Origin of the sequence: Defluviimonas aquaemixtae, assembly GCF_900302475.1 — a bacterium.
Lineage (GTDB): Bacteria > Pseudomonadota > Alphaproteobacteria > Rhodobacterales > Rhodobacteraceae > Albidovulum > Albidovulum aquaemixtae.
This window is the reverse complement of record NZ_OMOQ01000001.1, coordinates 1,277,194-1,333,110: the sequence shown is the minus strand read 5'-3', so window position 1 is coordinate 1,333,110 and position 55,917 is coordinate 1,277,194. Positions and strand designations below refer to the sequence as shown.

At 64.9% G+C, this 55,917-nt stretch carries 52 protein-coding genes (1 of these 52 only partly in view); 21 read left to right on the top strand and 31 right to left on the bottom strand.

The annotated features are described in order from the left end of the window. A protein-coding gene (locus DEA8626_RS06560) for a multidrug effflux MFS transporter (protein ID WP_108852208.1) crosses the window boundary here: on the top strand, positions 1-37 show its 3' portion. It extends 1,193 nt beyond the left edge of the window; the window shows 37 of its 1,230 coding nt (coding positions 1,194-1,230); its start codon lies beyond the left edge, outside the window; the stop codon is at positions 35-37. 277 nt (positions 38-314) lie between these two features. Here DEA8626_RS06560 and mfd read toward each other — a convergent pair whose 3' ends face one another. Both mfd and DEA8626_RS06550 read right to left on the bottom strand, forming a co-directional pair. Continuing rightward, positions 315-3,773 (bottom strand): transcription-repair coupling factor, encoded by a 3,459-nt coding sequence (gene mfd, locus DEA8626_RS06555; protein ID WP_108852207.1) that lies wholly within the window; start codon positions 3,771-3,773, stop codon positions 315-317. A gap of 30 nt (positions 3,774-3,803) precedes the next feature. After that, a complete protein-coding gene (locus DEA8626_RS06550; RefSeq protein WP_108852206.1) occupies positions 3,804-4,331 on the bottom strand; it encodes a component of SufBCD complex in 528 nt (175 codons plus the stop codon). 116 nt (positions 4,332-4,447) lie between these two features. On the opposite strand from DEA8626_RS06550, the gene hemB reads away from it, so the two are divergent. Beyond that, entirely contained in the window at positions 4,448-5,440 is a 993-nt protein-coding gene (gene hemB, locus DEA8626_RS06545) for a porphobilinogen synthase (RefSeq protein ID WP_108853352.1), read from the top strand. 121 nt (positions 5,441-5,561) lie between these two features. Then, positions 5,562-6,119 (top strand): lipid-binding SYLF domain-containing protein, encoded by a 558-nt coding sequence (locus tag DEA8626_RS06540; RefSeq protein WP_108852205.1) that lies wholly within the window; start codon positions 5,562-5,564, stop codon positions 6,117-6,119. A 196-nt stretch (positions 6,120-6,315) separates the two neighbouring features. Here DEA8626_RS06540 and DEA8626_RS06535 read toward each other — a convergent pair whose 3' ends face one another. Then, on the bottom strand, positions 6,316-7,188 hold the full coding sequence (locus tag DEA8626_RS06535; RefSeq protein ID WP_108852204.1) for an NAD(P)-dependent oxidoreductase: 873 nt from the start codon (positions 7,186-7,188) through the stop codon (positions 6,316-6,318). Between the two features lie 135 nt (positions 7,189-7,323). Between DEA8626_RS06535 and DEA8626_RS06530 the strand changes: the two genes are divergently transcribed. The 3 genes from DEA8626_RS06530 to DEA8626_RS06520 all read left to right on the top strand — a co-directional run bounded on the left by DEA8626_RS06530 (position 7,324) and on the right by DEA8626_RS06520 (position 12,144). Beyond that, positions 7,324-9,783, top strand: a complete 2,460-nt coding sequence (locus tag DEA8626_RS06530) for a penicillin acylase family protein (protein ID WP_108852203.1) — start codon at positions 7,324-7,326, stop codon at positions 9,781-9,783. A gap of 160 nt (positions 9,784-9,943) precedes the next feature. Continuing rightward, on the top strand, positions 9,944-11,362 hold the full coding sequence (locus tag DEA8626_RS06525) for an NfeD family protein (RefSeq protein ID WP_245890783.1): 1,419 nt from the start codon (positions 9,944-9,946) through the stop codon (positions 11,360-11,362). Between the two features lie 2 nt (positions 11,363-11,364). Continuing rightward, entirely contained in the window at positions 11,365-12,144 is a 780-nt protein-coding gene (locus tag DEA8626_RS06520) for a slipin family protein (protein WP_108852201.1), read from the top strand. 27 nt (positions 12,145-12,171) lie between these two features. Here the strand turns inward: DEA8626_RS06520 and hflX are convergent, their stop codons facing one another. The 10 genes from hflX to dusB form a co-directional block, all read right to left on the bottom strand. Continuing rightward, positions 12,172-13,464, bottom strand: a complete 1,293-nt coding sequence (gene hflX / locus DEA8626_RS06515) for a GTPase HflX (protein WP_108852200.1) — start codon at positions 13,462-13,464, stop codon at positions 12,172-12,174. Further along, positions 13,461-13,694: an RNA chaperone Hfq gene (hfq, locus tag DEA8626_RS06510; protein ID WP_108852199.1), complete on the bottom strand. Its 234-nt coding sequence runs from the start codon at positions 13,692-13,694 to the stop codon at positions 13,461-13,463. The genes hflX and hfq overlap by 4 nt, the downstream gene beginning before the upstream one ends. A 142-nt stretch (positions 13,695-13,836) precedes the next feature. Next, positions 13,837-15,351, bottom strand: coding sequence for a TrkH family potassium uptake protein (locus DEA8626_RS06505; RefSeq protein WP_108852198.1), 1,515 nt, complete (start codon positions 15,349-15,351; stop codon positions 13,837-13,839). Between the two features lie 3 nt (positions 15,352-15,354). Then, on the bottom strand, positions 15,355-16,731 hold the full coding sequence (gene trkA / locus DEA8626_RS06500; protein WP_108852197.1) for a Trk system potassium transporter TrkA: 1,377 nt from the start codon (positions 16,729-16,731) through the stop codon (positions 15,355-15,357). A gap of 55 nt (positions 16,732-16,786) precedes the next feature. Then, positions 16,787-17,482 (bottom strand): DUF4386 domain-containing protein, encoded by a 696-nt coding sequence (locus DEA8626_RS06495; RefSeq protein WP_245890782.1) that lies wholly within the window; start codon positions 17,480-17,482, stop codon positions 16,787-16,789. Positions 17,483-17,525: 43 nt separating this feature from the next. After that, entirely contained in the window at positions 17,526-18,929 is a 1,404-nt protein-coding gene (ntrX, locus tag DEA8626_RS06490) for a nitrogen assimilation response regulator NtrX (RefSeq protein WP_108852196.1), read from the bottom strand. Next, the gene (locus DEA8626_RS06485; RefSeq protein WP_245890843.1) at positions 18,926-21,199 is read right to left on the bottom strand and encodes a sensor histidine kinase NtrY-like; all 2,274 of its coding nucleotides are present in this window, start codon (positions 21,197-21,199) and stop codon (positions 18,926-18,928) included. The genes ntrX and DEA8626_RS06485 overlap by 4 nt, the downstream gene beginning before the upstream one ends. A 99-nt stretch (positions 21,200-21,298) precedes the next feature. Continuing rightward, on the bottom strand, positions 21,299-22,675 hold the full coding sequence (locus DEA8626_RS06480; protein ID WP_108852194.1) for a response regulator: 1,377 nt from the start codon (positions 22,673-22,675) through the stop codon (positions 21,299-21,301). Then, entirely contained in the window at positions 22,675-23,754 is a 1,080-nt protein-coding gene (locus tag DEA8626_RS06475; protein WP_108852193.1) for a two-component system sensor histidine kinase NtrB, read from the bottom strand. The genes DEA8626_RS06480 and DEA8626_RS06475 overlap by 1 nt, the downstream gene beginning before the upstream one ends. Then, positions 23,751-24,740, bottom strand: coding sequence for a tRNA dihydrouridine synthase DusB (dusB, locus tag DEA8626_RS06470; RefSeq protein WP_108853350.1), 990 nt, complete (start codon positions 24,738-24,740; stop codon positions 23,751-23,753). Before dusB ends, DEA8626_RS06475 begins: the two co-directional genes overlap by 4 nt. Before the next feature lie 186 nt (positions 24,741-24,926). Between dusB and DEA8626_RS06465 the strand changes: the two genes are divergently transcribed. The 4 genes from DEA8626_RS06465 (at position 24,927) to DEA8626_RS06450 (ending at position 28,374) form a co-directional block, all read left to right on the top strand. Next, the gene (locus DEA8626_RS06465) at positions 24,927-26,063 is read left to right on the top strand and encodes a bifunctional 2-C-methyl-D-erythritol 4-phosphate cytidylyltransferase/2-C-methyl-D-erythritol 2,4-cyclodiphosphate synthase (protein WP_108852192.1); all 1,137 of its coding nucleotides are present in this window, start codon (positions 24,927-24,929) and stop codon (positions 26,061-26,063) included. Continuing rightward, entirely contained in the window at positions 26,060-26,557 is a 498-nt protein-coding gene (locus tag DEA8626_RS06460; RefSeq protein WP_108852191.1) for a phosphatidylglycerophosphatase A family protein, read from the top strand. Before DEA8626_RS06465 ends, DEA8626_RS06460 begins: the two co-directional genes overlap by 4 nt. Beyond that, entirely contained in the window at positions 26,554-27,027 is a 474-nt protein-coding gene (locus tag DEA8626_RS06455) for a CinA family protein (protein WP_108852190.1), read from the top strand. Before DEA8626_RS06460 ends, DEA8626_RS06455 begins: the two co-directional genes overlap by 4 nt. Positions 27,028-27,195: 168 nt before the next feature. Continuing rightward, a complete protein-coding gene (locus DEA8626_RS06450; RefSeq protein ID WP_108852189.1) occupies positions 27,196-28,374 on the top strand; it encodes an ammonium transporter in 1,179 nt (392 codons plus the stop codon). A 14-nt stretch (positions 28,375-28,388) separates the two neighbouring features. Here the strand turns inward: DEA8626_RS06450 and DEA8626_RS06445 are convergent, their stop codons facing one another. The 4 genes from DEA8626_RS06445 to DEA8626_RS06430 form a co-directional block, all read right to left on the bottom strand. Next, on the bottom strand, positions 28,389-28,610 hold the full coding sequence (locus DEA8626_RS06445; RefSeq protein WP_108852188.1) for a glutaredoxin family protein: 222 nt from the start codon (positions 28,608-28,610) through the stop codon (positions 28,389-28,391). Between the two features lie 5 nt (positions 28,611-28,615). Then, complete coding sequence (locus tag DEA8626_RS06440) at positions 28,616-29,185, bottom strand: carboxymuconolactone decarboxylase family protein (protein ID WP_108852187.1); 570 nt, start codon at positions 29,183-29,185, stop codon at positions 28,616-28,618. Positions 29,186-29,233: 48 nt separating this feature from the next. Further along, the gene (locus tag DEA8626_RS06435; protein ID WP_181366373.1) at positions 29,234-29,767 is read right to left on the bottom strand and encodes a TetR/AcrR family transcriptional regulator; all 534 of its coding nucleotides are present in this window, start codon (positions 29,765-29,767) and stop codon (positions 29,234-29,236) included. A gap of 97 nt (positions 29,768-29,864) precedes the next feature. Then, positions 29,865-30,320 carry a type II toxin-antitoxin system RatA family toxin gene (locus DEA8626_RS06430; protein ID WP_108852185.1) on the bottom strand — a complete coding sequence of 152 codons (456 nt, stop codon included), beginning with the start codon at positions 30,318-30,320 and terminating at the stop codon, positions 29,865-29,867. A gap of 66 nt (positions 30,321-30,386) precedes the next feature. On the opposite strand from DEA8626_RS06430, the gene hpt reads away from it, so the two are divergent. Together hpt and DEA8626_RS06420 are read left to right on the top strand one after the other, a co-directional pair. Continuing rightward, entirely contained in the window at positions 30,387-30,935 is a 549-nt protein-coding gene (gene hpt / locus DEA8626_RS06425; protein ID WP_108852184.1) for a hypoxanthine phosphoribosyltransferase, read from the top strand. Further along, positions 30,932-31,111 (top strand): hypothetical protein, encoded by a 180-nt coding sequence (locus tag DEA8626_RS06420; protein ID WP_108852183.1) that lies wholly within the window; start codon positions 30,932-30,934, stop codon positions 31,109-31,111. Before hpt ends, DEA8626_RS06420 begins: the two co-directional genes overlap by 4 nt. Positions 31,112-31,130: 19 nt before the next feature. Here the strand turns inward: DEA8626_RS06420 and DEA8626_RS06415 are convergent, their stop codons facing one another. After that, entirely contained in the window at positions 31,131-32,012 is an 882-nt protein-coding gene (locus tag DEA8626_RS06415; protein WP_108852182.1) for a LysR family transcriptional regulator, read from the bottom strand. A gap of 194 nt (positions 32,013-32,206) precedes the next feature. Here DEA8626_RS06415 and DEA8626_RS06410 point away from each other — a divergent pair, with 194 nt between their 5' ends. Further along, a complete protein-coding gene (locus tag DEA8626_RS06410; RefSeq protein ID WP_181366372.1) occupies positions 32,207-32,674 on the top strand; it encodes a c-type cytochrome in 468 nt (155 codons plus the stop codon). A gap of 65 nt (positions 32,675-32,739) precedes the next feature. After that, on the top strand, positions 32,740-33,633 hold the full coding sequence (locus DEA8626_RS06405) for a c-type cytochrome (protein ID WP_108852180.1): 894 nt from the start codon (positions 32,740-32,742) through the stop codon (positions 33,631-33,633). 405 nt (positions 33,634-34,038) lie between these two features. Here DEA8626_RS06405 and lipA read toward each other — a convergent pair whose 3' ends face one another. The 3 genes from lipA to DEA8626_RS06390 form a co-directional block, all read right to left on the bottom strand. Continuing rightward, on the bottom strand, positions 34,039-34,995 hold the full coding sequence (lipA, locus tag DEA8626_RS06400) for a lipoyl synthase (RefSeq protein WP_108852179.1): 957 nt from the start codon (positions 34,993-34,995) through the stop codon (positions 34,039-34,041). A gap of 111 nt (positions 34,996-35,106) precedes the next feature. Beyond that, the gene (locus tag DEA8626_RS06395) at positions 35,107-35,694 is read right to left on the bottom strand and encodes an acyloxyacyl hydrolase (RefSeq protein WP_108852178.1); all 588 of its coding nucleotides are present in this window, start codon (positions 35,692-35,694) and stop codon (positions 35,107-35,109) included. Between the two features lie 116 nt (positions 35,695-35,810). Further along, positions 35,811-36,956, bottom strand: a complete 1,146-nt coding sequence (locus tag DEA8626_RS06390; protein ID WP_108852177.1) for a DUF6456 domain-containing protein — start codon at positions 36,954-36,956, stop codon at positions 35,811-35,813. Between the two features lie 219 nt (positions 36,957-37,175). Here DEA8626_RS06390 and DEA8626_RS06385 point away from each other — a divergent pair, with 219 nt between their 5' ends. Next, on the top strand, positions 37,176-37,466 hold the full coding sequence (locus tag DEA8626_RS06385) for a DUF6477 family protein (RefSeq protein ID WP_108852176.1): 291 nt from the start codon (positions 37,176-37,178) through the stop codon (positions 37,464-37,466). Positions 37,467-37,518: 52 nt separating this feature from the next. Here the strand turns inward: DEA8626_RS06385 and DEA8626_RS06380 are convergent, their stop codons facing one another. Together DEA8626_RS06380 and DEA8626_RS06375 are read right to left on the bottom strand one after the other, a co-directional pair. Then, positions 37,519-39,063 carry a trimethylamine methyltransferase family protein gene (locus tag DEA8626_RS06380; RefSeq protein ID WP_108852175.1) on the bottom strand — a complete coding sequence of 515 codons (1,545 nt, stop codon included), beginning with the start codon at positions 39,061-39,063 and terminating at the stop codon, positions 37,519-37,521. A 212-nt stretch (positions 39,064-39,275) separates the two neighbouring features. After that, entirely contained in the window at positions 39,276-39,482 is a 207-nt protein-coding gene (locus DEA8626_RS06375) for a DUF6356 family protein (RefSeq protein ID WP_108852174.1), read from the bottom strand. 114 nt (positions 39,483-39,596) lie between these two features. Between DEA8626_RS06375 and DEA8626_RS06370 the strand changes: the two genes are divergently transcribed. Then, positions 39,597-40,061, top strand: a complete 465-nt coding sequence (locus tag DEA8626_RS06370; RefSeq protein WP_108852173.1) for an Lrp/AsnC family transcriptional regulator — start codon at positions 39,597-39,599, stop codon at positions 40,059-40,061. On the opposite strand, the gene DEA8626_RS06365 is transcribed toward DEA8626_RS06370, so the two are convergent. From DEA8626_RS06365 to recA, 4 genes are all read right to left on the bottom strand, one after another. Beyond that, on the bottom strand, positions 40,027-40,515 hold the full coding sequence (locus tag DEA8626_RS06365; RefSeq protein WP_108852172.1) for an MOSC domain-containing protein: 489 nt from the start codon (positions 40,513-40,515) through the stop codon (positions 40,027-40,029). The two genes, DEA8626_RS06370 and DEA8626_RS06365, sit on opposite strands and share 35 nt — an antisense overlap. Then, positions 40,515-40,811, bottom strand: a complete 297-nt coding sequence (locus DEA8626_RS06360; protein ID WP_108852171.1) for a DUF1330 domain-containing protein — start codon at positions 40,809-40,811, stop codon at positions 40,515-40,517. The genes DEA8626_RS06365 and DEA8626_RS06360 overlap by 1 nt, the downstream gene beginning before the upstream one ends. Next, on the bottom strand, positions 40,808-43,471 hold the full coding sequence (gene alaS, locus DEA8626_RS06355) for an alanine--tRNA ligase (RefSeq protein ID WP_108852170.1): 2,664 nt from the start codon (positions 43,469-43,471) through the stop codon (positions 40,808-40,810). Before alaS ends, DEA8626_RS06360 begins: the two co-directional genes overlap by 4 nt. A gap of 144 nt (positions 43,472-43,615) precedes the next feature. Then, positions 43,616-44,692: a recombinase RecA gene (gene recA / locus DEA8626_RS06350; protein WP_108852169.1), complete on the bottom strand. Its 1,077-nt coding sequence runs from the start codon at positions 44,690-44,692 to the stop codon at positions 43,616-43,618. Positions 44,693-44,886: 194 nt separating this feature from the next. Between recA and DEA8626_RS06345 the strand changes: the two genes are divergently transcribed. Beyond that, positions 44,887-45,480, top strand: a complete 594-nt coding sequence (locus tag DEA8626_RS06345) for a sulfotransferase family 2 domain-containing protein (protein WP_108853349.1) — start codon at positions 44,887-44,889, stop codon at positions 45,478-45,480. 144 nt (positions 45,481-45,624) lie between these two features. Here the strand turns inward: DEA8626_RS06345 and DEA8626_RS06340 are convergent, their stop codons facing one another. From DEA8626_RS06340 to guaB, 3 genes are all read right to left on the bottom strand, one after another. Then, on the bottom strand, positions 45,625-47,841 hold the full coding sequence (locus tag DEA8626_RS06340) for an ATP-binding protein (protein ID WP_438502431.1): 2,217 nt from the start codon (positions 47,839-47,841) through the stop codon (positions 45,625-45,627). A 199-nt stretch (positions 47,842-48,040) separates the two neighbouring features. Next, positions 48,041-49,222: an RsmB/NOP family class I SAM-dependent RNA methyltransferase gene (locus DEA8626_RS06335; RefSeq protein ID WP_108852167.1), complete on the bottom strand. Its 1,182-nt coding sequence runs from the start codon at positions 49,220-49,222 to the stop codon at positions 48,041-48,043. A 63-nt stretch (positions 49,223-49,285) separates the two neighbouring features. Continuing rightward, positions 49,286-50,734 carry an IMP dehydrogenase gene (gene guaB / locus DEA8626_RS06330; protein ID WP_108852166.1) on the bottom strand — a complete coding sequence of 483 codons (1,449 nt, stop codon included), beginning with the start codon at positions 50,732-50,734 and terminating at the stop codon, positions 49,286-49,288. 142 nt (positions 50,735-50,876) lie between these two features. Here guaB and DEA8626_RS06325 point away from each other — a divergent pair, with 142 nt between their 5' ends. Continuing rightward, positions 50,877-51,575 carry a type 1 glutamine amidotransferase gene (locus tag DEA8626_RS06325; protein ID WP_108852165.1) on the top strand — a complete coding sequence of 233 codons (699 nt, stop codon included), beginning with the start codon at positions 50,877-50,879 and terminating at the stop codon, positions 51,573-51,575. On the opposite strand, the gene DEA8626_RS06320 is transcribed toward DEA8626_RS06325, so the two are convergent. Further along, positions 51,572-52,537, bottom strand: a complete 966-nt coding sequence (locus DEA8626_RS06320) for a TDT family transporter (protein ID WP_108853348.1) — start codon at positions 52,535-52,537, stop codon at positions 51,572-51,574. The genes DEA8626_RS06325 and DEA8626_RS06320 overlap by 4 nt on opposite strands. 167 nt (positions 52,538-52,704) lie before the next feature. On the opposite strand from DEA8626_RS06320, the gene speB reads away from it, so the two are divergent. The 3 genes from speB (at position 52,705) to DEA8626_RS06305 (ending at position 55,805) form a co-directional block, all read left to right on the top strand. After that, positions 52,705-53,694 carry an agmatinase gene (speB, locus tag DEA8626_RS06315; protein ID WP_108852164.1) on the top strand — a complete coding sequence of 330 codons (990 nt, stop codon included), beginning with the start codon at positions 52,705-52,707 and terminating at the stop codon, positions 53,692-53,694. Positions 53,695-53,728: 34 nt separating this feature from the next. Continuing rightward, the gene (locus DEA8626_RS06310) at positions 53,729-54,622 is read left to right on the top strand and encodes a DMT family transporter (RefSeq protein WP_108852163.1); all 894 of its coding nucleotides are present in this window, start codon (positions 53,729-53,731) and stop codon (positions 54,620-54,622) included. A gap of 97 nt (positions 54,623-54,719) precedes the next feature. After that, positions 54,720-55,805, top strand: a complete 1,086-nt coding sequence (locus DEA8626_RS06305) for an outer membrane protein transport protein (RefSeq protein ID WP_108852162.1) — start codon at positions 54,720-54,722, stop codon at positions 55,803-55,805. Positions 55,806-55,917 lie beyond the last annotated feature (112 nt).

Below are 55,917 nucleotides of genomic sequence, written 5' to 3'. Positions count from 1 at the left end.
GATGCGGGCAGTCCCTCCGCCCGATGTTATCAGATAACACAGGACCGATATTGGTTATCGACAGATCTTCTGCGAGCCTTTTTCGTGGTGGGACTTGTTCCTCAAAGCTTCCGCTACCGGACCGGGTGGGTCCGGGTGGGTAACGAGACGAAGTGTAAGGCCAACCGCTTGCGGCGTCTTGCGGAAGGGCGACCGGATCGAAATCAAGTGGCTGTCGCATTGCGCGATCCGGCATCGGCCAATGGGCGCGAAACTACTAAACGAGTGACCCTCGTATTGAAAGGCGGCACCCTGTCCCCGGGTTGCCGTCTTTCTCATGCGGGCCGGGCCGGGGCCGGTTCCTTAGCCTTCTCAGCCAGATCGCGCGCCACCGCGTAGGCACCGCGTATGCGGTCGCTGTCCTTCGTCCAGTCGCGGCGTACGATGATCGTGTTGTCTTTCACCTTGGCGAGCCCGCGCTGATCCTGCAGGAAGTCGACGAGGCCGGCGGGATTGGCGAACTTGTCGTTGTGAAACTGGATCGTCGCGCCCTTCGGACCGGCGTCGAGCCGCCCTATTCCGGCCCGGTGGCACATCGCCTTGATCCGCATGACGAGGAGGAGCGTGTTGACCTCCTTCGGGACGGGGCCGAAACGGTCGATGAGCTCGGCGGCGAAGCCCTCCAGTTCTACCTTGGAGGTCAGGCCGGACAGACGGCGGTAAAGACCGAGGCGCACGTCGAGATCGGGCACGTAGCTCTCGGGAATCATCACCGGTACGCCGAGATTTATCTGGGGCGACCACTGGCCGTTTTCGTCGGTCGGTGTCTCGATGTCGCCCGCCTTGATCCGCGCGATCGTGTCTTCGAGCATAGACTGGTAGAGCTCGTAGCCGACCTCGGTGATGTGGCCTGACTGCTCCTCGCCCAGGATGTTGCCGGCACCCCTCAGGTCGAGATCCTGGGAGGCGAGCGAGAAGCCCGCGCCGAGGCTGTCGAGCGAACCCAGAAGCCGGAGCCGCTTCTGGGCGTTCGGGGTAAGCGGCGCGCGCGGCTTCGTGGTCATGTAGCAATAGGCGCGGACTTTCGACCGCCCCACTCTGCCCCGAATCTGGTAGAGCTGCGCGAGGCCGAACATGTCCGCGCGGTGCACAATCATCGTATTGGCGGTGGGAATATCCAGCCCGCTTTCAACAATGGTCGTCGCGAGCAACACGTCGTACTGCCCGTCATAGAACGCGTTCATGCGCTGGTCGAGCTCGCCCGCCGCCATCTGGCCGTGCGCGACCACGTAGCTGACTTCCGGAACATGGGTCTTCAGGAAGTCCTCGATCTCGGGCAGATCGGCGATGCGCGGGACCACGTAGAACGACTGCCCGCCCCTGTAACGCTCACGCAGAAGCGCCTCGCGGATCGTCACCGTATCGAACTCACTGACATAGGTGCGGATCGCGAGCCGGTCGATGGGCGGCGTGCCGATTATCGAAAGATCCCGGACACCTGTAAGCGACAGTTGAAGTGTTCGCGGAATTGGCGTCGCGGTGAGGGTAAGGACGTGGATCTCCGACCGCATCTCCTTGAGCCGCTCCTTGTGCGATACGCCGAAATGCTGCTCCTCGTCGATAACCAAAAGGCCGAGGTTGCGGAACTTCACCTGCTTCGACAGGACTGCATGCGTGCCGATGACGATATCGACGGTTCCCTCGGCGAGCCCGGCGCGCGTCTCGGCGGCATCACGGGCCGACACAAAGCGAGAGAGAGGCCGGACAGTGATAGCGGTGCCGCGGAAGCGGTCCGCGAAGGTCTTGAAATGCTGGCGGGCGAGCAGCGTTGTCGGCGCGATGACCGCCACCTGAATGCCGGACTGCGCCGAGATGAACGCCGCGCGCATCGCGACCTCGGTCTTGCCGAAACCCACATCCCCGACGATGAGCCGGTCCATTGGCCGGCCTTCAGCCAGATCGTCGACGACCTCGTCGATCGCGGTGAGTTGATCGTCGGTTTCCTGATAGGGAAAGCGCGCCGAGAAGGCGTCCCAGTCATGATGCGCCGCCTCCAGGATCGGCGCCTTCCTGAGCGCGCGTTCGGCCGCGACGCGCATCAGTCGTTCGGCTATTTGGCGGATACGCTCCTTCAGCTTGGCCTTCTTCGCCTGCCATGCGCCGCCGCCGAGCTTGTCGAGTAGCCCCTCCTCGTGGCCGTAGCGGCTGAGAAGCTCGATATTTTCGACCGGAAGGTAGAGCCGGTCGCCGCCGGCATATTCCAGAGCAACACAATCATGTGGCGCGCCGAGTGCCGTGATCGTCTCGAGCCCGGTATAGCGCCCCACTCCGTGATCGACGTGGACCACCAGATCGCCCGGGGAAAGCGACTGAGCTTCGGTGAGGAAGTTCTCGGCTTTCCGGCGCTTTTTCGCCCCGCGTATGAGCCGGTCGCCGAGCACGTCCTGCTCGGATATGACCGTCAGGCCAGCACCCTCGAACCCGTGTTCGAGCGCCCAGACTGTGAGGTACAGCCCGCCCTTGCCTTCCGGCACGTCACGGATGTCGCGGACGGGCTTGGCACCCACGACCTCCTCGTCCTCGAGAAGCCCCTTGAGTCGTTCGCGCGCGCCCTCCGAATAGGAGGCGACAACGACCTGACCTGTTTCGCGCCGAGCATTCACATGATCGGCCAGAACGTTGAAAAGATTGACGTGTTCGAGCTGTCGCTCGGATGAAAAGTTGCGTCCGATCCGCCCCCCGGCATCCAGAACGCCCGGCCCCGTCGCCTGCGGCAATTCGACGAGCTGGAGCGCCCGGTGCCCGGCGAGCGCCTCCGTCCAGCCCGCATCGTCGAGATAGAGCGCCTGCGGTGGCGCGGGCTTGTAGACCGAGTCGAGCCGGTCCTTGCGAGCCATCGCCTCGCGCCGGGCGTCGTACTGGTCCTCGATCCCCTCCCAGCGGGCGAGCCGCGCGGGTGCGGTCTGGTCGTCGAGCATCACCGACGCGCCGGGGAGGTAGTCGAACAAGGTCTCCAGCCTCTCGTGGAAGAATGGCAGCCAGTGCTCCATCCCGGCATGCTTGCGCCCCGCGCTCACCGCCTCGTAGAGCGGGTCGTCGGTGCCGGCGGCGCCGAACTCGATCCGGTAGTTCTGACGGAACCGGGTGATCGCGGCCTCGTCGAGGATGACCTCCGAGGCAGGCGCGAGTTCCACCGCGTCGAGCTTCGCCGTCGTCCGCTGGGTTGCGGGGTCGAAGCGCCGCGCTCCGTCCAAGACGTCGCCGAAGAGGTCAAGCCGCACCGGACCGCCTTCGCCGGGCGGGTAGATGTCGATGATGCCGCCGCGGATCGCGTAGTCGCCGGGCTCGGTCACGGTCGGGCTTTGCGAAAAGCCCATGCGGACGAGGAATTCGCGCAGCCCCGCCTCGTTCACGCGCCCACCGACCTTCGCGGTGAAGGCGGCGGCCTTCAGCACGTCGTGCGCGGGCACTCGCTGGGTCGCGGCATTCAGCGTCGTGAGCAGGATGAACGGCCCAGGCACCCCCTGGGCGAGCGCTGCGAGCGTCGCCATTCGCGTCGCCGAGACATCGGCATTGGGGGAGACGCGGTCATAGGGCAGACAGTCCCAGGCCGGGAAGGTCAGGACCAATGCGTCGGGCGCGAAGAAAGCCAGCGCTGCCCGCATCGCCTCCAGCCGCTTGTCGTCGCGCGCGACATGGACGACGGGCGCGCCTTTCCCCAGCTCGCGGGCGAGGAGGCGGGCGTCATACCCTTCGGGCGCGCCGGAAAGCGTGATGTGAGTGGGCGAGGTCATCGCCCCCACCTAGCCTTCCTCTCGCCGGTGTCAACCGGGCAGGATCGAGACTGAGAAGTTTTGCAGCATGCCCCAGAAGGCGGTGACGAAGATCGAGATCATGCCGATCACCTGCACAGTCAGGCGATGAATGGCGAGCCGCCGGCGCAGAGCCTCGCCTGTGTCGCCTTCGGCCTCGATCCTCGCGGCGGTCGAGAGGCTGAGGAGACCGACGATCGACAAGGGCAGTGCCAAGAGGAACACGGCCTGGCAAAATTCCACATGATACCAGAAGCCCAGAATCGCGAGCGCGGTCAGGAAGAAGGCGCCGATCGTGACGAGGATCATGCCCGCCTCGCGCCCGATATAGAGAATGCGCGAGATGTTGATCCGCGCGATATCCTGCAGATCCGCCTCGGCCTGCCCGCCGAGCCTGCGGGCGCGCATCACCATGTCGTAGGGAATGCCGAGCACCCAGTGCGAAGCCGAAGACCAGGTGACGGCGAGCGCGATCCAGTACCAGAGGTTGGAAAAGGACCTGAGATCGATCAGGTCGAAAATCAGCTTCGTGAAGTCCAAGTCCTGTCCCCGAACGGTGCCCGTGAATGCTAGTCGCGCCCTGCGGCGGATTCCACCCTTGTGATCTCTTGCCAAGCGTGTAACCCGTGGACAAGACGATGAACAGGTCCCCCGACATGACCCCGATCCATGCCCCCTTTCCCGCCACCCGCTTCCGCCGCCTGCGCCGCACGCCCGCGTTGCGCGATCTTGTCGCCGAGGCGCGGCTTTCGGCCAGCGATCTCATCTGGCCGGTCTTCGTCACGGATGTACCGGGCGCCGATGCCGAAGTGCCTTCCATGCCCGGCGTCGTGCGCCGGACGGTGGAAGGCACGGTGCGCGCCGCGGAAGAGGCGATGCGGCTCGGCATTCCGGCGATCTGCCTCTTTCCCTACACCGATCCCGCGCTCAGGACCGAAGCTTGCGAGGAGGCATGGAATCCCGACAACCTGTCGAACCGCGCAGTGCGCGCCATCAAGGCCGCCGTGCCCGAGATCTCAGTGATGACCGATGTCGCGCTCGATCCCTACAACGCCAATGGTCACGACGGCCTCGTGCGCGATGGCGTAATCCTGAACGACGAGACGATCGAGGCGCTGGTCAAGATGGCGCTCGCCCAGGCCGAGGCCGGGGCGGACATACTCGGCCCGTCCGACATGATGGACGGACGGATCGGCGCGATGCGGCGCGCACTTGAGACCGAAGGTCACAAGGATGTCGCGATCCTGTCCTACGCGGCGAAGTACGCGTCGAATTTTTACGGGCCGTTCCGCGACGCGGTTGGGGCGTCTGGCGCACTGAAGGGCGACAAGAAGACCTACCAGATGAATCCGGCGAACCGCGACGAGGCGCTCAGGCTCGTCGCGCGTGACCTTGCCGAGGGCGCCGACATGGTCATGGTCAAGCCCGGCCTCGCCTATCTCGACATCTGCGCGGCGGTGAAGGAGGCGTTCGGCGCGCCGACATTCGCCTACCAGGTCTCAGGCGAATACGCGATGCTGAAAGGCGCGGTGATGCAGGGCTGGCTGAAGGAGGACGCAATCCTCGAAAGTCTTCTCGCCTTCCGGCGCGCGGGCTGCGACGGGATCTTGACTTATTTCGCGCCGGACATCGCCCGAACCTGGCGCTAATCAGCGCAGATGTGAACAGGTTGGGACACAACACCTAATGACAGGGCGCGCGTTCTGCCCTATAGCTAGTAGCGGAACCGGTCGGAACAGGCCGGCAGGCAACATTGAGCGGAGCAGTCAGATGAACGGCATTTCCCGACGGGGACTCTTAGTATCGGGCGGCGCGGTACTGGGCCTTTCGGCCTGTGGCAACGGCGTGGGCGGCGGCGGCGCGGCGCGGCTCGACGCGCGGGTGGACGCGACGCGCGATTTCCTGCACCAGCAGTACCCCGGCACGGTCGACCTGACCAACAAGTCGGCGGGCGTCCTCTACATGCCGCTGATGACCGAAGCGGGCTTCGTCTTTGGTGGCGCCTACGGGCGCGGCGCGCTCAGGATCAACGACGTGACGGTTGACTACTATTCGGCCACTCAGGCGAGTTGGGGCTTGCAGATCGGCGCGCAGCAATACGCGCACGCACTTTTCTTCATGACCCAGCAGGCGCTCGCCAATTTCCGCGCCTCGGACGGCTGGGCGATGGGTGCGGACGCGAAATACGCGACGCCCGATCAGGGCGGCTCGATCGCTGCGGACACGACGACGACACTCGCCCCTGTCATTGCGCTTGTGTTCGGTCAAGCGGGCTTCATCGCGGGCGCGACGCTCGAAGGGACCAAGTACACGCGGATCATTCCTTGATCCGTTTCGCCCCGGCTGGCGCCGGGGCGACCCGCCGGAGGGCTTTCGGCCCCCCGAGAGGATCTCCAGACAGAAAGTCAAGAGTGCGAGCGTTTCACTTACTGTCTGGAAAATACTCCGGGGGAGTTCCCGCGGAAGCGGGAATTGGGGGCAGCGCCCCCTCCTGCCCTGTCCCAATTCACGACCGGCCGGGTTATCAGCCGAGCTTGCGAAGCCGCGCGAAGAGACTCGATGTGTCCCAGCGTCCGCCACCCATCTTCTGGACATCCTTGTAGAACTGGTCGACGAGTGCGGTGACCGGTAGGCTCGCGCCGTTCTCCTCTGCCGTCGACAGGCAGATGCCGAGGTCCTTGCGCATCCAATCGACCGCGAAGCCATAGTCGAACTTGCCCTCGGCCATGGTCTTGTGGCGGTTGGCCATCTGCCACGACCCGGCCGCGCCCTGGCTGATAACCTCGACGAGCTCCTCGATGTCGAGCCCGGCCTTTTCGGCGAAATGCAGGCCCTCTGACAGGCCCTGGACGAGGCCCGCGATGCAGATCTGGTTGACCATCTTGGCAAGCTGCCCCGCGCCGGTGTCGCCCAGCCGACGGCAGATGCGGGAATAGGCGGCGATGACCGGCTCCGCCTGGCTGTAGTCGCCGGCGTCACCGCCACACATGACCGACAGGACTCCGTTCTCGGCGCCGGCCTGACCGCCGGAGACCGGCGCATCGACATAGCCGATGCCGGCCTCGCCGGCAACGGCGGCAAGCTCGCGCGTGACGGCGGCCGAGACGGTGGTGTGATCGACGAAGATCGCACCCTTCTCCATGCCGGCGAAGGCGCCGTCTTTGCCGAGGCACACGGCGCGCAGGTCGTCGTCGTTGCCGACGCAGGCCATGACGAGCTCGGCGCCTTTCGCGGCCGCGGCCGGTGTCGGCGCAGCGCGTCCCTTGTGCTCCTTCGCCCAGGCATCGGATTTGGCGTCCGTCCGGTTGTAAACCGTCACCTCATGCCCTTTCGCGGCGAGGTGACCCGCCATCGGATAGCCCATCACGCCCAGACCAAGAAAAGCGACCTTCGCCATCTGACCCTCCCATTTCGATTGCGGTTGTCTGGTTTCTGTCCTAGTTAACCGCCCTGCCCGCGCCGTCAACCGGTTCCTCGGGCTCGGTGTCCGCGCGGGGCTTGCACCGGGCCACGTGCTGATGCGGGCGATCCGATGCTTACTGCGTTCCGATGGCTCTTGCGCATCGTCTCGGGGCTCCTGTTCCTCACGCTGGGCGTCTGCGCGCTGATCTACTATTTCGCGTCGCGCTCGCTCCCCGACTACGACGAGGATTACGCGATCGCGGGCCTGACCGCGCCGGTCGAGATCGTCCGCGACACCGCCGATGTGCCGCACATATTTGGCGAGGCTGACGCCGACGTCTTCTTCGCGCTCGGCTTCGCGCATGCCCAGGACCGGTTGTGGCAGATGATCGTGCTGCGCCGCACGGTGCAGGGGCGGCTATCGGAAATGTTCGGCACGCGCACGATCAAGACTGACGAGCTGATGCGCCGGCTCGACCTTTACGGGCAGGCGGCGCGGTCAGTCGCGGTGCAGGATGGCGCGACACGCGACGCGCTCGAATCCTATGCGCGCGGGGTCAACGCCTGGATCGGCATCGTGAACGCCGAGGCGCGCGGCCGCGGAGCGCCGGAATTCTTCCTCTTCTCCAAGGAAATCGCCTATTGGCAACCGACCGATTCCGTCGCGATCCTGAAGCTCATGGCGCTGCGCTCGAGCTCGCAGATCGATGCCGAGGTGCTCCGGGCGCGGGTCTCGCTCCTGTCGCCCGACTGGGCCGCCGATCTCATGCCAGACGGTCCGGGCGAAGGGGTCGCGGCACTGCCGCCTTATGCGAACCTTGTTCCCGGCACGCGCCAGACCCGCACGGCCGACGCCGGATCGCCGCCCGCCTTCTGGCCCGTACCACCCCTGTCGCTTGGGGGCGCCTCGAACGCCTGGGCGGCTGCGCCAAGCCGATCGGCGGCGGGCGGATCGCTTCTGGCCAATGACCCGCATGTCGATTTCTCGGCACCGTCCCTTTGGTATCTCGCACGGCTGCAACTCGAGGCCGGCGGCGTGATCGGCGCCACCATTCCCGGCATCCCCGCCGTCCTCGCCGGCCGCAACGCTGCGCTCGGCTGGGGCATCACGGCGGCCTGGCTCGACGATCAGGACATCCGGATGGAAGAGCTGAATCCCGCCGACCCCGAGCGCTATCGGACCCCCGACGGCTGGAAAACCTTTGAGAGCCGCCGCAGCATCATCGATGTCAAGGACGCGCCCCCGATCACGATCACCATGCGCTGGACCGATAACGGACCGGTCCTGCCGGGGTCGCATTTCGACCTCGCCTCGGTCACGCCGCCCGGCCATGTCGCGGCGCTGAGCTGGACGGCGCTCGATCCGGCCGACACCTCGATGAGCGCCGCGATCCGGCTGATGTCGTCCCGGAGCATCGAGGAGGGGATCGCGGCGGGGCAGGATTTCGTGGCGCCAGCACAGAACGTCACCATGGCCGATCAGGACGGCATCGCCATGGTCATGTTCGGCAAGATGCCGGAGCGCGACGCAAAGATGCGCGGCCAGGGTCGCCTGCCCTCACTCGGCTGGATGGCGGAGAACCGGTGGGTGGGCATTCTGCCCTACGCCAACAATCCCCGCTTCGTCGAGCCCGAGGGCGGCATCGTCGGCAACACCAACAACAAGACCGTCAACCGTCCCTTCCCGCGCCACGTGAGTTTCGCCTGGGGCGATACCCAGCGGGTCCAGCGTTGGACCCGGCTGATGCAGGAACGCGAGGTCCACAGCCGTGAAAGCTTCATCGCCGCCCAGCTCGACGCCGTGTCCCCGGCGGCGCGCACCGTCCTGCCGCTCATCGGGGCCGATCTCTGGTTCACCGGCGAAGCGGCGCCCGACGGCACGCCGGAACAGTTGCGCCAGCGCGCGCTTCAGGTCCTCGCAGAATGGGACGGCGACATGAACGAACACTTGCCGGAGCCTCTGATCTATGCCGCCTGGGTGCGGGCACTTCAGAACCGGCTTATTCGGGACGAACTCGGCCCCCTCGCGGATCGCTTCACCACGGTCGAGCCCCTGTTCATCGAGCGGGTCTACCGCGACATCGACGGCGCCGCACGGTGGTGCGATATCATCCAGTCGGCGCCCGTGGAGACCTGCACCGACGTCGCGCGTATGGCCCTCGACGACGCGCTATTGGAACTAGCGGAGCGCTATGGGCGCAATGTCGAAAGTTGGCGCTGGGGTGACGCGCATCAGGCGAAGCAGGACCATGAGGTGCTGGGCGAGATGCCGGTCGTGAAGTGGATCGTGAACATCCGCCAGTCACGGTCCGGCGGCGACCATACACTCGATCGCGGACGGCTCGCCGGAACGGGGCCGGAGCCCTATCTCAACGTCAACGGCGCGGGTTACCGCGGAGTCTACGACTTTGCCGACCCCGACAGTTCGGTTTTCATCATCTCGACCGGCCAGTCGGGTCATCCGCTGTCGCGCCACTACGACGATCTGAGCATTCTGTGGCGGCGCGGTGAATATGTGCCGATGTCGCTTGATCCCGATCTGGCGCGCGCGGCAGCCACGGGGGTAACCGTGCTGACGCCCGACGGATAGGACGCGACCCTCCACGCCCCGCGTGCACCGGCGACCCCGTGGCAGACCGACGACGGTCACGCGCATCTGCATTGTTGTGTGACGACGCGGCGCTTATACTTCCCCCAGGGAGGCGAAAGTGCCGATTGCCCGAGGGTTGCGCCGTCTCTTGGCGGCAGCTGTGGCTTCATTGATAGCTGTTACGCTGACGGCAGCCCAAATTGCCGAGGAAGCCGACACCCGCCCGATTGCGATCCTCGCGGCGATTGAGGGGCCGATTGGTCCCGCGACCGTGCATCACGTTGACAGAGTGCTTGACCGCGCCGCTGAACTGGGCGCTGAGGTCGTGATCTTGCGTCTGAACACGCCGGGCGGCCTCGCCGACGCGATGCGCGAGATCATCACGAGTCTGCTTGCATCGCCTGCCCCAGTGATCGGCCACGTTGCGCCGTCGGGGGCCCACGCGGCCAGCGCCGGAACCTACATTCTCTATGCCACGCACCTCGCCGCCATGGCACCCGGCACGAATGTCGGCGCAGCAACGCCGGTTTCCATCGGCGGGCTACCCGAAGGCCTTCCGGGGCAGGAGCCGCCACCCGAGCCGAAGGGCGCGGAAGGCGACTCCGCGAAAGGCGGCGAGAAGGATGGTGACGACGGATCGGGCGAAGGCTCCGAGTCGCTCGCACCGGAAGATGCGATGACGGCCAAGGCCACCAACGACGCCGTGGCGCTGATCCGCAGTCTCGCCGAGATGCACGGGCGGAATGCCGACTGGGCCGAAGAGGCAGTGCGGCAGGCTGCGAGCCTGTCGGCCGAGGCGGCGCTCGAGAAGGGCGTAATCGACATCATTGCCCGCGACGAGCAGGAGCTTCTGGCAGCAGCCGATGGGCGCAAGATAATATTCGCTGGCGAAGAACGGGTGCTGAGCACAAACAGCCTCGTGATCGAACGGGTCGAGATGGACGCGATCACCCGTATTCTGAGCGTGCTGTCCAACCCGAACATCGCGCTTATTCTGATGATGGTCGGCATTTACGGGATCGTATTCGAGTTCTGGAATCCCGGCGCCATTGTTCCGGGCGTCATTGGCGCGATCAGCCTGATGCTCGGACTCTACGCGTTAAATCAGCTGCCGCTCGACTATGCCGGGCTGGCGCTCCTGATCCTCGGCATAGGATTCATGGTCGCCGAGGCGGTCACGCCGGCCTTCGGTGTCCTCGGTCTCGGCGGGCTCGTGGCCTTCGTAGTGGGGTCGGCGATGCTCGTCGACACCGATGTACCGGAATACCAGATCTCCTGGCTGATGATCGGCACGATGGCGGCCGTCAGCGCCGCGGTCCTGATGCTTCTTCTGGGATTCACGATCCGCGTCTACAAGGGTGCGCCGGTCACAGGCCGATCGCGGATGATCGGCGCACCCGGGCGCGTTGTCGAGTGGTCAGGTTACGAGGGGTACGTCTGGGTCGAGGGTGAGCGCTGGCATGCCCGATGCGCGGCCGCTCTAGCTTCGGGCCAAGCGATACGCGTTCTCGATATCGACGGGCTCACGCTCAGCGTCGAGCCCGCAGCGGCGCTTCGCGGCGCGGAAGGAGAAGTGTAGCCATGCCGGTTTTCATATTCGACTGGATCTTCCAGCTCTTCCTCGTGGCGCTGGTCATCTACGTGCTCTATTCGGCGATCTACATCTTTCGCGAATACGAGCGCGGGGTTGTGTTCACGCTCGGCCGGTTCACAAAGGTCTCCGGGCCCGGCTTCGTCCTCCTCATCCCCTTTGTCCAGCAGGTCGTGCGCACCGATCTGCGCATGATCGTCGAAGACGTGCCCAGCCAGGATGTCATCTCGCGCGACAATGTCTCGGTGAAGGTAAACGCGGTTATCTATTTTCGAATAGTCGACCCGCAACGCGCGATCATCAACGTCGCCGATTTCGCCGTCGCGGTCAGCCAACTCGCGCAGACGACGCTGCGATCGGTGCTCGGCAAGCACGAGCTCGACGAGATGCTGGCCGAACGCGACAAGCTGAACGCCGATGTGCAAGAGATCCTCGACCGGCAGACCGACGCTTGGGGGATCAAGGTCGCCAATGTCGAGATCAAGCATGTCGATATCGATGAAAGCATGATCCGCGCCATCGCCAAGCAGGCCGAGGCGGAGCGGCTGCGGCGGGCGCGGGTCATCAATGCCGAGGGTGAGTATCAGGCGGCAGCGAAGCTGGTGGAGGCGGGTAAGATGCTCGCCGCGCAACCAAACTCGATGCAGTTGCGGTACTTCAATGCGCTGAACGATATCGCCACCGACAAGACCTCGATCGTCATTTTCCCGCTGCCCGTGGATCTCTTGCCGATGCGCGCAGACAAGAGCGGCAAGGACGAGGAGGTGTGACGAGGCGCTTGGCACGGGTCGTCCCGCTTAACCTTCCAGCCGGTCGAACGCAGCCCGCTGCCGGCTGGTCCAGCGCACCGTGACGCGCCACGCATCCTTGCCCTCTGCCTCGGCCCTGACGAGTTGGCGATCGTGCAGCCACGCCCGCTTGCGTCCCTCGCTGAAGGGCAGCACCAGTTCCGTCTCCTGCCTTTCGTCGTCGAGCGCCCCGGTGATCGCATCGAGAAGCGGCGCGATCCCCTCGCCCGTGATCGCCGAGACGGCGTGGATGCCGGGGTTTCGCGCGTCCTGGACCTTCAGCGCGTCCCGGAGCGGCGGCGCGAGAAGGTCGATCTTGTTCCACACCTCGAACAAGGGCACGCCCTCATCGACGCCGAGGCTATCGAGGATGTCGCGGACATCGGCGGCCTGTTCCTCGGTCTCGGGATGGGCGATGTCCCGGACATGGAGGATGAGATCGGCCTCTAGCACTTCCTCCAGCGTAGCGCGGAATGCCGCGACGAGTTGGGTAGGCAGATCAGAGATGAAGCCCACCGTGTCGGACAGGATCACCTTCTTTCCCGAGGGCAACGCCACGCCCCGCATCGTCGGATCAAGCGTGGCGAAGAGCATGTCCTTGGCCAGAACCTCCGCACCCGTCATGCGGTTGAAGAGCGTGGATTTGCCCGCGTTCGTGTAGCCGACGAGCGCAACGACCGGGAACGGCACCTTGCGCCGCGCGGCCCGGTGCAGCTCGCGCGTCTTGACCACCTTCGCGAGCTGGCGGCGGATGCGCACGACCTCTTCGTCAATCGCGCGCCGGTCAGCCTCGATCTGCGTCTCGCCGGGGCCGCCCACGAAACCGAGCCCGCCGCGCTGGCGTTCCAGGTGAGTCCAGGCCCGGACGAGCCGTGTCCGCTGATAGCTGAGCGCGGCAAGCTCCACCTGCAAAACGCCCTCCCGCGTGCGCGCGCGATCAGCAAAGATTTCGAGGATAAGTCCAGTCCGGTCGAGGAGCTTCACGTTCCACTCCCGCTCGAGGTTGCGCTGCTGCACTGGGCTGACCGCCCCGTCGACGAGCACCAGCTCCACTCCATCCTCCGCGAAACGGTGCTTTAACTCCCCGATCTTGCCGGACCCGAACAGCATCCCGGCCTGGGGCCGATTCAGGCGCACTACCTCGGCGCCGAGGATTTCGAGATCGGGAAGCGCGGCGGCCAGCGCCACAGCCTCGGCCAATGCATGATCGGGAAGCCGGCGCGCGCGGCTGCCGGACTTCAGGTCGGGATGCAGGACCCAAGCCCGGGTCGGGTGGTCCCTGACAGGATTCGGATCGCTCAGTCTTCGCCCTCGTATAGCGAGATCGGCTGGCCCGGCATGATGGTCGAAATGGCATGCTTGTAGACGAGCTGCGATTGCCCGTCACGCCGCAGAAGCACGCAAAAATTGTCGAACCAGGTTATGACGCCCTGAAGCTTCACGCCATTAATAAGGAAGATCGTAACGGGAACTTTGCCCTTGCGGACATGGTTGAGAAAAGCGTCTTGCAAATTTTGCTTGTCGGCAGCCATGTTATCGTCGCCTTGTTTTTTGTTTTCGCGCTTAGTCACGCCCCTCGGCGCTGCACCGGGAGCTTGAGGCGAGTATGCGTAAGAATTCAGGACTTTCCACCCTAAAAATGGGACCGGAACGGACCTGTTTCCGCTAGGGAAATCAACCGCGCCAGAAATCGGGGTTGAGCAGCGCGATGATCGCCAGCGTTTCGAGCCGACCAAGGATCATCGCCGCCGCGGTAATGCCCCGCGCGGCCGTGTCAAGGTCAGCCCAACTTAGCGGTACCTCGGTCGCGACTGTTGCGAGCGGACCGGTCGTGGACAACGCGGCGACGGCGAAGGTCGTCGAGCCTTCGAAGTCGAGCCCCGTCAGTGCCAGCGCCAACATTGTGACCGCGATCGAGAGCGCGAAGAGCATGAAGAAGATCCACGCCATCTGCGCGCCCTGCCGCCTCAGCCGCCGCGCCTGGCTGCCCGACCCGCCGATCGAATTCGGATGAACGAGCCGTTCGACCTCGCGCTCTCCGTGGCGATACAGCGCGTATACCCGGAGGAGCTTGACGCCCCCCGCCGTTGTCGCCACGCCTCCCCCCATCACCGCGAGACCGGCCAGGATGAGCCCCGGCGTTGTCAGCCCCGACCATGACCGCGCCTCACTCCAGTCCGCGGATTCGAACCCCGTCGTCGAGAGGAACGAGAGCACGGTGAAAGTCGTGCCCCAGAGCGCGCGCATCGCGGCCGCCGTATCGGCGATCTCGTCGACTTCGAGCGCACCTACCCAGTGGCGCAGGAACAATAGCGCGGGCACGATGGTCGCGAACAAGATCGCCATGCGCAGTTCGGGGTCGTAGCTCAAACTTTCGGAGCGGCGGATCGTGCGGCCTGCAGGGTAGAGCTGGCGCGACAGCGCGAAGGCGAAGAAGGGAATGATGATCACTTCGCCCCCGACGCCCGACGGCGCTGCGTTCAATCCGCCGATTGGCGAGATGCCGGATGTGGCGAGCGTCGACATCGCGTGGCTCGCCGCGACGAGCGGCGGGTCGCCGGCGAGAATGAGCCCGACCCACAAGAGAAGCGTCAGAGCCGCGTAGACAGGAAAGAGTATCCGCGCGTGGCGGCTGATTCTGCCTGACGGCACAGAGCCGCGCGCCACAGGGCCGCCGATGACAGCCCCCTGCCCTGCAGTCGCGCCGCTCAGCACCTCGAAGCCGCCGAGATTCATCGGTGCCAGAACCGCGACCGCCGTCACGAGTATGAAGAAGCCACCGAGCCAGCCGACCAGCGCCCGCCACAGATGCACAGAGGGTGACAAGCGTTCCGGTTCGAACAGCGTCGCTCCTGTCGTGGTGAGGGACGAGATCATTTCCCACCAGGCGCTCAAGAAATTGGTGTCGGGCACCGATTCGGCGAACGGCACGGCAAGCATGAGCGGCAGGAGCGTGAAAGTCGCAACCAGCGTCAGAAGCTGGTTGCGCGCCTGCGGCCCCGGGCGATTGGCGGCAGTCGCCATCCCGATGAGGATGGCGAGCATGAAAAAGAGCGAGCCTGAATAGAAGAAGGCGCGGGCGATCTCATAGTCGCTCTGGGTGAATGCGTGGACCGCCGGTACATACATGGCAACTGCGCCAAACCCCATCAGGACAACCACGAACGGAAGATCGGTGAGGCGGCGCATCGCTCAGAAGAAGTCAATCGAGACTTGGAGAAGGCGTTCGACCTCGGGCACATCGCCCGACATGCAGAAGAGCGCGATGACGTCGCCCTCCTCGACGCGCGTATCGGGTGTGGGCTTCACGACACGGTCCCCCTTCATGAGCGCCCCCATGAGCACCCCCTCGGGAAACTCGATGTCGCGCACCGCGCGACCCGCGACAGGCGAAGTCGATAAGACCTGCGCCTCGATCACCTCGGCTTCGGCATCGCCGATCGAATAGATCGCCCGCACTCGGCCATGGCGGATATGACGCAGGATGGACGACACGGTCGTGGCGCGTGGATTGATATAGGCATCGATGTCGAGAGCGCCCATTAATGGCACGAGTGTCGGATCGTTGATGAGCGCAATCGCCATCGGACAGCCGGCCTGCTTTGCGCGTACGGCTGCGAGAAGATTGGTCTTGTCATCGTCGGTGACGGCAAGGACAGCATCGGCACGGTCGATGTTGGCCTCGGCCAGAAGTTCTGCACTCATGCCGTCGCCGTTTAGAACGATCGTCCGTTCCAGCGCGTCGGCCGCACGTTCCGCGGAGGCGCGGTTCATCTCGATCATCTTCGCGCGGATGCGGTCCGTCCGCGCTTCAAGCGCGCGCGCAACGGCCAGGCCCACGTTGCCGCCACCGATGATGACGATGCGCTCCTGCTTCTTCGTCGCCTTGCCGAAAATGTCTAACGTGCGGTTCACGTCCTCGACATGGCTGAAGACGTAGATCTGGTCGCCCGCGAAAAGCTGATCGCCCGGCTCAGGTGCGAAGAGCCGCCCCTCGCGGCGGATCCCGACGACGATTGCGCGCAAGGTCGAGAAAAGATCGGTGAGCTGGCGCAAGGGCGTGTTCAGGACCGGGCAGTCCTCATCGAGCGCGACGCCGAGAAGTTGCGCCTTGCCCCCCATGAAGCTTTCGGTATCGAAGGTCGAGGGCGCCGCAAGCCGCTGCAGCGCGGCTTCGGCCACTTCGCGTTCGGGGCTGATCACGACGTCGATCGGCAGGTGGTCGCGCCGGTAAAGGTCGGAATAGATCGCGTCCATGTAGGATCGCGCCCGAAGCCGCGCGATCTTGCGGGTGATACCGAAGATCGAATGCGCGACCTGGCAGGTGACCATGTTCACCTCGTCCGAATGCGTGGCCGCGATGATCATGTCTGCATCACGCGCGCCAGCACGGTCGAGAACATCCGGGTACGAGGCAAAGCCCGTTACGCCCTGAACGTCCAGCGCCTCGGTCGCGCGGCGGACGAGTTCAGGATTGTAGTCGACAACCGTGACGTCGTTCCTCTCGCCTGAGAGATGGCGCGCGATCTGCCAGCCGACCTGGCCCGCACCACAAATGATGACCTTCATCCGAACGCTCCCCTCTCAGGCCGCCGCCCTTGATAGGCACGTGTCGCGGGCACGGTCAATGCGCCGCAAGCCTCGGTCTGAAGCCGGCCGCGAGCAGCCAGAGTGCGAACGATGTTTCGGCCACTACCGGCACCGCGTAGGCATAGACGAAGGTCCCGGAAAGATGCGGCGCCAGGATGCGCAGGAAGCTTCCCGCGAGATAGACAAGTCCCGCCGCCGCGACGAGCCAGCCGAGCGGACGCGGCACCCAGCCCGAACGCAGGATAAGAACGGCGATCGCAATGTTGGCCGCGCCGAAGAAGACGAGGCCGAGATCGTAGCCGTGGCTCTGCATCTGAAGATGAAGCAGCGCGACCGCCTCACTCCCGCCCGCTCCGCCAAGAGCCAGCAAAGCCGCCTGCTGATTGACCAGATTGGCCCCGATGATCGACGCCTGTACGAGCCGCAGGACCATCGCCAGAAGCGCGAGCAGTGCGCCATGAGATTTGAGGATCATGTAAAGCAGCACGGCAAGGGCCACATCGCAGAGCGCCATGACCATGTCCGCAGCCACGCTGGCACGGAACAGCGTTTCGTTCGCCGCAATCGCCGCTGCCGTCGCCGCCGCGTCGCCGGGCTCGATCAGCGCGGCCCGTACGAAACCCTCGCTCCAGATCCCCGCGACGATGATGACTGCATAGGCAAGCCCCGCAGGCAGGAGAAGGTGCCGTTTGTCCGCCGGCGGTCCGCCGCCCATCATGATCTGAACCACGTTGCTCTCGTCGCTTCAGCCTGCCTGCGGCCGCGCCGCCATCTCAAGCATCCTCTTCCTCCACATGGGCGACGCGCGCGCCGGATTTCGACGAGGTCACGACGCCCAGGGACTTGAGCTTGCGATGCAGTGCCGACCGCTCCATACCGACGAAGGTTGCCGTACGGCTGATATTGCCGCCAAAGCGGTTGATCTGGGTCAGAAGGTATTCGCGTTCGAACAGCTCCCGCGCCTCGCGCAGGGGAAGCGTGGCGAGCGCCCCCGACAGGACGACGCGACCCTCCTCGGCCGAAGCCTCGCTCTGCCCCGGAAGCTCGCGCGCTTCTATGGCACCGGCCCCCTCGCCCAAGATTAACACGCGTTCGATCACGTTTCTCAACTGGCGGATGTTGCCGGGCCACGCCATTGTCTGCATCAGCGCCTCGGCATCCTCGGCGATCTCGCGGATGGGAAGCCCCTGGCTCTTGTTGAAGTGCTCGATGAAGTGCGCCGCAAGCTCGGGGATGTCCTCGCGCCGCTCCTCAAGTGGGGGCACTGCGATGGGCACCACGTTCAACCGGTCGTACAACTCTTGCCTGAACCGCCCGGCAGTGATCTCGGCCGGCAGGTCGCGCGTCGTCGACGAGATCACGCGCAGATCGACGCGCACCTTGTCCGTGCCGCCGACACGGGTGAACTGCTGCTCGGTCAGCACGCGGAGGATCTTGGACTGCGTGCCGAGAGGCATGTCGGCCACCTCGTCGAAATAGACGACGCCGCCATGTGCCTGCTCCAGAAGCCCCTTTTCCACGCCGCGTTCGAGCGTTTCGCGCCCGAAAAGAACCTCTTCCACTCGCTCCGGTTCAATCGACGCGGAGGAGACAGTGACAAACGGCCCGCTCGCCCGGTTCGAATTGACATGGATGTAGCGCGCCGCCACTTCCTTGCCCGAACCCGGCTGACCGGTCAGCATCACGCGGCCATTCGACTTCGTGACCTTGTCGAGCTGCCCCTTGAGCGCCCGGAAGGCGGACGACGACCCGATCATTTCGGACGATGTCACGTCACGACGGCGAAGTGACGCGTTCTCCCGCCTCAGCCGCGAGGTTTCCATCGCCCGGGTGATCACGACAATGAGTTGGTCGAGGTTGAACGGCTTCTCGATAAAGTCGTAGGCCCCCTGCTTGATCGCGGCGACGGCGATCTCGATGTTGCCGTGCCCCGAAATGATGATGATCGGCACGTCCGGATTGTCGCGCTTAACCGTCTTCAGGATGTCGATCCCGTCCATCCGGCTGTCCTTCAGCCAGATGTCGAGAATCATCAGCGCCGGCGGTTCGGCGTTGATCTCGGCCATACAGTCATCCGAGTTCGCCGCGAGGCGCGTCGTGAAGCCTTCGTCCTTCAGAATATCCGAGATCAGTTCCCGGATATCGCGTTCGTCGTCTACGATCAGAATGTCGCTCATGTCCCACCTCCGGCCATGTCCATGGTCCTTTCCTTGTATGTGCGGCCGGTTCGCGCCATGGGCAGGCGAATCTCGGCCAGCGCGCCCCTGTGGGCGCTTCCTTCAAACAGCTCGGCGTCGCTCAAGGTGAGCGTTCCGCCATGTTCCTCGATGATCTTCTTGACGATGGAGAGGCCTAGGCCCGTCCCCTTTTCGCGCGTCGTCACATAGGGTTCGAAGAGCCGCGCGCGATCTTCCGGCAACCCGGTCCCGTTGTCCTCGATGCGGATCGTGACCATATCGTCCTGCGCCTCCATCGACACGCGCACTTCGGGCACGTAACCTTCATCGGTTCCATTTTCGATAAGTGTTTCAACGGCTTCTCCGCCGTTCTTGATGAGGTTTGTCACCGCCTGAGAAATCATCGTGGCGTCCAGCTCCATCATCACGGGTTCGGCCGGCAGGTCCGCCTTCAGGACCGCGCCGTGCAGCGCATCCTGCTGAAGGGTGACCGCATCCCGCATGAGCTTCGTCAGGTCGTGCTCGCGGCGGTCGGGCTCGGGCATGCGGGCGAATTTCGAGAACTCGTCAACGATCCGCCTGAGATCGCCGGTTTGGCGAACGATGACGTCGGTCATTTGCCCAAGTGTCTCGGCCTCGTCGCCGACGAGCGACGTGAACTTGCGCCGGATTCGCTCAGCCGAAAGCTGGATCGGCGTAAGCGGGTTCTTGATCTCGTGCGCGATGCGGCGCGCGACGTCGCCCCAGGCGGCCATCCGCTGGGCCGATACGAGATCGGTCACGTCGTCGAACGCCACCACGTAGCCTTCGAGCTGCCCCGCTGCATTGCGCCGGATCGCCATCCGCACGAGCAGCCGCTCGAGCCGGCCTTCGCGGCTAAGGCGAATCTCTTCCTGTGCAACCTCGCCCATCCCGTCGCGGAGCCGCTCGAAGAGTGCCGCGAATTCCGGCACCGCCTCGGCAAGCGCCCTCTCGTCATCCGCGCCCTCGTCGAGGTGGAGAAGCCGCATCGCCGCCCGGTTCAAGAAGTCGATTCTGCCTTCTGCATCCAGCCCGATCACCCCCGACGTGACCGACGACAGAACCGAATCGAAGAGCCGCCGGCGCCGTTCTGTCACGCGGTGGCTGTCCATCAGCGCTTCGCGCTGGGCGCTGAGCTGGCGGGTCATCTGGTTGAAGACCCGCCCCAGCATTGCAATCTCGTCGTCGCCCTCTTCCTCGGCGACCTGCACAGCAAGATCGCCCGCACCGACGCGCTGCGCCGCCCCGGCAAGCCGCCCGACGGGCCGCGACAGGCGTTCGGCGAACCACAGACCCATCCAGATCGCCGCAAGCACAAGGATCAGCGCGAAGCCGAGATAGACCAGCCCAAATTCGAACAGCACCCGCCCGCGCGATGCTTCGAGCTGCTGGTAAAGGCCGACAGTGGCGCGCGTTTCGTCGAGCAGGCTCAGAATCTCGCCGTCAACGTTGCGGCTGACATAGAGATAGCGGTCGGCGAAGGCTGGCAGAGCCACGAGAGCCCGGAACTCATTGTTGGCCCAGTCCTCGATCAGAACTGTCTCTCCGGCACGGGCGCGACTGACTTCGTCAGTGGTCGGCTCTTCGAAGTCAAAGAGGTAGCTCCGGTCGCCGCGCGCGCGCAGTTCGCCGCCGCCGTCGATCACGAATGCCTCACGAAGGCCGCGTTGAATCTGGCTCTGGCCTTGTGTAAGAAACTGCCGCAACTCGCTGTCCGACAACAAGAATTCGGATCGCCGAACGGAATTCAGGAACGCTGCGAGCGCCTCGGCATCGGTGATGAGGTCGCGCCTGTGCTCTTCCTGATATGCCTCGGCGGCGGCGAGCGAGGTGCCGACGACGCCGCGCACACGGTCGGAGAACCAGCCTTCAAGGCCGATATTCACGGTCAACCCCGCGAAGACCGCGACGAGGATAGAGGGGACGAGCGCGATCCCCGCGAAGACAGCCGTGAGCCGCAGGTGTAGTCTGGAGCCTGCGGATTTCGCGCGCCGCGCGGCGATCATTCGCGCAAGGCGCGACAGAACCATCCCGCCGAGCGCGATGAAATAGACGAAGTCGGCGAGAAGGATCAGCCTGAGTGCGTCGGAATTCGCGCCCTGTCCGAAAGGTCCGAGCGCGACGAAGGTCGCAAGCGCCAGAAGCGGGCCGAGAACCACAAGGCCAAGCGTAAATGCGTTCTGAACCCGGCGCTGTCTGCGCAGCCGATTCAGCCGCTCCCAAGATACACTGCGCGCGAAGCCCTGCACGAGCTTGCCCCTGAATATTGCGCCGCTTGCACGGCGACCGCCGAAATCTCGTGGTTCCTTCATCGGCTGACGCCGATGGGCCACGTTTGTGTTGCTGTTTTACATCAACTTGCGGCGCCGTGTCACGCGGATATCCAGATCGGTGATCTTCTTTCTGAGCGTATTGCGGTTTATCCCGAGCAATTCGGCGCATTTTGCCTGATTTCCGCCCGTCGCGTCGAGTGCAATCTCGATCATCGGTAGCTCCATTTCCCTCAGGATTCGCTCGTATAGTCCCGGCGGAGGGAGGCTGTCGCCGTGCAGGTCGAAGTACCGCTTGAGATGGCGGGCGATAGAGGCGGAAAGCTGCTCACCTTCCTCGGCGGCACCGGTCTCGGGCCGTTCGGCAGATTGCGCACCGAGCGCAGCCACGACCTCGGCGCGCGTGATCTCGGGCCCGAGCGCGGTCACGACGAGTCGGCGGAGCGTGTTTTCGAGCTGTCGCACGTTGCCCGGCCAGCGATGCGTGCGGACGAATTCCTGCGCCTCGGCGGACAGGCGCCGCTGAGACGCGCCGGACTGTTCGGCGCGGGCCAGGAAATGCTCGGCAAGAAGTGGAATATCCTCCACCCGGTCGCGCAGGCTCGGCACTTCGAGCGTCACCCCGCCGAGCCGGTAGAACAGGTCGCTGCGGAACTGTTCCTTGCTCATCGTAGTGGCCAGATCCTTCTGGCTGGTGGCGAGGATTCGCGGGCCGTTCGATGGCAATGCGTCGATCATGCGCACGATGCGGCCCTGCGCCTCGGCGTCGAAATCGCCGACCTCGTCGAACAGCAGCGTTCCGCCGCGCGCACGCGCGATCAGAGCAGACGGTCCGTCCATGCCCTCGAAATCGGTTGCCTGAGCAACAACGAACGGCATCGTCCGGCGGTCCGAGAAATCGTGGATCGCGCGCGCGACGAGCGACTTTCCGGTGCCCGACTCCCCGATGATCAGCACGGGCAGATCGGCGTTCATGACCCGCGCCACAAGTCTGTAGAGCGCCTGCATCGCCGCTGTCCGCCCGACAAGGGGCAGATCGTCGGACGGTTCGCGCGGCGTGGCCGCCGCATCCGCCGCAGGCTGCACGCGGTGTTTCTGGGACAGCGCGCGCGAGGCGCGCTTCATCAGGTCAGGCAGGTCGAAGGGCTTGGGCAAGTAGTCGTAGGCCTCGGCCTCGGCCGCCTGAATCGCCGTCATGATCGTGTTCTGGGCCGAGATCACGATGACCGGCAGGCCTGGCCTTTCGGCGGCGATCTTCGGCAGCGCCTCGATCCCGTTGCCGTCCGGCATGACGACATCGGAGATCACGAGGTCGCCCTTCCCCTCCTCGACCCACCGCATGAGCGTGACGAGCGACGAGGTGGCATGCACCTTGCAACCCGCACGCGTCAGCGCCTGGGTCAGCACGGTGCGGATCGTACGATCATCGTCGGCGACAAGAACTGTGCCGTCCATCAGCGGTTCTCCTCGGATTTCGGGGCGACGGGAAGCGACAGGCGGAAAGTGGTGCGACCGGGCACAGAATCGACGCTGATCCAGCCGCCGTGGTCGGCCACGATCTTCGAGACGAGCGCGAGCCCAAGCCCGGTGCCGTTCTCGCGGCCCGAGACGAATGGATCAAAGATGTCGGCCGCGATCGCGGGCGGAATGCCCGGCCCGTCGTCGATGATCTCGATTTGCAACGGCAGCGCCGTGCCCGCGCCATCGGCGCGTCGGAGCCTCAGCGACTGATCGTAGAACGTCCTGAGCCGGATCGTGCCCCGCCCGTCTTTGCGCGCCTCGGCCGCGTTCTTCAGAAGATTGAGCAAGACCTGAAGGAGTTGGTCGGCATCGCCAAGCGTCGGCGGCAGCGACGGATCGTAATCCTCCAGGATCATCATATGCGCGGCGAAACCCAGAAGCGCAGAGCGCCGTGCGCGGTCGAGAATGTCATGGACATTGAGCGCCCGCAATTCAGGCGGACGCAGGTTTCCGAATTGCTCAACCTGTTCGAGAAGCGCGACGATCCGGCGACTCTCAGCGACAATTAAATCAGCGAGTTCAATATCTTCAGAGCCGAGGTTCATAGACAAGAGTTGCGCCGCGCCGGTGATGCCGGCCAACGGGTTCTTGATCTCGTGCGCCAGCATCTCGGCCATGCCGATCGCCGAGCGGGCGGAAGACTTCATCCCCTGCCCGCGGCCGATCCGCTCGGCGAACTCGCGCGGTGAGATAAGGAGCAGCACCGTGCCCCGCCGTTCGGCGACCGGCGCGGCCTGGAGGTTGCACAGGACCGGAGCGCGCTCTCCCGTGCCGATATCCACATCGTTGATGTAGAGCGAGGAGTGGTTGGTCCGCACGCGGGCAAACACCTCCTCGAGCGGCGCGTTGATGGCGACCCGGTCGAACAGCGGCTGGCCGCAGAGCGCGCGCGCGGAGATGTTGAGAAAGAGCTCTGCTTCGGGGTTCAGCTCCTCCACGCGGTCCTCGGGATCGATCAGAATGGCCGGCACCGGCAGAGACGCCCAGAGCGTGGTGGCGGCAGGCAGGCTCATGCCGCGCGCCTTTGCCGCGGAGACACGAAGGCGTCACGGATAAGCGCGAGAACATCGCCCGCGTCCGTCGCCACCATCATGCGGGAGCGCACCGAGGGATCGGTGCCCGCCTCGTCGGCGTACCAGCCCAGATGCTTGCGCGCGATCCTGAGGCCGAGGTCTCGCCCGTAGAAGCTGAGAATCGCCTCGTAATGTTCTGATACCAGGTCAGAAAGCGCGTCCTGCACAGGGATGACTGGCGCAGCTGTCCCAAAGAGATCGGCTGCGATCTGGGCCAGCCGCCACGGCGCACCCTGGGCGCCGCGCCCGACCATCACGCCTGTCGCGCCCGACTCTGCCAATGCGCGCCGGGCGGTGGTCGTATCGACGATATCCCCGTTGGCGATGACCGGGATCGAGGCGCCCGCGCGCACCGCCGCGATCGCGGACCAATCGGCCTGGCCCTTGTAGAATTGCTGCCGCGTGCGGCCATGAACGGTGATCATGCGGACGCCCGCTCCCTCGGCCCGGCGCGCGAGTTCGGGCGCGTTCAGGCAATCGGTGTCCCAGCCGAGCCGGCATTTCAGCGTCACCGGCAGGTCGACCGCCGCCACGACGGCTTCGATCAGCCCCAACGCGTGGTCGAGATCGCGCATGAGCGCCGAACCGGACGCCCCGCCCGTCACCTTCTTCGCCGGGCATCCCATATTGATGTCGATGACGCGCGCGCCCATGCCGGCGACGACTTTCGCCGCCTCGGCCATCGCACCCGCCTCGCGTCCGGCGAGCTGGACCGAGGTCGCCGCACCGTCGGCAAGACCCAGATCGGTCCGTGCCTTGGCCCGGACGGAGGGTTTCTCCGTCAGAAGCTCACCTGAGGCCACCATCTCGGACACGACGAGCCCCGCGCCGAACCGCGCAACCAGTCGGCGGAACGGCAGGTCGGTGATCCCCGCAAGCGGCGCGAGGAAGACCGGCGGGTCGAGTGTGATGTCACCGAGGTGGATCACTGCCTAATCCTTGTGCAATCGCCTTCCTGTTAGTCGCCCGGCACGGCGATGGCAAACATTTCCAACGCGATCCAAGTACCAAGACCGAAGGCGCCCAAAAAATACGCAGCCCCCGCAAGAGTCCGGCAGTGGCTCCGCCATTGCCGAGCCGGCGCGGGCGGATTAGACGGAAGCGGAAGGGAGATGCGCGTGGCGGAAACGGCAGTCATAATCGTCGCGGCGGGGCGCGGGACACGCGCCGGTGCGGGCCTGCCGAAGCAATGGCGCGACCTCGCAGGCCGCCCGGCCCTCCTGCGCAGCGCCGCCGCCTTCGACGGCGTCGGCCGCACCATCGTCGTCCTTCACCCCGAGGACATGGCGCGCGGCATCGAGACCTTCGCGGGCCGCGTCACGCTCGTCGCCGGAGGAGCGACACGGGCGCAGTCGGTTAGAAACGCGCTCGAAACACTCACTGGCGGTGAAGTTTCGGAGGTCCTGATCCACGACGGGGCGCGGCCCTTCGCATCGCGCGCCCTCATCGAACGGGTGCGCGGGGCGCTTGCCGACAGCCCGGCCGCCGCGCCGGCGCTCGCGGTGACCGATGCGCTCTGGACCGGTGCCGACGGCCGCGTGACCGGGCTTCGGGCGCGCGACGGACTCTTCCGTGCGCAGACGCCGCAAGGCTTCCGCTTCCCCGAAATACTCGCCGCGCACCGCGCCTATAGGGGCGAACCCGCCGATGATGTGGAGGTCGCCCTCGCCGCCGGGCTTGACGTCGCCATCGTCGAAGGCGAGGAGGAGAACATCAAACTCACGTGGCCCGCAGACTTCGCCCGGGCCGAGAGAATGCTGAAGAAGCGCATGGATGTTCGCAGCGGAAACGGTTTCGACGTGCACGCCTTCACCAAGGGTGACCACGTGATGCTCTGCGGCGTCCGTGTGCCGCACGAACGCGGTCTCGCCGGACATTCCGACGCCGATGTCGGCATGCATGCGTTGACGGACGCGATTTACGGGGCGCTCGCCGAGGGCGATATCGGGCGCCATTTCCCGCCTACCGATCCAGAGTGGAAGGGCGCGGCGAGCCACATCTTCCTGTCGCACGCCGCCGATCGCATCGCCGCGCACGGCTACAGGCTTGCGAACGCCGATGTGACGCTGATCTGCGAACGTCCGAAGATTGGGCCGCATGCAATTGACATGGCCAAGGAACTGGCCCGGATCCTCGGCACCGAAACGAACCGGGTCAGCGTCAAGGCGACGACCTCCGAGCGTCTGGGCTTCACGGGACGCGAGGAAGGCATTGCCGCCATCGCCACGGTCACGCTGGTGAACCGATGAGCGCGGCGCGGCTATTCGCGACCTTCTTCGGCGCGGGGCTGCTCAGGCCCGCCCCGGGCACCTGGGGCTCGCTCGCAGCCCTGCCCGCCGCATGGCTGATCGTCAAGGCGGCAGGCCCCTGGGGCCTAGTGATCGCAACGCTCGTCGTCTTCGTGTTTGGCTGGGGGGCTACGGCGGTCGAGACGCATGGCAAGGCAGACCATGACCCTTCGGAGATCGTCATCGACGAGGTCGTAGGCCAGTGGATCGCACTTTTTCCCATTGTGATTGGCGCATCGCGTGCCGGGGCTGACCTGCTCGCGCTCTGGCCCGGCTGGGTCGCGGCGTTTCTTCTCTTCAGGCTCTTCGACATCTGGAAACCCTGGCTCGTCGGCTGGGCAGACCGGCGCGGCGATGCCCTGGGCGTGATGCTGGACGATGTCGTCGCCGGCGTCTTCGCGGCGGTCTGCGTCACCCTGCTCGCCGCGCTCTGGCATGGCATCTTTCTCAGATGACGCGTGCCGGGGCCCTTCTGGCGGCGGCGCGCGCCAGTGGCGTGATGCTCGCCACAGCGGAAAGCTGCACCGGCGGCATGATTGCCGCCGCGATAACCGACGTGGCGGGGTCTTCCGAAGTATTCGACCGGGGTTTCGTCACGTACTCCAACGCGGCCAAGGAGGACATGCTGGGCGTCCAACGCGCCACGCTCGACCGTCACGGCGCGGTCAGTGAAGAGGTCGCGCGGGAGATGGCCGAAGGCGCGGCCGCGCGTTCCGATGCGACACTCGCGGTCGCGGTCACCGGCATCGCCGGTCCCGGCGGATCGGAGTCCAAGCCCGAAGGCCGGGTCTGTTTCGGACTGGCACGATGCGGCTTAGAAACGCGCACCGAAACGGTCGAATTCGGTGCACTCGGCCGGGCCGCGGTGCGCCGCGCGGCGGTCGATCATGCGCTCAACCTGATGATCGGTGCGCTCGAAGGCTGATCCTCGGACTGCCCGCTTTCGCGTCAAGGCGCTGCGAACCCTGCCCGAAAAAGGGGCAGTTTGCGAAATGCTTCCCATTCCGGCACCGACATTCAGCTTGCCTCTTTTCCCGGCAAGCGATCCGCGCTTTTCGGGCGAGGGGGATATCACAGACAAGGAAACGCGCGAATGAACGGCGCCGATACTGCTTGGATTCTCGTGGCCACGGCCCTCGTGCTTCTGATGACGCTGCCGGGGCTCGCGCTTTTCTATGGCGGACTCGTCAGGGCGCGCAACGTGCTCAGCGTGTTCATGCATTGCTTTGCCATCGCCTGCCTCATGAGCGTGCTGTGGTTTGTGGCGGGCTATTCGATCGCCTTTGGCGGCGACGGGCCTCTTTGGGGTGGGCTGGGTCGCGCTTTCCTTGCCGGCGTCGATGCCGAAACGTTGTCGGGGACGCTGCCCGAAGTTCTCTTCTTCGCGTTCCAGATGACATTCGCGATCATCACGCCCGCGCTCTTTCTCGGCGCCTTTGTCGAGCGCGTCGGCTTCGGCTTCGTTCTTCTCTTTTCCGCGCTCTGGATGCTTCTGGTCTACGCCCCGGTCGCCCACTGGATCTGGGGCGGCGGGTTCCTGGCCGACGGCGGAATCTTCGGCGAGACCGGGACGCGGGACTTCGCGGGCGGGATCGTGGTGCACGAGACTGCTGGCCTCGCGGCGCTCGTGCTCGCGCTGGTGGTGGGGCCGCGTCAGAACCGGACGACGCCGCCGCACAATCCCGGCATGGTGGCGATGGGCGCGGCCCTGCTCTGGGTCGGCTGGTTCGGCTTCAATGGCGGCTCGCAGCTTGCCGCCGACGGCGGCGCGGCGATGGCCATCACGGTCACACATCTCTCGGCCGCCGCGGCCTCGCTCAGCTGGGCCTTGTGGGAACGGATCAAGTTCGGCCGTGCGTCGCTCGTCGGCCTCGTCACTGGCACGATCGCCGGGCTCGCCTCGATCACCCCGGCGAGCGGGTTTGTCGGCCCGGTTGCGGCGCTGATCATCGGCACCATCGCGGGCGTGCTGTGTCAGGAGGCGGTGAACCTCATCCGCAACAAGCTGAGGATCGACGACACGCTTGATGTCTTCGCGGTGCATGGCGTGGGCGGCATGTTCGGCACGATCATGATCGCGGTCTTTGGCCAAGGGGCCTGGGCGGCGCAGATCGGCGCGCTGGTCATCGTCGGGGTGTTCACTGTGGCGGCGACCTGGGTGCTGGCCAAGATTGCCGCCGCGATCACGTCGATCCGTGTTGATGCCGAGACCGAGTACAACGGCCTCGACATCTCGGTGCATGGCGAACGGGCCTACGATCACACGTCCTGACGGGCCCCTCCACGTCAGGCAAGGCGCAGCTTCAGGTCCTCGAGCCCGCCGATATGCTCGTCGTCGATGAAGACCTGCGGAATGGAGCGTACGCGCGGCAGTCTTTGCGCGAACTCTTCCCGCACCGCTTCCTCGCTGACGTCGCGCTCCTCGAAGGTGAGGCCCCTGCGGTTCAGAAGCGCCTTGGCGACCTCGCAATGGGCGCAGCCCGGGCCGGTGAAGATCTCGATCCGCATCGGGCCTAGTGCCTGATCGTGAGTTGCGGCCTCACGCCGTCGAACATCGGCTCAAGCTCCACGCCGAGCGCATCGCCAAATTTCGACACCGCGATATAGGTGGTGATGACGAAAGCAGCATCGACGATCTGAGGCTCGGTCCAGTGCTTGTGGAGCCGGTCCCAAAGCTCTTTCGGAACGCGGTTCGCGTCCTCGCCAATCTGGACGCAGAAATCGAGAAGCGCCTTCTCCCCCTCGGTGAAATGCGGGCTCGAGCGGTACTTTATGCCGTCGATATCGGCGACCTTCTCGGCCGGGATGCCGAGCATGTCGCAGAGCCTCTCGTGCTGGACCACGCAGTACTGGCAGTCGTTGCCCTGCGTGGCCTTGAGGATCAGAAGCTCCTTGGTGTTCCAGTCGATTTCACCATCCTTCAGGATCGCCATGATGGTTTCGGTGAAGACACGGCCGTATTCCGGCTGGTGACCGAATACCTTGAAGATGTTCAGAAGCGCTTTGAAGCGGTCTTCGGCCGCATCGTAGAAGGCCATCGTCTCTGGCCCCGCCTGGTCGCGTTCTACATAGGATACTGACATCGTTTCCTCCCTTTCATTTGAACGGTCGTTCCAAAATCGGCAAATGTTTTACGTGACCATGTTCCTCGCCTGCGCGATCACTGCCTCGTGCAGCGCCTGGTCCGCGCCCGAACGGGCGAGCACCCGGAGCCCCAGAAACAGGCCGACCAGCGCGCGCGCCGTTGCGCGGGGCTCGATATCGGACCCGAGTGCTCCGTCAGCTATGGCGGCCTCGATCCGCGTGCGGAAGAAGACCTCGACTTCGCAGAATGCCGCGTTCACGATCCCCGCGATCTCGGCATCATGCGGCGCGCATTCGAGTGCGGTGTTGACGAGAAGGCAGCCCGGTGGCGTCCCGCCCGGCCCGGGGTCCCTGGCCGCCTGTTCGAAGGCGGCGAGGATCGCGTCCCGCGGCGCTTCGGTCGCGGCGACGCGCGTCAGGAACCCCTCCCGCTCAGTCGCGTCGTAGTGCCTCAGCGCCTGCACGAAGAGGGTACGCTTGTCGCCGAACCCGCCGTAGAGGCTCCCCCGGTTCAGCCCCGTGGCCGCCACGAGGTCGCTGACCGACGTGGCCTCATAACCATTGGCCCAAAAAGCGCGCATGGCGCGGTCAAGAACATCAGTATCGTCGTATGTCTTTTCCCAGGGCATGGCCCAATTTGGCATGTCTGGAACGATCGGTCAAATGCCAGAGCGACAACTAGCCCTGACCGTAGAGCGCCGCCGCCCGAGCCTCGAAAGCTCGCACGACACGGTGCATCGCTTCATCGAAGACGACGCCGATAAGCTTTTGCAGAATGACATTCTTGAACTCGAAATCCACGAAGAATGACACTTCGCAGCTTGTGTCGGTCAACGCTCGGAATACCCAATGCGAGCGCATGTGACGGAAAGGTCCTTCCAGATACTCCGTGTCGATCCGCTTCTCCTCGCGCCACAGCGTCACTCGGCTGCCGAAGCGTTCGCGGAAGACCTTGAACGAGATCACGAGATCGGCCTCCATCACCTCGCTTCCGTCGCGCCGGGGCGCGCGCGAGCGGATTCGCGCAGCCGCCGTCCAGGGCAGGAATTCCGGGTAGCGCGCGACATCGGCGACCAGATCGTACATCTGGTCGGCCCGGTAGGGCATAGTCCGCGTCTCGGAATGCGTGGGCATCTTCTCGTCCTTGGTGACACTGACCGCCCGTGTGGCTAAATGAGGGGGCGAAATCAAGGGGTACCCATGCCACATCGTCCCTATGTCATCGACGAAATGATCTCGGCGAAGACGATTGCCGCGCGGGTCGAGGAACTCGCAAAAGAGATCACGAAGGCATTCGAGGGGACCGACAAGCTCGTCGTGGTCGGACTTCTGAGGGGCTCATTCGTCTTCATCGCCGATCTGGTGCGCGAAATCGACCTACCGGTCGAGGTCGATTTCCTCGAAGCCTCCTCTTACGGCGACGCGATGGAGTCGAGCCGCGAGGTGCGCATTCTCAAGGACCTGAGGGGCGAGATCGCCGGGCGGGACGTGCTGGTCGTAGAGGACATCGTCGATACCGGTTTCACGCTTCACCACGTGGTCAACCTGCTCAGAAGCCGCGGCCCGACGCGGCTCGAGGTCTGCGCGCTTCTCGACAAGCCATCGCGACGCGAAGTGCCGATAAAGGCGACCTGGACCGGCTTCGAGATCCCTGACGAGTTCGTCGTTGGGTACGGGATCGACTTCGCGCAACGCGACCGGAACCTGCCGCATATCGGCAAGGTGCGCTTCACGGACGAAGTGGCATGAACCTTACCCAGTTATTGCGGATGGCGCGCTGGGCCCGCCATCCGCCGTCGCGCAGGCGGGTGATCATCGTCTCGGTCGCCGTGGCGCTGTGCCTCACGCTGGCAGGCGCCGAGTGGCTGGGCCTGTTTCCCGAGCACTGGGGCATCGATCCCGGCCGGCGCTCGTTCCGACCGTGACGCGGAGACTGTGCCGCGTTCAAGTCGCGGAGGAAGATTCGTTCGCGCCCAGCCAGAGACGGTCTCCAATTCCAGCCAGCGCCCGGATGAGGGCGTGGCACGTCTCGGCAATGCGAGGCACGTCTGCCAGATCGGCATGGCAGGCGACCCAGATGGGAATCGCCATGTCGGGGATACCGCCTTCAACGCGCACGAGACTTGGATCGGTCTGGCCGAGGATATCAGGCAGGATCGCCATGCCCTGCCCCTCCGCCGCCATCTCTCTGAGCACGGGAAAGCTGTCGGACGATGCGACGATACGCGCCGGATCAACGCTCTTGCTCATCCAGCGCGCCGGGAGCGAGCGTGACAACGCGCCCGACAGGCCAAGCCATGCCTCGCTCGGCGTACCGCTTTTCCGGTACAATCCGAAGCCCATCGACACGGGTGCCTCACCCACGAGCTCGGAGGAGAGGTGCTCGGTCGGGCGCACGGCAATGTCGGCATGTGTGCGGCTGAGGTCGAGATGGACATTCGCACAGATGAGCTCGATCTTCAGATCCGGCGCGTCGTCGCGAATTCGCCGGATGATGGTCGGCAGGACGAATTGGCAGAACGTGTCGGTCGACGTCACGCGAACCTCGCCCGCAAGGGGCGCACGTGCGCCTTGCAGCATGCGGCCCACTGCCTGCACGGCGCGGTCGACCTCGCGTGCCGCATCGATGATTCTCCGCTGCGGCCCGGGAACGGAATAGCCGCGTGCGGTCTTGTCGAAAAGCGTGACGCCGACCGCCTGCTCATAGGCCGCGACTCGCCTCAGGACGGTGGCGTGATTGACGTCCAGCCGGCGCGCGGCGGCGCTTACGGAGCCCTCCTCGGCCACCGCGAGGATGAAGCGCAGATCGTCCCAGTTCTCCCGCATGGATTGTCCTCACGAAGTTGTGACGGCACTCTGTCAGCACAACCGGCGCGGGCGGTGGCGCATTTTCCAACGCTATACGACGCATCTGAACAGCTGTGCGTTTTCTCACTATTACCATGCAAAAATTGCGGATGGTAATGAAATTTGGCACAGCTACTCTAATCCCCCGAAGTCTCAAGAATTGGAGCTCTGCAATGAAGAAGGTTCTCGTCGGTACGACAATTGCGATGATCGCGCTTGCCGGTTCCGTCTCGGCTCAGGACAGTGGTCCGTTCGGGATGCAGATCAAGGCGCGCCAGGGAATCATGAGCTACCGTGCCCTGAACATCGGGGTTCTGGGTGCCATGGCAAAAGGCGAGGCGGAATACGATGCCGCCGCCGCACAGACGGCCGCGGACAATCTCGTGGCGTCGGCAATGTTGGACGCATCGATGCTTTGGCCCGAAGGGTCGGACAACTCTGCCAATCCAATGTCCACGGCGGACGCGAAGGCCTGGACCGCGGAAGCCAAGGTCGGCGAAAAGGGCGAAGCCTTCGTGACAGCCGCGAAGGCCATGCAGAGTGCGGCGGGCGGCGGCCTGGACGCGGTAAAGGAAGCCATGGGGCCGCTCGGCGAGGCCTGCGGTGACTGCCACAAGGCCGCGCGCATTCCGAAGGAATAATCGCGACCAATCGTACAGAACGGGGGCGGGCGGATGGCTCGCCCCTTTCGTCATGGGAGCCGGCGATGCGCAGACTTCTCGTCACGCTGCTTGTCCTTGCTGCCGTCGCTGCGGCGATCGGGCTTTACCTTATCCGGCCCGATCCGTTGCCCGACGACGCGCTTGCCGGGCTGGTCGGCGATGCCGCGCGGGGCGAGCGCATGTTCTGGGCCGCAGGCTGCTCCTCGTGTCACGCCGCCGCGGAGGCCAAGGACGACGCGAAACTCGTGCTCACGGGCGGACAGCGTTTCCCCTCGCCCTTCGGTACCTTCGTCGCGCCGAACATCTCAAACGATCCCGACCACGGTATCGGCGGCTGGAGCGATCTCGATCTCGCCAACGCAATGCTGCGCGGGGTCTCGCCGCACGGTACGCACTACTACCCCGTCTTTCCCTATGTGAGCTATGCTGGCGCCGAGCTTCAGGACGTCGTCGACCTGCGCGCCTTTCTTGCCACTCTACCTGCCGACCCGACACCGAGCGCCTCGCACGAGGTGGGCTTTCCGTTCAGCATCCGGCTCGGCCTCGGCGGCTGGAAGCTCCTGTTCGGCGGCGACGGCAGCCCGGTCGTGACCGGCGATCTGACCGAGGAGGAGACGCGCGGACGTTACCTGGCCGAAGTGCTCGGCCATTGCGGCGAATGCCACACGCCGCGCAATGCGCTTGGCGCGATGGAGCGCGGCCGCTGGTTAGCGGGTGGCCCGGTTCCAGCCGGCAAGGGAAGTTTCCCGAACATCACACCCGCCAAGCTCGATTGGTCCGAGGCCGATATCGTCGAATACCTAACCTCGGGCTTTACGCCGGATTACGACAGCGCGGGCGGGCACATGGCCCTTGTCGTGCAGAACACCGCGAAATTGCCGCAGGAAGATCGCGCGGCCATCGCCGCCTATCTCAAGAAAGTGCCACCTGCGGAATAGGCCGGCTTCGGCGCTTACGATTCGTTAACCCCTTTCCAGTCATTCTGAGGGAAGCTGCCCGCGTCAGCCCCGCGCCGGGGTGCGATGCTGCCTAAACATGGATCGTCCGATGCTGCTCTCCCGGTCTGTCCGCATGTGCACGTTCGCACTTGCCGCCTCTGCCGGGCCTGCCCTCGGGCAGTCGCCTGATCGACCGCAGCCCACTCCGCCGTCTGTCGCGGAACGTATGCTCGCGGCGCCTGAACGCGCCGAACCGGGGCTGGTTCAGTCGTTTTTCAGCGGTCTCGCGCTATTTGCCGCAGACCGGCTCTTTACCGAACCGGACGTCTCGCGCCGTGAAAGCTGGAAGGGATTGCCCGGGCCTTCGGTCGGACTGAATTTCTGACGCCGCCGCCCGAGGCGCGCTCAGCTTCGGCCAAGCCGTTCGAGCCGTGCCGCGCGCAGCCGGGCGAAATCCTCGCCGGCATGATAGCTCGACCGCGTCAACGGCGTTGCCGACACCATCAGGAAGCCCTTGCCATAGGCCGCATTCTCGTAACCCTTGAACTCCTCGGGCGTCACGAAACGGTCGATCCGGTGATGCTTGGGCGTAGGCTGCAGGTACTGGCCGATCGTGAGAAAATCGACATCCGCCGAGCGCATGTCGTCCATCACCTGACGGACTGATTGCGCATCCTCCCCGAGCCCAACCATGATCCCCGACTTGGTGAACATCGCGGGATCGAGTTCCTTCACCCTCTGCAGGAGCCGCAGCGAGTGGAAATAGCGCGCGCCGGGCCGGACCGTCGGATAGAGGCTGGGTACCGTTTCCAGGTTGTGGTTGAAGACATCGGGGCGCGCTTCGACGACCTTCTCGAGCGCGCCGGGGGCGCATTTCAGGAAATCCGGGGTCAGGACCTCAATCGTGGAACCGGGTGCACGATGCCGGATCGCCCGGATCGTCTGCGCGAAATGCTCCGCACCTCCGTCGTCCAGATCGTCCCGGTCGACGCTTGTCACGACGACATGGTTCAGCCCGAGCGTCGCAACCGCGTGCGCGACCCGCCCCGGTTCGAACGCGTCGAGCGCGTCGGGCCGGCCGGTGGCCACGTTACAAAAGGTGCAGCCGCGCGTGCAGACTTCGCCCATGATCATCATGGTGGCGTGTCCCTGGCTCCAGCATTCGCCGACATTCGGGCAGCCCGCCTCTTCACAGACGGTGACGAGCCGGTTCGCCTTCAGAATATCCCGCGTGGCCTTGTACCCTGCCGAGGTTGGCGCCTTGACGCGAATCCAATCGGGCTTTTTCGGCTGCGCCTGATCGGGGCGATGCGCCTTTTCGGGGTGGCGCTGACCAGGGATCGACAGGTCTCGCGGGTGCATGCGGGGTGCGCTCCATTCACTTGTGAATCGGATACCGGATAACCCCGCCCAAGTCCAACGGCTTGGCGGAGTGCATGGCGGCAATGCCACCATCGCAACACATTGGCCCGTTCAGAATTCGTTCCGGAGCCCGATGACGAGCGCGTTCGCCCCGCTGTCTGTAGCGAACAGCCCGTAGGCGTCGGAGCGGTGATGCAGTCGGGCGACGAGGCTCAGCCCCTCACGCGGCAGCGAGAATTCCAGTTCGGCCATCCAGTAGGCGAGGAAATGGCTCGACGCGCCGTCGCGATCGATCTCTGTTTGCGGAATCTCGGAAGCGTACGACAGGCCAATCCCGAACGCGTAGCCTTCGAGCGCTGCGAACCGATGCCGGCGCGGGCGGTAGCGGACAACGACCGGCAGGTTAAACTCCAGATGGCTCTGCCGACCGAAATGCTTGACCGCCTGCAGTTCCGGCCCGATGCTGAGTCCTTCGCGCCAGATCGGAAGAGAATAGCCGAGCCCGACCCCAATGAGTCCGGACTCAATGAATTCGACCTTCCAGGGTTGAAGCGAGTCCTCCCAGACATTGTCGGTCATGACGCCCGCGAATCCGGTGAGCGACCAGCGCTCGGTCGCCATCGCCGCTTCCGACGCGGCGAGGCTCAAGGCGAGCCCGAAGGCGACCGCCGCACTTGACTGCCATTTCCGCGAAGTCATGCGGTCGTCCCCTTCCAGACAGGCGAACCATCACCGCTCCACATTTGACATTCGCCCACTCCCGGTCAATCGGTATCCATGGCTGACCGGGCCGGAAGCGGGCAACGCCCTTACGCTTACCCGATCAGAGGCGCTTGCCCGCCATTGGATTCGTCATAGTGCCGCTTCAGGCGCTGGAGCGCGATCCTAAGCACGATCTTGCCCGACCGCGCCGACCAGCCCAAGCGACGCTCAGCGGCCTCGAGCCCTTCGAGAAAGCAGCAGCAGCGCAGGACCATGTCGCCGAGCCCCGGCCCGAGGTCGCGCAGCGCCGCGGCGACGCGATCGCGCGCACTGGCAGATCCGCCGCCGGTAGAGCCATTGCCGGAGAAATTCCCACGGTCGCCAGCCGTTAGGAACCGATCCCAGTTCTGTGCGACGCGCGGCCCCATCTGCGCGAGTTCGAAATCCTCCCTCAGCCGCTCACCCGCCGCGACGAGGTCGGGCGACAGGAACGGCTGACCGTCCTTGTCCTTCCGGCGCGCAAGCACAGCGAGCGGGCTTTCGGCGAGGTTGTAGCGCATCCGGCGCGGCGCCGAGGCGCCGGGCTCCATTACCGGGCGTTCGCCCCAGACGCGGTGCTGCTCGCCGAAAGGCGATTGCGCCTCGGCGAAGCTCGGGACACGGGCCGCCTGCTCGTCAGCCAAAAGGCGCTTGAGGGCCGCCCGGCCGGCGGCGGTAATCGTGTAGGTCGTCACCCGGCCGGGCTTTTCGACCTGGATCCAGTCCTTCAATGCGAAGGCCTGCGCCACCGTGCGGTCGACGACGCCCGTGCGCACCGTTCCCTTCAGCACGACTGCCTTCTCCATCTCGGGCGCGATGGCGAGGACCGCCTCGATCTCGCACAGGCGGCGGAGAATTCGGCGCGCCTCGCGTTCCACGGTGGCTTCGTCGGCGATCTGGTGCTTGGCGGAGCGGATAGGTGCGGTCATGGGGCTGGTTCCTTCCTGATGCGGGGTCTGAAAAACTTGGTCCTCTGCCCGGTCCGCCGCGATCAGTCGGATATGCAGCCGCCCGAGCCGGTTGAGCGCTTCGTCGACAAGTGGATCGTCGCGGCGGTTCTCGTAGGCGCGCACCTTGCGCAACACCGTCGAGGCATGACATCCTTCGCTGCGCGCGATCGCGCGGATGGAGAGCCCTTCTTCGGTGTGGCGCAGGTAGAGGCGCGCGTTGTCTGGCAGCCAGGCGGGCAAAGCCGCCGGCTGAGTGACCAAAACCGTCATATTTCCCCCAGTGTCTTTCGGCGTTTTTGCGCCGCTTTAACTACAATGCGAGCAACCGTGAGTTGTATTTCTTACCTGATCGTTAAGATCGAGCACGTTCCCAAGAATTCTTGATAAATCATAAATATCGTTAAATCGTGCGGTCGCTGGATAGCGACAATCCGCAACATCCGTCCAGCGTGTTTCATCTTCCGGTTGTTTCCAATCCGGAGGATACCGATGTCTGAACTGTTCTCGCTGGTCGCCGAACTGCGCCGCCCCCGCCTTCTCATCCGCGCCGCGCGCGCCGGTCTGCAGGAATACAATCGCAACCGCGACCTGAAGCGGCTGACACGGCTTGCCGACGCTCCGTCACCGGACCGGGCGCTGCGGCTCCTGATAGAAGAGGAGGCGCGGATCGAAGCCACGCGAAAAGCTGGCGAGGCAGGCTACAGCCTGTCGCGGCACATCGAGTTGTTGATCGCGATGATGGGTGAATTGCGGCTTTTGCCGCGCCCCAACGGGGCATGATGTGAAAAGGGCCGCCCCATGGGACGGCCCTGCATCGGATCGTGTGTGTGGCCTACATGAACGCATCCGGCATCGCGGCCTTCTTGCGCGCGACATAGTCGTTCAGCGCCTCCTCGACCGCCGGGTCGATTGCCGGTTTCTGGTAGTCGGACAATAGCTTCGCTACGCGGGCGCGCGCCAAGGCGACGGTATCGCGCGCGCCCTCCTCCTCCCACGTCTCGTAGGGCTTGTAGTCCAGAAGCTCGGTCCGCCAGAACGCCTGCTTGAAGTTGGCCTGGGTGTGGGCGCAGCCCAGGTAGTGGCCGCCAGGCCCCACCTCCCGGATCGCGTCCATGGCCTGGCCATTCTCGCTGACATCGACACCCTTGGCGAGGTGATGCAGCACGCCGAGTTGGTCAGCATCCATCACGAACTTCTCAAAGGACGATACGAGCCCCCCTTCAAGCCAGCCGCAGGCGTGGAGCATGAAATTGACGCCCGCCAGAAGCCCCATGTTGAGGCTGTTCGCCGTCTCGTACGCGGCCTGCGCATCGGGCAGCTTCGAGCCGCAGAACGACCCCGCGGAGCGATAGGGCAGCCCCATCCGGCGGGCAAGCTGTCCCGCGCCGTAGGTGATATGCGACGCTTCCGGGGTGCCGAAAGTCGGCGCGCCCGAGTTCATGTCGATCGAGGTCACGAAGGCCCCGAAGATGACCGGCGCACCCTTGCGGACGAGCTGGCTGTAGGCGACGCCCGCCAGCACTTCGGCCATGACCTGCGTCAGCGTGCCCGCGACCGTCACCGGCGCCATGGCACCTCCGACGATGAAGGGCGAGACGATTGCGGCCTGGTTAGCCTTCGCATAGACCTCCAGCGCGCCCATCATGATCCCGTCGAAGGTCATCGGCGAGTTGATGTTGATGAGCGAGGTCATCACGGTGTTCTGGTCGACGAAGTCGTCGCCGAAGAGGATCTTCGACATCTCGACAGAATCCTCGGCGCGCGACGGCTCCGTCACCGAGCCCATATAGGGCTTGTCCGAGAGCGTCATGTGCGCCAGCAGCATATCCAGATGGCGCTTGTTCACCGGGATGTCGGTCGGTTCGCAGACCGTGCCACCGGAATGGTGCAGCCATTTCGACATGTAGCCGAGCTTCACGAACTTCTGGAAATCCTCCAGCGTCGCATAGCGCCGGCCGCCCTCGGCGTCGCGCACGAAGGGGGGGCCGTAGACAGGGGCCAGCACCAGCCCCTTGCCGCCGACCGTCACGTTGCGCTCGGGGTTGCGGGCGTGCTGGACATAGGACGACGGCGCGGTCTTGCAGAGCTTGCGGGCAAGGCCCTTCGGGATGCGAACGCGCTCGCCCGTGACGTCTGCGCCGGCGTCTTTCCAGCGCTTAAGCGCCTCGGGGTTCTCGACGAAGTTGACGCCCACCTCTTCGAGGATGGTCTCGGCATTGGCCTCGATGATCTCGAGCGCCTCTTCATTCAGAATCTCGAGATTGGGAATGTTTCGTTCGATGAACTTCGCGCATTCGATTCGGACCGCCGTCCGTTCCGCCCGCCTTGCCGCGCCGCCGCCGCCCCGCGCCCGGCGGCCTTCCGCAACTTCGCTCATCCCAGCATCTCCTGACTATGACGGTTTGGGGCACCTTTTACCGTCTCGGGCGGCTGCGCGGCTGCGTATAGCGTCATCTCGCGGGCGAAAACGACATTAGGCGGTACAAAGCCGGCCCGCCACGCTTTGCAGTGTCGCGCTTTCTGTCCGAAGGATCAGCGAATGTTCCGGGCAGCCGACGGTACATCGAGCAAAACGGCCCACTCACCCGTTCATCTGCCCCGGTTGTGTGTCCGCGCATAAAGCCGCGCCACGATTCGGCTCGCGGTCTTTTCGAACATGAACGGCAACAGCGCGTGAACGAGCGCCGCAAACGCGGCCCCAAAGAGCGCAAGCGAAAAGCGCCCAGCGAAGGCGGCATGCTCAAGATAGGTTTCGTCCACGCTGTCCGGGTGGTCGGTGAAAAACTTAGCGATCATTTGCGCCTACTCCTGCGAATGGGGAGAGCCTATCGCAAAGACATCGGAACAGGGTCACAATCTTCTAGCACAATGTGCTTGAGTCATTGATAATTTCCCATAATATTCGATTTCATGGTGACAATTGACAATTTCGACGCGAAGATCCTGAAGCTAATCCAGCGCGACGCATCTCTGCCGCTGGAGGAGATCGGCACCGCCGTCGGCCTGTCACGCAATGCCGTCTGGCGGCGGGTCAAGACACTCGAGGCCTCAGGCGTGATCCGGTCGCGCGTGGCGCTGCTCGACCCCGATAAGCTTGGCATCGGGCTTACCGTCTTCATGCAGATCCGAACCGACCGGCACGCGGCCGACTGGCTGCTTCGCTTCGCGAAAGCGACCCGCGACCTGCCGGAGATCCTTGGCGCCTACCGGATGTCGGGGGACCTCGACTACCTCATTCGCGCCCGAGTGTCCGACGTGAAAGCCTATGACCGGCTTTACCAGGAATTGACACGGCGGATCGAGCTGGCCGACGTTTCGGCGAGCTTCGTGATGGAGGAAATCAAGGAGACGACGGAGCTTCCCGTATCGTCGTGATCGCGTCGCCAAGCGCGATGCGCCCTGGCCGGATCACTTCGGCATACCAGCCGCCATGACCGCGCATTGCATTGTAGCCGCCGGGGCCGAGCGCCTCCTCCATCCGGGAACACGGCGCACAGGGGCCGGTGATCGCGATCTCCGCCTCGCCGAGCCCGAGCCGCGCATGACGTAGCGCGGCGAGGTTGATGCCCGAAACGACCAGATTGCGGCGCAGAAGCTCCGGCGCGACCTCCGCCCGGCGGCTGAGCGCGGCGATCACCGGCAGGTGCTCGGCCTGTATGAGCGTCAGCGCCCGCTTGCCGGGCCGCGCGTGATCGCCGGTGAGTCCGGCCTGCGTCAGCTCTGCCTTTTCGACGGCAGTCACTGCCGTGCGCCGTTCCGGCCTGAGACCGATCCATTCCACCCGCCCCGCCCCGGCATGTGTCGCCAGAAGCCGGGCAAGCTCCGCCATCAGGATTCCTCGACCACCACGAGGTCGCGGTCCGCAGCCGCCTTGGCGATTTTGGCGATCTCCTGATATTCGGGGCTGTTGTAGCAGCTCACCGCCGCCTCGAATGACGGGAAGCGCGCCACAACGTTGCGAGCCCGGTCCTTGCCCTCGAACTGCTGGTAGCGGCTTGCGCGAGCCAGGAAAACGCCGCCATGCTTGGCGATGATCGAAGTGGCCGCCGCCGCGTAGCGTCCGTAGGCTTCGTCATCGGTGACGCTCACATGCGCGATCCACAGTGCCGATTTCGTCTCGCTCATCTCTTTCCTCCGATCACGGCTTCCGCCGCCTTCACCGCATCGTCGGCCTTCGACACATCCGCGCCGCCAGCCTGCGCGAGGTCGGGCCGGCCGCCGCCGCCCCGGCCGCCGAGCGCTTCGGCCGCGGCCTTGACGATGTCGACGGCCGACAGGCGCTCCACGAGGTCGCTGGTGACGCCCGCCGCAACCGCCGCCTTGCCGCCGGTGTCGGCGACCACGAGAACCGCACCCGAGCCGACGCGGGCCTTCAACTCGTCCACCAGCGCCGGCAGGTCCTTGCCCGAGACGCCCGAGACGATCTGCGGAAGGAACTTGATGCCATTCACGTCGCGGTCGCCCGCGCCCTGCCCCGCGCCGCCGCCCATCGCAAGCTCGCGGCGGAGCTGCGCGACCTCGTTCGCGAGCGCCTTGCGCTCCTCCATCAGCGCCTTGACGCGGCCGGGCACGTCAGCGGGCTGCGCCTTGAGAGTCAGCGCGACCTCGGCGAGCCTTTGGTCCTGCGCGCGGAGATGCTCGATCGCCGCCTGCCCCGTCAGCGCCTCGATCCTGCGGACGCCGGCCGACGAGGCGCTGTCGCCGAGCATGACGAAGGCGCCGATATCTCCCGTGCGCTTCACATGAGTGCCGCCGCAAAGCTCGATAGAATAGGTCTTCCCGTCGGTGCCCTTGCCCGAACCCGCGAAGGTCCCCATGGACACGACGCGCACCTCGTCTCCGTATTTCTCGCCGAAGAGCGCCTGCGCCCCAAGCGCGCGGGCGTCATCGGGCGTCATGATGCGCGTCTCGACGGGGTTGTTCTGCCGAACGAAGTCGTTGACCTCAGCCTCCACGCCCGCGAGTTCCCTTGGCGTGAGCGCCTTGGAATGGCTGAAGTCGAAGCGCAGTCGGTCCTCGGCGTTCAGCGATCCGCGCTGAGCGACATGCTCGCCGAGCGCGCGCCTCAGCGCTTCGTGCATAAGATGCGTGGCCGAATGGTTCGCGCGAATTTTCGTACGGCGGCTGTGATCGACCTCAAGCTTGGCCGGCTGGCCGCGCGCGATCTCGCCTTCCGTGACTTCGGCGATGTGGATGAAGACGCCGGCGGATTTCTTCGTATCGGTCACCCGCGCCATCCCGGTATCCGTGCGGATAAGGCCGGTATCACCGACCTGGCCGCCCGCTTCGGCGTAGAACGGCGTCTGGTTGACGACGATCTGCACCTTCGCGCCGGTCGCGCCCGAGCCGGTCTCCTTTCCATCGGCGACGAGTGCGACGATCTGGCCCTCGGCCGTCTCGGTGTCGTAGCCAAGGAACTCCGTCACCCCGTGCTTCTCGGCCAGGTCGAACCAGATCGCGGCGTCCTTTGTCTCGCCCGAGCCGGCCCAGGCGGCGCGCGCCTTGGCCTTCTGCTCGGCCATCGCGTGGTCGAAGCCCTTGACGTCCACGGCGCGCCCTTTTTCGCGCAGCGCATCCTGCGTGAGGTCGAGCGGGAATCCGTATGTGTCGTAGAGCTTGAAAGCCGCCGCGCCGGGAAGCGGCTGTCCCTCGCCAAGCTTTGAAAGTTCGTCGTCCAGAAGCCGCAAACCGCGATCGAGCGTCTGCTTGAAGCGCGTCTCCTCGAGCTTCAGCGTCTCCTCGATCAGCGCCTGCGCGCGCGTGAGTTCCGGATAGGCCGCGCCCATCTGACGGACCAGCGCTGGGACGATCCGGTGCATCAGCGGATCGTTGGCGCCGAGAAGATGGGCATGCCGCATCGCGCGCCGCATGATCCGGCGAAGCACGTAGCCGCGCCCCTCGTTAGACGGCATGACCCCATCGGCAATCAGGAACGAGATCGAGCGCAGGTGGTCGGCGATCACCCGGTGATGAATCTTGCCGGACCCGTCGGGATCGGTCGAGGTGCCGTGCGCGGAGGCCTCAATCAGGCTCCGCATCAGGTCGGTGTCGTAGTTGTCATGCTTGCCCTGCAAAAGCGCGCCGATCCGCTCAAGCCCCATGCCGGTGTCGATCGACTGCATGTCGAGCGCGCGCATCGAGCCGTCTTCGAACTGCTCGTTCTGCATGAAGACGAGGTTCCAGATTTCGATGAACCGGTCGCCATCCTCCTCGGCCGAACCCGGCGGGCCGCCCCAGATGCTCGGCCCGTGGTCGTAGAAGATCTCCGTGCACGGCCCGCAGGGACCGGTCGGGCCCATGCGCCAGAAGTTGTCGTCGGTCGGGATGCGGATGATCCGCTCGTCCGGGAGGCCCGCGACCTTCTTCCAGATCGCCGCCGCCTCGTCGTCGGTGTGGTAGATCGTGACGAGCAGCCGCTCCTTGTTCAGCCCGAAATCCTTCGTCAGCAGCTCCCACGCATAGGGGATCGCCTGGTCCTTGAAGTAATCTCCAAAGCTGAAATTCCCCAGCATTTCAAAAAAGGTATGATGCCGGGCCGTGTATCCGACATTGTCGAGGTCGTTGTGCTTGCCGCCCGCACGCACGCATTTCTGGCTGGTCGAGGCCCGCGTGTAGTCCCGCGTCTCGACCCCGGTGAAGAGGTTCTTGAACTGGACCATCCCGGAATTGGTGAACATCAGCGTCGGGTCGTTGCGCGGAACCAGGGGCGAGCTGTCCACGATGCGGTGATCGTTGCGCTTGAAATAGTCGAGGAACGTCGAGCGGATGTCGTTCAGGCTGGGCATCGGGGCGGCCTCTCGCGGGCGGAAGGGATCAGCCTTGGCGTGTTAGCCCTTGTCTCGCCCCGTGTCCACATTTCCGCGCCGCGGCATGAAAGGCGCGGCTCCGCATCAGGGGCCGCGCCGAAGTGTCAGAAATCTCTGGCCGGCCTAGGCCTCCATCACCTCGTCGTCGCCGGGCTCGCCATCGGAAGCACCGAATTCCAGCCCGTGGCTCGCGCGGATCTTGTCCTCGATCTGGAAGGCCACGTCGGGGTTTTCCTTGAGAAACTGCTTGGCGTTCTCTCGGCCCTGCCCGATCCTCTCGTCGCCGTAGGAATACCAGGCTCCCGACTTCTCGACGACGCCCGCCTTGACACCTAGGTCAATGAGCTCGCCGGTTTTGGAAATCCCTTCACCGTACATGATGTCGAACTCGACCTGCTTGAAGGGCGGCGCCACCTTGTTCTTCACGACCTTCACGCGGGTGGTGTTGCCCACGACCTCGTCGCGGTCCTTGATGGCGCCGATCCGGCGGATGTCGAGGCGGACGGAGGCATAGAACTTCAACGCGTTGCCGCCGGTCGTCGTCTCGGGCGAGCCGAACATCACGCCGATCTTCATGCGGATCTGGTTGATGAAGATCACCATGCAGTTCGACCGGCTGATCGAGGAGGTCAGCTTGCGCATCGCCTGGCTCATGAGCCGCGCATGGACGCCGACGCTCGAATCGCCCATGTCACCCTCGAGTTCCGACTTCGGCGTCAGTGCCGCGACCGAATCGACGACGACGAGGCTGACCGCACCGGAGCGCACCAACGTGTCGACGATCTCGAGCGCCTGTTCGCCGGTATCGGGCTGCGAGATCAGCAGCTCGTCGAGATTGACGCCGAGCTTCTTGGCATATTGCGGGTCGAGCGCGTGTTCGGCATCGACGAAGGCGCAGACCCCGCCCTTCTTCTGCTCTTCGGCCACGACATGCAGCGTCAGCGTGGTCTTGCCCGAGCTTTCGGGGCCGTAGATCTCGACAACGCGTCCCTTCGGCAGGCCACCGATCCCAAGCGCGATGTCGAGTCCGAGCGAGCCCGTCGAGGTCGACTCGATCTCCATCACCGGGCTGTCGGTGCCGAGCTTCATGATGGAGCCCTTGCCGAACTGGCGTTCGATCTGCGCGAGCGCCGAGTCGAGGGCCTTCTGTTTGTCTGCGGAGCGCTTGTCGTTCATGTCGAGAAGGTTCGTCACTGCCATTTGTCGCTTCCTTATTTCATACCGCGGCCGGGGCGGCAATCATTGCTCGTGTTCGCCTCTTGTTCTCGGATTTATGAGATCAAAAGAGGAACATTTCAATCGAAATTTCTGAAAATCGACTTTTTCTCTTCAAGGTAAATCTTTAGTTAATGGCGCTGTCATTTCCTTCCGCACAGTCGATCGAAAGGGTTTCGATGCTCGTTTTCTGGAAGCAGCGCCTGGTTTACCTCGCCACGCCCAAGACCGGATCGACGGCGATCGAGGCGGCGCTCGAATCGCTGGCGAGTGTGGTCATCCAGCGCCCGCCAGAATTGAAACACACCTCGGTCCACCGCTACTGGCGCTATCTCGCGCCCTATCTGGAAAAGGCGGCTGACGAGGATTTCATGGTCGTTGCGGTCATGCGCGAGCCCCTGGACTGGCTCGGCAGCTGGTTTCGTTACCGGCAGCGCCATACCGGCATGCGCGCCGAACGGTCGACGCACGGCATGACGTTCGACACCTTCGTCGCGGACTACCTCAGCGACCCACAGCCCGAGCACGCCAATGTCGGACGTCAAAGCCGCTTCCTCGTGCCCGACAAGGGGCCGGGCGTCGACAGGCTTTTCCGCTACGACGACATGGATGGCTTCGTGCACTTCCTCGAAGGCCGGCTCGACTGCGAGATCAGCCTGCCGCGGCTCAACGTGTCACCGTCCGGTGCATTGGACCTCGACCCGGCGCTCGAGGCGCGGCTGCGAAAGGAATACTGGCGCGACTTCGCCCTCTACGACACGCTCAAGTCTTAGACCAAAGACTGGTCGCGGCCCTCGACGACCGCGCGGATACCTCGGGCGCAATGCGACCGCCTGGGCACCCTGACAGAAACGAAGACCGTCCGGCGCCTGCCCGCGCTGCGGCCGGAGTTCCGCGCCTCGCCAGCGACGATTGGCTCAGTGCAGCTGCCCCTGCACGGTCGCCGTCAGTTCGCTGAGCGAGAAGGGCTTCGGCAAGAAGACTGAGTTCGGGATCCGGTCGCGCGTCTCGGTCAGGCTTTCTTCCGAATAGCCGGAGACGAACACGACGCGGGTGTCGGGGCGGTCCTTCAGCGCCTCGCGCACCCAGGAAGGGCCGTCCATCCCCGGCATGATCACGTCGGTCACGAAGACATCGACACTGAGCGCGGCATCCTCGAGCGTCTTCAGCGCCTCCTCGGCGTTTTCCGCCTCGATCACCGTGTAGCCCCGCATTCTGAGCGCCCGGCTCGCGAAGGCGCGGACCGGTGCCTCATCCTCGACCAGAAGGACAACGCCCTCACCGACACGCGGCGCGCGACGCGGCGCGGGCCGAGTCGGGGCCTCGGACTCGGCTTCCTCGCCGCGCGAATGCGCCGGGAAGTAGAGCGTGAATGTCGTCCCCTGCCCCGGCACGCTGTCGCAGAAGATGAAGCCGCCGGTCTGCTTGATGATGCCGTAGGCCGTGGACAGGCCGAGCCCGGTCCCCTCGCCCTGGCGCTTGGTCGTGTAGAACGGTTCGAATATCTTCTGCAGGCTCTCCTGGGCGATCCCGGTGCCCTCGTCCGTCACGCGCACGACGACGTAGTCGCCCGGCGTGACACGTGCGCGGTCGCGCGAGAGCGCCTCGGTCAGCGTCAGCGACTCGGTCTCGATCCGGATTTCTCCTCCCGTCGGCATCGCGTCCCGCGCGTTCACCACCAGGTTCATGATCACCTGTTCGAGCTGGCGCTTGTCCGCCCGGATCGGGCTGAGATCGGGATCGTGATTCAGCGCGAGCCGCACTCTTTCGCCGACAAGGCGGTTCAACAAATGCGTAAGGTCCGACAGTGTGTCGCGCAGGTCGATCACCTCGGGCTTCAGCGTCTGCTTTCGCGAAAACGCCAGAAGCTGGCCGACGAGGCTCGCCGCGCGGTTGGCGTTCTGGTTGATCTGCACCAGATCGGCGTAATCCGGATCGCCCTTGTCGTGACGCAAGAGAAGCAGATCGCAATGGCCCGATATGGCCGTCAGAAGATTATTGAAGTCATGCGCGACTCCGCCGGCGAGTTGGCCGATCGCCTGCATCTTCTGGCTCTGGACGAACTGCGCCTCGAGCGTCTTGAGCTGGGTGGCGTCCGACAGGATGGCCAAGAGCGCCGGTCTCCCGTCCTCGACCGTCCGGGTCAACGTGACCTGCAGGTACACGTCCTGGTCCTTGCCGCGCACGCGCAGGACCTCCGGCCGACAGTCGGCGCGGCCGGATAGCGCGTCGGCCAGCCAGTCGTTGACCGGGCGGCCGAGACCCTCGAGAAGCTCCGATACGGACGTCCCCGGCTCGACCTCGCCAAGAAGGGCGCGCGCAGCGCGGTTCGACTCGCTCAGCGTGCCATCCATTCTGATCTTCAAGAGCGCGACGGGCAGCGTGTCGAAGGCGGTCGGGTCACCCGCATAGGCGCGCCCGTGCTCAGGGGCCGGGAGGAAATAGATCTCCTGCCGCCCGCCGGTGCCATCGATGACCGAAATCAGCGTGCGCACCGGCCCGTCCGCGCCCGCAACTTCCATCTCCTCACCCGATTGAACGGGCAGTTCGGTGAAGACCCGGTCGAGTGTCTTGACGCGCTGACCGACCAGCTTGCGCAGCGCCTCGTTCATGAACAGGACCGTGCCGGTCTTGGACGCGGTCAGCATCGGAAGGCTGATCGTCTCGGCCCCGCGTCCGCCATTCGAACGTTCCGCCATATCTTCGAGCCGCCAAAGAAACCGCGTATCGCCGATCCGGTGCACCGCGAGGCGCACGTGCCCGCGCCGCGTTACCAGATCCTCGCGCGCGGAACCGAGTGCCTCGGCCCGGTTCTGGAGCCGGTGCAGCACTGCGGCCGGGCTGGCGAAGACTTCGGCCAGCGCCCGCGTCAACGTCTGCCCGCCTTTGCTGCCGAACCGGTCGAGCGCGGCGCGGTTCTGGGTGCCGATCTCGCCTTCCTCATTCGTCATGAAGCTCGGCGAGGCGTCGTGTTCGATGAATTCGGCGATCTGCTCCTGCAGGTCGCTGTCGGCCCGTCCGTGGCGCGACGCGAGGGCGGAGGTGAGACCCGCGAGCGCCGCGAAGGTGCCCGCCGCGGCGAAGACCGCCAGTGCGACAATGCCGTCGCCCATGAACCACGCCCCCGCCCCCATCAGCACGGCCGCCACGATGAGGTAGACGCCCCTCGGCGCGATCGTATGCGCGGTTCGGGTCAGCGGGTGCGGAGAAAGCGCCGGATTGGACACCAACGTGCCTCCCTTCAGATTCGATTGCACCCGCATTCGGACGCGAAATGCTTAAACGGTGATTAAACCGCGAGAGGATACAACTTTCAATTGTGTAGAGCCCGGATCAGACCCGCGTCAAGTGAGCGCTGTAGAACCCGTCGCCGCCGTTGAGCGGCGTGAAACTGCGCTCCTCCACCAGCCGCCAGTCCGGGTGGCGGTCGAGGAAGGCGGCGATCTGGCCGCCGTTCTCGGCCCCGAGCAGCGAGCAGGTCATGTAGGCGAGCGTCCCTGCCGGCGCGACGAGCCTGCTGCCTTGATCGAGGATCTCCTCCTGCACGCGGAGGAGGTCCGAAAGCCATTCTGGCGTGAGCTTCCACTTGGCGTCGGGGTCGCGCCGCCAAGTGCCGATGCCCGAACACGGCACGTCGAGCAGAACGAGATCGTAGTTCTGCCCCTGAAGATCGCTTTTGGCGATGCGGACTGCGGCTCCGGCGCGGGCAGCGCGGACGGGCAGGTCCCGCATCCGGCGCGGCTCGGCGTCGTGGGCGGTCACGTCACAATCCGCCCGAGCCGCTATGGCGAGGCTCTTGCCGCCGCCGCCTGCACAATAATCGAGGATGCGCATCCCACGCTTCAACGGCAGCGCCTCGACCGCGGCCTGCGGGCTTGCGTCCTGAAGTTCTACAAAGCCCTGCTGGTAGCTAACCGAATTCCGGATACTTCTTTCGCCTGCGGTGACTTCCAGTGCATGGCTCGCAAGTGGTGTGGTCCGCGTTTCAATCCCCTCTTCCGCGATCCGCACAGCGACTTCATTGCGACTGCCGCGCCGCGCGTTCACCCTCAGGAAGACCGGTGCACGGTGTCGCATCGCCTCAAGGACCGGCGCAAAGTCGTTTCCGAGACTGTCCTTCAGTTGCGGCCCGAGCCAGTCGGGGCAATCGAGCGCGACCAGTTCCGGAAGCATATCCGCGCCCGGCGCCGCGCGCAGTTTCACTCGCTCGGCAGCATTCAAAGGGTCCGGCGCGTAGCCTTCGCCGGTGAACATTTCCTCTGGATTGCGACCCATGGCGCGCAGATGCCCAGTCAACAGCGCCCGGCCAGAGGGCGTATTCGCCCCTGATAGCGCGGTTAACGATCTGAGGCGGCGCAGGGCGTCATAGACATGGTCGCGCACCGCCGCGCGGTCACCGGAACCGGCGTAGCGGTTCGCCCGCGCCCAGCCTGTCAGCGCATGTTCCGCCGCTTCGCCGGTGAGGATCCGATCGAGAAGACCGATGGAGGCGGCGATGCGACCTGCCGGTGTCATCGCGCGGCAGAACGCTTGACCGCCGTAGCGACTGAGTTTGAAAAACCGCTCATAACCCTCTGATTACATGACGCGATAGTTCGGCGTCTCTCGCGTGATCTGCACGTCGTGGACATGGCTTTCCCTGAGGCCCGCCCCGGTAATCCGGACGAAGGTGCATTTCTGGCGCATCTCATCCACAGAACGGTTGCCGGTATAGCCCATTGCCGCACGCAGGCCGCCGACCAGTTGATGGATAACAGCCGCGGCCGACCCTTTATAGGGCACCTGGCCCTCGATCCCCTCGGGGACGAGCTTGTCCGATGCCGCGTCCTTCTGGAAATAGCGGTCCGCCGACCCGCGCGCCATGGCGCCGAGACTTCCCATGCCACGATAGCTTTTGTAACTACGGCCTTGATACAGAACGAGTTCCCCGGGACTTTCGTCGGTTCCGGCGATCGCAGAGCCGACCATTGCGCAAGACGCGCCCGCAGCGATCGCTTTGGCGAAGTCGCCGGAATACTTGATGCCGCCATCGGCGATGACAGGCACGTCGCCAGCGGCACCCGCCGCATCCATGATCGCGGTCAGCTGCGGCACGCCGACGCCGGCCACGACCCGCGTCGTGCAAATGGAGCCTGGGCCAATCCCGACCTTCACCGCGTCTGCCCCCGCCGCGATCAGCGCCCGCGTCGCCTCGGCGGTGGCGACGTTGCCGGCCACGACCTGAACGGCGTTCGACAGCGCCTTGATCCGCTCGACCGCCTTGGCCACGCCTTCTGAATGGCCGTGCGCGGTGTCGATTACGACCATGTCGACGCCCGCCTCGATCAGCGCCTGCGAGCGTTCAAAACCCGCCTCGCCCACCGTGGAGGCGGCCGCGACGCGAAGACGCCCGAGTTCGTCCTTGCATGCGTGCGGGTTCAGAACCGCCTGCTCGGTATCCTTGAGCGTCAGAAGCCCCGTCAGCTTGCCCTCGGCGTCGGCAACCAGAAGCTTTTCGATGCGGCGCGCCTTCATCAGGCTCTTGGCCTCTTCCAGATCGGCCGGTTCGCGCAGCAGCGCGAGGTTCTCGGCCGTCATCATGGCGCGAACGGGCGTCCGGTCATCGGACGCGAACCGCATGTCGCGATTGGTGACGATGCCAACGACACGACCGTCGCCGTCGACGACCGGAAAGCCGGTCACGTTGTAGCGCTCCTGAAGCGCCTTGGCGTCGGCCAGCGTCTGGTCGGGCGTAAGCGTGATCGGGTTATAGACGATCCCGCTTTCGAAACGCTTCACGCGCCGGACCTCGGCGGCCTGTGCCTCGATGCCGAGGTTGCGGTGAATGACGCCGATCCCGCCCGCCTGTGCCATCGCGATCGCCATGCGCGCCTCGGTAACTGTATCCATCGCCGATGAGAGAAGCGGGACGTTCATGCGGATCGATTTGGTGACGTTCGTCGACGTGTCGGCATCCGCAGGCAGCACGCTGGACGCGGCCGGGACGAGAAGCACGTCGTCAAAGGTCAGAGCCTCGCGAATCTCCATGGGGCCTCCAAGGGGGAGCGTTCGTTTGGCGCTTCCCTGTTTCATGGGCGGCGTCGGATGGCAAGCCCTAATTCCCCCGAACCCGGACCCGCTTGCCAGAGCACACGCGGCGGTGTTCAAACGGGTCGGAGGAGTGAGGACCATGCGCGTCGCCGTCGTCGAGAACATCAAGCCGTCGCCGCTCGGCCTTCTCGGCCAAGCACTCGACGAGGCCGGGATTGAGGTGGAGGTCTTCCGCCCGCGAGACGGCTGCCCGCTGCCCACTAACCCCGCAATCCACGACGCGCTGATCGTGCTTGGCGGCGAGCAATCGGCACTCGACGACGCGCTGCATCCCTATCTGCCGGCGCTTTCCCGGTTGATGCGGGTCTGGGGCGAGACCGGACGCGCTGTCCTCGGCATTTGCCTTGGCGCGCAACTCCTCGCGCGCGGCTACGGGGCCGAGAACCGACTGGGCGCGGCGAAGGAATTCGGGTGGCGCCAGATCCGGCCGACCGGCGACGGGCGCGCCGACCCGGTCCTGTCCGCCGCTGGCGCGGAGTTTCCCATTTTCCAGTGGCACAGCGACACTTTCGTGCTGCCCGACGGCGCAAAACTTCTCGCCACAAACGCTGACGTGGCCAACCAAGCCTTCCGGCTCGGCCGCGCCACGTACGGCATCCAGTTTCATTTCGAAGCCGGGCGCGACATAGTGGCCGAGTGGACGGAGCAATTCGCGGAAGCCACCGAACAAATGCGCCCCGGCTGGGGTGCCATTCACACAGCGGAAGCCGCGCGCCACGGGCCGAGGGCAGAGGCAGCCGGCCTCGCGCTCGCGCGGGCTTGGATCGCGCAGATCTAAGCCGTGGCGGCGTTCGTCTTGACGGCGAGTTGGCCTCGCGCCCAAAGACGTATGACCTGGAAGGCGATCGCCGGCACGATGAGGGTGGCCGCGACCAGCGCGATGCCCCCTGGGACGCGCCAGATGCCGCCCGCAGCCAGCCAGAGGCTCGCCGTCGCCGCAAGCGGGAAGGTGAAGGCACCCCAGAGCGGCGAGAAGCCGGCTTCGGTCACCCAGCGCGTTCGCACCACGAACCACAGGACGAGGAAGGCCGCGACGCCAGCCGCCCCCATCGCCACGGCCCGCAGATCGAGCGAATCGGCGACGAGGCCGAGAAGCGCCACAGGCGACAGATGAATGGTCAGCAATGGACGAAGCGGCGCCGGCACGTCGTCTTTCACGATCTGTTCAAGGCTGACCGCCCAGATGATCGCCGCAAATATCGCCGTGCCGATGAAGACAGGCAGCGCGACGAGATAAAGCTCGAGCGTCGCGGCAGCGAGCGCGCCTATGATGAAGCCCACGAAGGTGAGGTGCCAGACGGGCGTCACGCGCCTCTGTTCGGCCGGTCCGGTCGCGAAGACATAGACGAGTAGGACGACAAGAACCGAGTGCACAGCAAAGCCCAGCCAAAGCACGCCCACAGCTGCCGTGGCCGAATAAGGGGCCAGCGTCATCGACAAGAGATAGAGGCAAAGCACCATCGTGCCAACGCCCGCGCGCCCTGGCAGGATCCGCAGGTCCTCGGGCACGACACCCGGACGGCGAAGAACTTTCGCGACGTAGGCCACGAGCGAGAAGGCATAGAGCAGCGTCACCGCACCCAGGATCAGCTCCGACACTCCCGCCGGAAGTGCGAACACGTCGGTGCCGCGCCGCCAGGCGAGCCCGAGACCGAAGAGCCCCATGATCGATGGGAATACCGCAGGCGGAACACGCCGCCACAGCCCGGGTGGCGTCTGAGCCGGAGATTTGAAAGCCATCTGCTGCCTCATATCATTTTTCGCGATCCTGCCAAGTTCGGACCGGATATGCGAGCGAAAACGGCAGACAAACTGCCGGATTCTACAACTAGAGGGAGAGTTGTCCGTTCGGGCCTTGCGCACCGGACGTCGCGATGTAGCCTTGGCGAGATGAGTGAGGGCGTGTGATGGGCGGACATGGATACGAGAGCGGGCGGCTCAACCTGCCCTTCGTGGGCATCCCGACCTTCGCCAAGTCGCCCTACATCGCCGACTGGAGCCAAATCGAAGCCGATGCCGCCATCCTCGGCGCACCCTTCGACATGGGCACCCAGTTCCGGCCCGGCGCGCGGTTCGGTCCGCGCGCCGTGCGCGACGCCTCGACGCTCTTCTCCTTCGGCCATGCCGGCGCCTATGACCACGAAGACGACGCAACCTATCTCGGTCCCGAAGTGCGGATAGTGGATCTCGGCGATGCGGACATCATCCACACTGACACAGAGAAGAGTCACGCCAATATCGAATCCGGTGTACGAGCCATCCTGCAGGCCGGCGCGCTGCCCGTTGTCATCGGCGGCGACCACTCGGTCAACATCCCCTGCATTCGTGCCTTCGACGAAGTCTGTGCGTCCGGGGGACCGATCCATGTCCTCCAGATCGACGCCCATCTCGATTTCGTCGACGAGCGCCACGGCGTCCGGCACGGCCACGGCAATCCCATGCGCCGGGCGGCCGAGCGCGACTACGTGACCGGCCTCACGCAGCTCGGCATCCGCAACGTGTCCTCAACTGCGAAGGAGGGTTACGAGTCCGCGCGCGCGATGGGCTCCGACATACTTTCGGTCCGGCAGGTGCGCGCACTCGGGCGCGAAGGCGTACTCGCGCGCATCCCGACGGGCGCGCGTCTCTACATCACCATCGACATCGATGGTTTCTGCCCGTCGATAGCGCCCGGAACCGGCACGCCCTCGCATGGCGGATTCCTCTACTACGAGGTTCTTGAGATTCTTCAGGGCGTAGCGTTTGCGCACGAGATCGTCGGCATCGACCTTGTCGAGGTCGCGCCCGACTACGATCCCTCGGGCTCGACCCAGATCCTCGCGGCTCAGCTTCTTCTGAACTTCCTCGGCTTTGTCTTCCATGCCCGCGCCCACCGCGCGACGAAAATACGGCTGTGACGCGCGCCCTCCTCCCATACGGGCCGACGCCCGCATGACCGAGCCGCACCGCCCCATCGCGGCCGCCTTCTGGATGTCGGGCTCGATCATCGGATTCTCGGCGCTCGCGGTGTCGGGTCGTGAGATTGGCTCGGCGCTCGATACGTTCGAGATGATGCTCTACCGCTCGTTGATCGGCGTGGTCATCGTCCTTGCGGTTGCGTACCTGACCGGGCGGCGGCACGAGATCGGAACGCGGCATTTCGGACTTCACGCGCTGCGCAACGTAATCCACTTCGCCGCACAGAACCTCTGGCTCTACGCGCTCGCGCTCATCCCACTCGCGCAGCTCTTCGCGGTTGAGTTCTCCAACCCGCTCATCGTGGCGGTGGCAGCACCATTCTTCCTGTCCGAAAGGCTGACGCGCACAAAGCTGATCGCCGTCGCGATCGGCTTCGCGGGCATCCTCGTCGTCGCGCGGCCGTTCGGCACGGGCGGGCTTTCGGTTGGCTTCATCGCCGCGCTTCTCTGCGCCGTGGGCTTCGCCGGCACCTCCATCGTGACGAAGCGGCTCACGCGGGTTGCGTCGATCACCTGTATCCTCTTCTGGCTGGCCACGATGCAATCAGCCTTTGGCCTAATCTGCGCGGCCGCGGATGGCGATATCGCACTTCCTGACGCGGCGGTGCTGCCTTGGGTGGTTGTGATGGGTATCTCGGGGCTCGTTGCGCATTTCAGCCTGACGATGGCGCTGTCGCTTGCGCCCGCATCAATCGTGGCGCCAGTGGACTTCCTGCGCCTGCCCGTCATCGCTCTGGTCGGAATGGCTTTCTACGGAGAGGCGCTCGACGCCTGGGTTCTTGTCGGCGGCTGTGTGATCCTTGCAGCCAATTGGATAAATATTCGCGCGGGTGCAAGTTTCCGTAGCGTCACAACTGCGGCGCGATAAAATCGGACGTGACGTCATTGATTGACGCAAATGACTGCGCCTGCCTAGGGTCGAGCAAAAAAAGAACAAGAATTATCGTGTTAGGGATGAGGAAAACATGAAAAGACTGTGTGCAGTCGCCGCGGGCGCAGCCTTCGGCGCAACATCGGCCTTTGCGGGGGGATTGGAACGTTCCGCCCAGTCGGTGGCAATCCTGTTCGAACAGGGCGAATATGCGGAGTTCACGCTCGGCAGCTTCAGCCCGAGTGTAAGCGGTGTATTCGGTGGCGCGCTCGCGAGTGGCGACATGGCGAGCTCGTATATCACCTACTCTCTCGGCTACAAGAGAGCGCTGAGCGACCAGCTCGACCTCGCGATCATCGTCGACCAGCCGGTCGGCGCCGACGTGGACTACCCGGCAAGCGCGGCGCCATACCCATTTGCGGGCTCGAACGCCGAGGTCCGTTCTACCGCCGTCACTGCGCTCCTGCGCTACCGTCTGCCGTCAAATATTTCGATCTACGGCGGTCTGCGCGGTCAAAGCGTCAAGGGTGACCTGCAGATCATCGCCCCGGCCGTCTCGCCGGCCTTCACCAATTACAACCTTGCGGCCGACAGAGATTTTCAACTCGGCTATGTGGTGGGTGTCGCGTGGGAGAAGCCCGAGATCGCGGCGCGCGTTGCGCTCACCTACAACTCGAAGATGGAGCACACCTTCGACACGACCGAAACCGGTCTCGCCCCGGTCGCGCTGACCGGCACGATGGATGTCGAACTGCCGCAATCCGTGAACCTGGAATTCCAGACCGGAATCGCGCCGGACACGCTGCTGTTCGGTTCGATCCGCTGGGTCGAGTGGAGCGCGACCAACATCACGCCGCCCTTCCTCGGCGCCGCGATCGTGTCCTACCCTGAGGACATCATCACTTACAATCTCGGGATCGGCCGCCGGTTCAACGACCAGTGGTCGGGCGCGGTCACGATCGGTTACGAGAAGAACGAGGGAGCACCGGTCGGCAACCTCGGCCCCACCGACGGCTTCAAAAGCATCGGGCTCGCCGCCACCTACACGATGGACAACGTCAAGATCACCGGCGGCATCCGCTATGTCGACATCGGCGACGCGACGACCACGACAATCGGCTCAAACTTCGCCGACAACGAAGGCATCGGCGGCGGTATCCGGATCGGCTACAGCTTCTGATCTGCTCCGAAACGAGATTCGCGGCCCCGCACCTGGCGCGGGGCCGTTCGCGTTCTGGCCCGCTCGGTTCCGGAAGAATCTGCGTGAACTTTCTGTCACGTCCGGCTAGGAG

Excerpts from the sequence above, each read along its gene's own strand:
- mfd (WP_108852207.1), bottom strand. The coding sequence starts at position 3,773 with ATGACCTCGCCCACTCACATCACGCTTTCCGGCGCGCCCGAAGGGTAT.
- hemB (WP_108853352.1), top strand. The coding sequence starts at position 4,448 with ATGACCCCGATCCATGCCCCCTTTCCCGCCACCCGCTTCCGCCGCCTG.
- DEA8626_RS06540 (WP_108852205.1), top strand. The coding sequence starts at position 5,562 with ATGAACGGCATTTCCCGACGGGGACTCTTAGTATCGGGCGGCGCGGTA.
- DEA8626_RS06535 (WP_108852204.1), bottom strand. The coding sequence starts at position 7,188 with ATGGCGAAGGTCGCTTTTCTTGGTCTGGGCGTGATGGGCTATCCGATG.
- DEA8626_RS06530 (WP_108852203.1), top strand. The coding sequence starts at position 7,324 with ATGCTTACTGCGTTCCGATGGCTCTTGCGCATCGTCTCGGGGCTCCTG.
- DEA8626_RS06520 (WP_108852201.1), top strand. The coding sequence starts at position 11,365 with ATGCCGGTTTTCATATTCGACTGGATCTTCCAGCTCTTCCTCGTGGCG.
- hfq (WP_108852199.1), bottom strand. The coding sequence starts at position 13,694 with ATGGCTGCCGACAAGCAAAATTTGCAAGACGCTTTTCTCAACCATGTC.
- DEA8626_RS06505 (WP_108852198.1), bottom strand. The coding sequence starts at position 15,351 with ATGCGCCGCCTCACCGATCTTCCGTTCGTGGTTGTCCTGATGGGGTTT.
- trkA (WP_108852197.1), bottom strand. The coding sequence starts at position 16,731 with ATGAAGGTCATCATTTGTGGTGCGGGCCAGGTCGGCTGGCAGATCGCG.
- ntrX (WP_108852196.1), bottom strand. The coding sequence starts at position 18,929 with ATGAGCGACATTCTGATCGTAGACGACGAACGCGATATCCGGGAACTG.
- DEA8626_RS06480 (WP_108852194.1), bottom strand. The coding sequence starts at position 22,675 with ATGGACGGCACAGTTCTTGTCGCCGACGATGATCGTACGATCCGCACC.
- DEA8626_RS06475 (WP_108852193.1), bottom strand. The coding sequence starts at position 23,754 with ATGAGCCTGCCTGCCGCCACCACGCTCTGGGCGTCTCTGCCGGTGCCG.
- DEA8626_RS06465 (WP_108852192.1), top strand. The coding sequence starts at position 24,927 with ATGCGCGTGGCGGAAACGGCAGTCATAATCGTCGCGGCGGGGCGCGGG.
- DEA8626_RS06460 (WP_108852191.1), top strand. The coding sequence starts at position 26,060 with ATGAGCGCGGCGCGGCTATTCGCGACCTTCTTCGGCGCGGGGCTGCTC.
- DEA8626_RS06455 (WP_108852190.1), top strand. The coding sequence starts at position 26,554 with ATGACGCGTGCCGGGGCCCTTCTGGCGGCGGCGCGCGCCAGTGGCGTG.
- DEA8626_RS06450 (WP_108852189.1), top strand. The coding sequence starts at position 27,196 with ATGAACGGCGCCGATACTGCTTGGATTCTCGTGGCCACGGCCCTCGTG.
- DEA8626_RS06445 (WP_108852188.1), bottom strand. The coding sequence starts at position 28,610 with ATGCGGATCGAGATCTTCACCGGCCCGGGCTGCGCCCATTGCGAGGTC.
- DEA8626_RS06440 (WP_108852187.1), bottom strand. The coding sequence starts at position 29,185 with ATGTCAGTATCCTATGTAGAACGCGACCAGGCGGGGCCAGAGACGATG.
- DEA8626_RS06435 (WP_181366373.1), bottom strand. The coding sequence starts at position 29,767 with ATGCGCGCTTTTTGGGCCAATGGTTATGAGGCCACGTCGGTCAGCGAC.
- DEA8626_RS06430 (WP_108852185.1), bottom strand. The coding sequence starts at position 30,320 with ATGCCCACGCATTCCGAGACGCGGACTATGCCCTACCGGGCCGACCAG.
- hpt (WP_108852184.1), top strand. The coding sequence starts at position 30,387 with ATGCCACATCGTCCCTATGTCATCGACGAAATGATCTCGGCGAAGACG.
- DEA8626_RS06420 (WP_108852183.1), top strand. The coding sequence starts at position 30,932 with ATGAACCTTACCCAGTTATTGCGGATGGCGCGCTGGGCCCGCCATCCG.
- DEA8626_RS06415 (WP_108852182.1), bottom strand. The coding sequence starts at position 32,012 with ATGCGGGAGAACTGGGACGATCTGCGCTTCATCCTCGCGGTGGCCGAG.
- DEA8626_RS06410 (WP_181366372.1), top strand. The coding sequence starts at position 32,207 with ATGAAGAAGGTTCTCGTCGGTACGACAATTGCGATGATCGCGCTTGCC.
- DEA8626_RS06405 (WP_108852180.1), top strand. The coding sequence starts at position 32,740 with ATGCGCAGACTTCTCGTCACGCTGCTTGTCCTTGCTGCCGTCGCTGCG.
- lipA (WP_108852179.1), bottom strand. The coding sequence starts at position 34,995 with ATGCACCCGCGAGACCTGTCGATCCCTGGTCAGCGCCACCCCGAAAAG.
- DEA8626_RS06395 (WP_108852178.1), bottom strand. The coding sequence starts at position 35,694 with ATGACTTCGCGGAAATGGCAGTCAAGTGCGGCGGTCGCCTTCGGGCTC.
- DEA8626_RS06390 (WP_108852177.1), bottom strand. The coding sequence starts at position 36,956 with ATGACGGTTTTGGTCACTCAGCCGGCGGCTTTGCCCGCCTGGCTGCCA.
- DEA8626_RS06385 (WP_108852176.1), top strand. The coding sequence starts at position 37,176 with ATGTCTGAACTGTTCTCGCTGGTCGCCGAACTGCGCCGCCCCCGCCTT.
- DEA8626_RS06380 (WP_108852175.1), bottom strand. The coding sequence starts at position 39,063 with ATGAGCGAAGTTGCGGAAGGCCGCCGGGCGCGGGGCGGCGGCGGCGCG.
- DEA8626_RS06375 (WP_108852174.1), bottom strand. The coding sequence starts at position 39,482 with ATGATCGCTAAGTTTTTCACCGACCACCCGGACAGCGTGGACGAAACC.
- DEA8626_RS06370 (WP_108852173.1), top strand. The coding sequence starts at position 39,597 with ATGGTGACAATTGACAATTTCGACGCGAAGATCCTGAAGCTAATCCAG.
- DEA8626_RS06365 (WP_108852172.1), bottom strand. The coding sequence starts at position 40,515 with ATGGCGGAGCTTGCCCGGCTTCTGGCGACACATGCCGGGGCGGGGCGG.
- DEA8626_RS06360 (WP_108852171.1), bottom strand. The coding sequence starts at position 40,811 with ATGAGCGAGACGAAATCGGCACTGTGGATCGCGCATGTGAGCGTCACC.
- alaS (WP_108852170.1), bottom strand. The coding sequence starts at position 43,471 with ATGCCCAGCCTGAACGACATCCGCTCGACGTTCCTCGACTATTTCAAG.
- recA (WP_108852169.1), bottom strand. The coding sequence starts at position 44,692 with ATGGCAGTGACGAACCTTCTCGACATGAACGACAAGCGCTCCGCAGAC.
- DEA8626_RS06345 (WP_108853349.1), top strand. The coding sequence starts at position 44,887 with ATGCTCGTTTTCTGGAAGCAGCGCCTGGTTTACCTCGCCACGCCCAAG.
- DEA8626_RS06340 (WP_438502431.1), bottom strand. The coding sequence starts at position 47,841 with ATGGGGGCGGGGGCGTGGTTCATGGGCGACGGCATTGTCGCACTGGCG.
- DEA8626_RS06335 (WP_108852167.1), bottom strand. The coding sequence starts at position 49,222 with ATGACACCGGCAGGTCGCATCGCCGCCTCCATCGGTCTTCTCGATCGG.
- guaB (WP_108852166.1), bottom strand. The coding sequence starts at position 50,734 with ATGGAGATTCGCGAGGCTCTGACCTTTGACGACGTGCTTCTCGTCCCG.
- DEA8626_RS06325 (WP_108852165.1), top strand. The coding sequence starts at position 50,877 with ATGCGCGTCGCCGTCGTCGAGAACATCAAGCCGTCGCCGCTCGGCCTT.
- DEA8626_RS06320 (WP_108853348.1), bottom strand. The coding sequence starts at position 52,537 with ATGGCTTTCAAATCTCCGGCTCAGACGCCACCCGGGCTGTGGCGGCGT.
- speB (WP_108852164.1), top strand. The coding sequence starts at position 52,705 with ATGGGCGGACATGGATACGAGAGCGGGCGGCTCAACCTGCCCTTCGTG.
- DEA8626_RS06310 (WP_108852163.1), top strand. The coding sequence starts at position 53,729 with ATGACCGAGCCGCACCGCCCCATCGCGGCCGCCTTCTGGATGTCGGGC.
- DEA8626_RS06305 (WP_108852162.1), top strand. The coding sequence starts at position 54,720 with ATGAAAAGACTGTGTGCAGTCGCCGCGGGCGCAGCCTTCGGCGCAACA.